Origin of the sequence: Ponticoccus litoralis (genome assembly GCF_039769985.1) — a bacterium.
Taxonomy (GTDB): Bacteria; Pseudomonadota; Alphaproteobacteria; order Rhodobacterales; family Rhodobacteraceae; genus Ponticoccus; species Ponticoccus litoralis.
In genome coordinates, this window is the sequence record NZ_JBDNCH010000004.1 from 1 (window position 1) to 56,734 (window position 56,734).

Sequence of the window (56,734 nt, forward strand, 5' to 3'; positions counted from 1 at the left end):
GCCAGATTGTGCCGTCTTCCAACATCACGATGGAGACGGAGATTCCGGCGCTTTTGCGTGCGCGAGAGGCGGTAGCGCCGGAGCGTTTCACGTTTCATTCGTCGCGGATGCGGATGAAGCATGTGACGCGGGAAGAGCTGGCGAAGATGGATGCGGACAGCGACCGCTGCGCGCTGGAGCTGTCGGACGCCAGTGGTGGACGTGATGGGCTATGCCTGCCTGGTTGCGATCATGTCGATGGGGCATGGCTATCACTGCACCTCGCAGGAGCGGCTGCAGGGCGTGACCCGCGACAATGACGCGGAGGCGCCGGTTGTGACCTCCGCCGGGGCTCTGGTCGAGGGCATCAAGGCGATCGGTGCAAGGAAGGTCGCGGTGGTGGCGCCCTACATGAAGCCGCTGACCGAGATGGTGGTGGACTACATCCGCAACGAGGGCATCGAGGTGGTGACCTGGCGCGCGCTGGAGATCCAGGACAACCTGGCGGTGGCGGCGCATGACCCGATGAACCTGCCCGGCATCGTCGCGGAGATGGACACCTCGGAGGTCGATGCGGTGGTGCTCTCGGCCTGCGTGCAGATGCCCTCGCTGCCTGCGGTTTCGACGGTGGAGGCGCAGGTCGGCAAGCCGGTGCTGACCGCCGCCATCGCCACGACCTGGCAGATGCTCCGGGCGCTGGATCTCGACACGCGGGTTCCGGGCGGCGGCACGCTGCTCTCGGGCGCCTACTGAGGAGGGTGGCATGAGCTTCGGGTACAATATCCACGCCAATGGCATCCGCCAGCACCTGATCCGCTGGGACGGGCCGGAGGGCGCGCCGCAACTGCTGCTGATCCCGGGGATCACCTCGCCCGCGATCACCTGGGGCTTCGTCGCCGAACGGCTGGCCGAGCGCTTCGAGGTGCATGTGCTGGACGTGCGCGGGCGCGGCCTGTCGGAGACGGGCGACCTGGATTACACGCTGGATGCGCTGGCCGATGACGCCATCGCCATCGCCAGGACCATGGACCGTCCCGTGGTGATGGGCCATTCCATGGGCGCCCGGATCGCCATTCGCGCCAATGCCCGCGACCCCGAACCCTTTGCCGGTTTCCTGCTGGTCGACCCGCCGATGTCCGGGCCGGGCCGCCGCGCCTATCCGTCGCAATGGCCCTGGTACGGCGACAGCATCGTGATGGCGGCGCGCGGCTGTTCGACCGAGGAGATGCGGGCCTTCTGTCCGACCTGGAGCGACGAACAGGTCGCCCTGCGCGCGGAATGGCTGCATACCTGCCACTGGGGCGCGATCCGCATCGCCTTCGACGGGTTCCACACCGACGACATCCATCAGGACATCCCCGGGATCGCCAAGCCCGCGCGGCTGGTCATCGCGGGGGGCGCCACGGTGGTCGACGCGGCTAGACCGAGGCCGAGGTCGCGCAGCTGAACCCGGCCATCGAACAGCGCATCGTGGCCGGTGCCGGCCACATGATCCCCTGGGACAACCTCGAGGGCTTCCTCGGGGCGGTCATGGACTTCGACCTTCAATAAACCGGGAATAGGGAGGATCCGTCATGGATCATGCAAGCTTTACCGACATCTGCCTGCACCAGCTGAAGATGTCCGGGGTGCGCAAGGACGAGCGCCTGATCGTTCTGACCCAGTGGCAATGACCGGCTGGACTATGCCGATGCCTTCATGGCGGCGGGCCGCATTCTGGGCGCCAACATGTACCACATGCGGCTGCCCGCGCCGCCCGTCGTCGGGTCCTGGGCGGTGGGTCAGACCGGCCTCGCGGCGATGCCCGAGGCGGTCGAGGCGCTGAAGAACTGCGACATGCTGATCGACTGCGTGTTCCTGCTGTTCAGCCCCGAACAGTTCGCCATCCAGGCCGCCGGGACGCGCATCCTGACCGCGGTCGAGCCGCCGGAGCTGCTGGCGCGGATGCTGCCCAGCCAGGAGCTGCGCGAGAAGGTCGAGATCGGGGCCGACTACCCGGCACGGGCCAAGGTCATGCGCATCACCTCGCCGCATGGCACCGATGTGACCTACAAGCTGAACACCTATCCCACCGTGGCCGAATACGCCTGCACCGACGAGCCCGGGCGCTGGGACCACTGGCCCTCGGGCTTCGTCTTCACCGGCGGCGACGACGACGGGGTGGACGGGCAGATCGTGGTGGCGCCGGGCGACGTGCTGCTGCCGCAGAACATGTATGTGCGCGACCCGATCACCTACACGATCGAGAAGGGCTGGATCACCGACATCCGCGGCGGGCTGGATGCGGAACTGGTCAAATCCTACATGGAGGGCTTCAACGATCCGCGCGGCCTGGGCATGAGCCACGTCGGCTGGGGCATGAACCGCGACGCGCATTGGCATGGCATGACCCCGGGCGAATTCCCCGGCGGCATGGGCATGGAGCCGCGCAGCTTCTACGGCAACGTGATGTTCTCGACCGGCCCCAACAACGAGCTGGGCGGGCCCAACGACACCGCCTGCCACCTCGATATCCCGATGCGCGGCTGCTCGCTGTTTCTCGATGACGAGCCGATCGTCATCGACGGCGATCTTGTCGTCAAGGAGATGCAGATCGCGCGCCGCTGAGCGCGGCGCCCCCAAAGCCAGCGCCGCCTCTGTCCGGGCCCGGGGTCCGGCGGGGCGGGCGCCCCATTTACGGAGGACAGGACATGTCCCAGCAACAGGTCTATGCCGAGGCCGGTTTCGGTACGTACTGGTGCCGCGCGGCAGCCGCCCGGCCATCGTGGTGGTGGATTTCTCCTACGGATTCACCGACACCCAATACCCGACCGCCGCCGACATGTCGGCCCAGATCGCGGCGACCCGCCGGTTGACCGAGGCCGCCCGCGCCGCGGGTTTCCCGGTGATCTATACGGTCATCGCCTTCCAGCCCCGGGAGCTTGCGACGCTGCCCTGGCTGAAGAAGGCCACGGGCATGGCCGCCCTGACGGTCGGGTCGCGGCTGGTCGAGATCGACGCCGCCACGGGCATCCGCCCGGACGACCCGGTGATCGTCAAGCACGGCGCCTCGGCCTTTCACGGCACCAATCTTGCGGGCCTGTTGACCGGCGCCGGGGTGGACACGGTGGTGGTCACCGGCGCCACCACCTCGGGCTGCGTGCGCGCCACCGCGGTGGATGCGGTGCAATCGGGCTTCACCGTGCTGGTCCCGGCGGATTGCTGCGCCGACCGAGCCCGCCCCCACACGACGCCGCCCTCTATGACATCGACCAGAAATACGGCGACGTCACGGACGCAGACGACATCCTCGCCTGGCTCGAAAGCCTGGCGTGACCGGCGCCCTGCAGGCCATTGCGCCCGCAGGGCATCCGGCGCCAAACAGTGAATAAGTGGTGCGACAAAGCATCCGACCCCTGACACCTTCAACAATCCAACGGGAGCGCAAACTAATGCTACGTACAGTATCCCTGTGGCTGGTAGGGCTGGTCATTCTGGCCTGCTATGCCGTGCCCTATGGCCTGCTCGGCGATACGCCGAGCTGGACCGGTGCCTTTCTTTTCTGGACCCTTGCCGGGGTCGTCATCATCGTGCTGAACGCACTGGCAACCGCCTCTTTCTCGGAGGATGATCAATGAGCCAGTCGTTCATCTGGTACGGGATCGCAACCTATGTGGTGATCTCCATCGTCGTCGCGATGATGTCGCGGACGGGCAAGTCCTCCACCATGTCGGACTATTTCCTCGGCGGGCGCAGCATGGGCGGCGTGGTCTCGGCGCTGAGCTATTCGGCCACCACCTATTCCGCCTTCATGATGGTCGGCCTTGCAGGCCTCACCTACAAGGGGGGCGTCGGCGCGCTGGGGTTCGAGATCATCTATTTCGCCGGTGTGTCGCTGGTGGCGATCTTCGGGCCGCGCTTCTGGGCGGCGGGCAAGAAATACGGTTTTGTCACCCCTTCTGAAATGCTCGGAGCGCGGTATGGCAGCCGCTGGGTCGCGATTGCGGCGGCGGTGGTCAGCTGCATCTTCCTGATCCCCTATTCCGCCGTGCAGCTTTCGGGCGTCGGCTACCTGGTTTCTGGCATGACCGAGGGCGGTATCTCCTTTGGTGCCGGTCTGTTGATTGCCACCGCGCTTGCGATCTTCTTCTCCTATGTTGCCGGCATCCGTTCGGTCATGTGGACCGACAGCCTGCAAGCGCTGGTGATGATCGTCGCCTCGGCCCTTGTCGCCATTCTGGTGGTGAGCGAGCTGGGCGGGTTCAGCGCCATGTTCGCGACTGTTGCCGAGCGCAAGCCCGAGATGCTGACCGTGCCGGGGCCGGGGCTGTTCAGCCTGCAGACCTTTCTCGGGCTGACGATCCCGTGGTTCTTCTTTTCGATTTCCAACCCGCAGGTCAGCCAGCGTCTGTTCATGCCGGAGTCTCTGGGTGCGCTGCGTCGGATGCTTCTGATCTTCCTCTGCTTTGGTCTGGTCTACACGCTGGTGTCGGTGATCTGGGGCTTCTCTGCCTTTGTCGCCTTTCCCGATCTGGAAAGCCCGGATCTGGCGACCTCGGTCCTGCTGTCCTCGGACTTCGTGCCGCCGGTCCTCGGCGTGATCGTGATGGTCGGCATCCTCGCGGCTGCGGTTTCCACCATCGACTCGATCCTGCTGACGCTGTCCTCCATGGTGGCGCGCGACGTCTACGGCAATGTGAGCGGCGATCAATCCGATCACCGTCAGCTCTGGGTCGGCAAGTTGGTGATCCCGGTGATTTCCCTTCTGGCGCTTGGCTTTGCCGCGATGGAGCTGAGCCTGATCTCGATCCTGTCAGTGGCAGCCTCTGCGGGTCTGGTGGTCACCGTCCCTGCAATCGTCGGCGCCTTCTTCTGGAAGCGTGGCACCGCAGCCGGGGCTCTGGCCTCGATCGCGGGCGGCGGGCTGTTTGTGATCGTGATGTATCTGACCGGGAACAAGCTCTTTGGCTACAACGCGGGTATTCTGGGCCTGCCGGTCTCGACCCTGCTGTTTGTTGGCGTCAGCCTGTTGACCCGACCCAGCAATGAGGTGACCGAAGGCTTCGTGTCCGAGCGCGCCTCCTCCGACGCAGCTCCGGTGGTCAACGCGGGCTGAGGGTCGTCGTGATCTGACGTCAAAGAAAGGCCGCCCCCGGACCCATGCGCCGGGGGCGGCGAACGTCGGGTGCATCCGCGTGCCGGTGGCGCCGTCGACAAAGGCCAGCAAGGTGCAGGCAGGACCACGGTCCTCGAGCCAGGCGTGATCAGAGCCGTCTATCGCCACCAGCGCGCCATGGCAGTCCCGGCGCCGGCGCGGCTGGTGAACCCTTCTGCGCTGCTTGCGCGATTGCCGGATGCCAGCATCCTACACCCATTTCCGCAAGATCTTCCGCGTCCCCTTCAGGCCATGGTCTGCCGCCAGCGTCTCGGCTGCGACCGGGGGTCCAAAGTCGGCGGAGGGCTCATCGACAGCGTCCGCGCGAACGCACGCAGTGCGGGATCGATCCGTTTGTTGGACCGACGTCCGCAGGCCTTGCGCCGGATTGCCGCCGGACCATCGGCCCGGACGGGTGCGCTCACTGCGGCAGATCCAGATAGTCACGCTCGTAATCGCCGGTCATGCGGCGCGCGATGACGATCCGGTTGATGTCGTTCGTTCCCTCGCCGATCGTGTAGAGCAGCGCCTCGCGATACAGCCGTTCGACGGCATAATCCTTGATGTAGCCGCCGCCGCCATGGATGCGCACCGCGTCCTGGGCAATCTCCAGCCCCATTTCCGAGGCATAGAGCTTGGCCATGGCACCGATCATATCGGCGCGTTTGCCTTCCTCTTTTTCCCGGGCCGCTTCGTAGGTCAGCAATCGGGCCGCAACGAGTTTGGTCGCCATGTCGGCCAGTCTGAGCTGAACCGCCTGATGCTGGTCGATCGTCACGCCGAAGGTCCGGCGTTCCCCCGCAAAGCGCTGCGCCTCTGCAAGGGCATTCGCGGCAAGACCAACGGCGCTGATCGCGATTGCGATCCGCCCGACCTCGAGGGATTCCATCAGGTGCCGGAAGCCCAGCCCCTCGCTTCCGCCCAGAATGCAGTCGCGTCGGAGCGGCACGTTGTCCATCTCGATCTGGACCGTGTCGACAAGATCGTAGGCCATCTTGTGGAAGGTCGAGGTGATCTCGATCCCGTCTAGCGCCTTGTCGACCAGCGCCAGCGAGAAGCGGGGCTTGCCGTTTTCTCCGGGCTCGGGGTGGCGGACGAGGGTCAACAGCAACGTGGCGCGTGCGCCATTGGTGACATAGGTTTTGGACGCGGTCAGGCTGTAGTCATCGCCGCGCGGATGCAAGGTGCCGCGAATGGCCTGAAGGTCCGACCCGCACCCCGGCTCGGTGAGGCAGAGGGCGCCACGATGTGCGCCGGTCGCCAGTCCGGGCAGGTAGGTCTCTTTCTGGGCGTCGGTGCCGTAGGTCGCCAGCGCATGCACAACGGTGGCATGGCTGTTCGCGTAGGCGGCGATCGTTGTCCAGGCGCGGGCGAGCCTTTCGAACACCGCCGCGAAGACGCTAAGCCGCAGCCCGAGACCGCCATGCTCCTCGGGCACGAGCAGGCCAAAGATGCCGAGTTCGGCCATCTCCGCCACCAGCTCTTGCGGGAAGGTGCCGCTTGCCTCGTACTGCGCGACGTTCGGACGGATGCGTTCCATGGCGAAGCGGTCCACGGTCCGGATGATTTCGCGCTCCTCATCGGTAAATCGGTGATCCATCATGTGTCCTGTTTGTGTCTTCAGTAGGGTTGGGCAGGGAATTTGCGGCCCATGTCCGCCAGCACTTCGCGTGCAGCGTTGTGGCCGGGCACACCGTTCACGCCGCCGCCGGGGTGGCAGGCTGCGCCGCACATGTAGACGCCTTTGACCGGGGTGCGATAATCGGCGTAATGCGCGATCGGGCGGCGGAAGAAGATCTGATCCAGGCTCATTTCCCCGTGATGCACATGCCCGTCGATCATCGAGAACATCGACTCGATGTCTTTCGGGGTCAGCACCTGGGCATCGAGCACGTCTTCGTCGAACCCCGGGGCGTAGCGGCAAATCTGGCTCAGCACGATGTCCACGAGTTCCTGCCGGGTGTCCGCATCCCATTCCCGCCCGTTCAGCGCATAGGGAACATGCCCGCCCATGATCTGCACAACGTGCCGGCCCTCGGGGGCAACGCTGTCGTCGAAGGCAGACGGCGTGGTGATCCACAGATAGGGGCGCGGGGCCATCTCGCCGTTCATGGCCGATTGGAAGGCATCCTCCAACTCGTCCGAGTTCTCGGCCAGGGTGATGCCGCCCGGCCCGGCGACGTTCAGCTGGCGTTCGTCGAAAGCCGTCCAGCGGGGTAGGGCGCGGGTCGACAGGTTGATCTTGAAGGCAATCGACCCGGTGCGGTGCCTGTCAATCTGCGCGAGGATCTCGGGGGCGACATGGTCCTTGCCGAGGAGGTCGCGATAGGTGGCCTTGGCGCCTGCGTTCGACACGACCACGGGCGCGTCGATACGGCTTCCGTCCTCCAGTTCGACGCCCTGGACTGTGCCCTTCTCGATGATCACGCGGCGCACGGTCCTCCCGGTCAGCACTGTTGCGCCGTATGCCTCGCCGGCCTCCCTCAGGGCCTGGGTGATTGCGCCCATGCCGCCCCGGATCAGTCCGCCGGGGCCCTGGTCGGTGCTGTTGTCGCGCAGATAGGGGCGCGCCAGAACATAGGCCGAGCCCGGACTTTTCGGGCTGAGAATACCGGCAGACCCGGAGGCATAGCTCGCGAAGATCGTGCGTATTTCGTCGCTTTCGAACCAGCGGTGCAGGTAATCCCAGGCGCTCAGCGTGAGCAGGTCCCAGAGGTCGTAGAAATGGGGTAGGGCGCGGCGATTCCGCCATGCCAGTTTAAGCGTGCGGCGCAATCCCCGGAGTGACAGGTCGGTGGGATCGACCGGTGTTTCGAACAGCATCGGACGAAGCGCGGCGACGATACGTGTCATGTGGTCGTCATAGGCTGCATAGGCCTCTGCGTCCTTTTGCGAGAACTGCGCAAGCTCGTCCTGCACACGCGCGCGGTCGGGCCAGAACACCACCGAGCGGCCATCCGCGAAGGGGTGCAACGTCGGTGGCGTCGGAATGGGTTCGACGCCGCGACGCCGCAACTCGAGATCGCGCATGATCTTGGGCTGCAGCATCGACATCCAGTAGGCCGCAACGGAAACCTTGTGCCCTGGGAATACCTCCCGGGTCACCGAGGCGCCGCCAACGAAAGTCCGTTGTTCAAGCACACAGACCTTCGCCCCCGCTTTGGCCATGTAAGCCGCACAGGTCAGACCGTTGTGTCCACCGCCGACGACGATGGCATCATATGAACGCATCTCTTGCTCCTAGACGCTGGTAAGCCTGAACCCGGAGTCAGGATCGAAAGGTTTCACTTCCGGGACTGGCGCGTCAAAGCGCGCCACCGGCCTCCCTGATTGCGGATGCATAGAGCGTCTGGAAATGCGCGATGGCATTCTCGCTCTGCTGGCCGGTCTCGGTGCTGACCACGAGCGGTCCGTTGTCGAAGCCCATGCTTTCGAGGCCCTTCTGAACGGATTTTACCACGGCGGCATCCTCGACGCAGACGGTGTTACAATACTCGGTCCCCTCGGCGATGACCGCGGCGGTCGCCTCGTCCGACAGGCCTTCGGGCACCCACCAGCTGTAGTGGTATCTGGTCTTGTTCGGACCCGTGGGGACAACCCGGCGCAAGGACACCGCGCCGTGGATCGGGAACACCTCGACCACGTTGTTGGGCCAGATGAACCAGCTGTGCAGATCGCCATGCAGGTCGCGGTCTTTCGCCCGGGCAATGAAATGCCGCAGGTAGGGGCCGTAGAGATCGACGGTATAGCTATCGGTGGCGTAGAGCTGTGTGATCGAGGTCGCATGGACCGATGCGCAGTGGTAGCACTCGTTCAGGTTCTCGACCGAGACTTTCCAGTTGCAATTATGCTCGATTTCGCGCTCGAATACGACTTTCATGGTCTCGATGCCCTCGCGGGTCGAGACGATGCCTTCTTCGAGCCCCGGGTAGGTCTCGGCCAGGCTGCTGGCAGTGTCGTCGAGGTTCACGAACAGCAGGCCCAGCATGGTTTCAAGGCGCACTTCGCGCAGCTTGATGTCGGCTTTGCAGAACCCTTCCACATCTTCGGCATGCGGCGCCCTTACAAGGTCTCCGCTCAGGCGGTAGGACCAGGCATGGTAGTGGCATACGAAGAGCTTGCGATTGCCAGCGCCCGTTGCAACCGCATGGGCCCTGTGCGGGCACACGTTGAAGAACGCACGGATCACCCCGTCCTCGCCCTTGGCGATCAAGATGCTTTCATCGGCGATGTTCGTCGTAAAGTAGTCGCCGACATTGGCAACCTGGCTGACATGGCCGACGAACTGCCAGGTCTTGTAGAAGATGTTCTTCTTGTCGAAGTCGAAGTGTGCCTCGTCGGTGTAGAACCGAGACGGAACGCTGTGCTGCATTTGATAGACCTCCCAATTCAATGCGGCTCTTGGCCAGATCTGCCGGCTGCCCTTTCGGGATCTCAAGCCCGCCGCCGTCGCCCAACCGGCAGGCGTGTGATCCACGAAACGGCTGTTCTGCGAACTCCGCCCATGTCTGGCTTCAGGCTGGAATAGACCGAAGGGTCATGTATTTATACTCATAAGTCAATACAATTGTGCCGGGCGTTCTGGCGAGAATTGTGGCCATGAGTTTACTTTGAAAACAGGTGCTTAGAGATCTGAGGGCCCTGTAGAAAACCGTGATGCAGCGCAGGCCCGTGCAACGTCAGACCTGCCTGCCAGGGAGCGGGTGCGCCGCTTCAGAGATTGAAACGTGCGAAGACGGGCGCGTGGTCAGATGTGCCCTTCCAGTCGCGTGCAGGGCGGTGAACCCAGCTTGTGTCCAGCTGATCTGCGAGGTCCGGCGTCGCCCAGATATGGTCGAGCCGGCGCCCCCTGTCCTTCTTGTCGCCCACGGGCGCATTGGCATCCCACCAACGGTATGCCCACCAGGAATAGAGCGCGCCTTCGGGCTGCGTTTTGCGCATGACGTCGACCCAGGCGCCGGATTTCTGCACCTTTTCGAGGATCTCGCCCTCTTGCGCGGAGTGGGTGACCTGGCTGCGCAGAAGCGCGTGATCATAGACGTCGTCCTTCGTCGGGGCGATGTTCAGATCGCCGACCAACACGGATTTCTGCGGCTTCTGCGCGTCGAAGTATCCGCAGACATTGTCCAGGAAATCGAGCTTCTCCTGAAAGCCCGGGTCGATACGGGCATCGGGTTGGCTGCCGCCCGCCGGGAAGTACATGTTGTGGATGCCGACCCCGTTCTCAAGTCGGGCAAACAGGTGGCGCGCCTCGGCGGCGCCCGTGAAGTTCTTGCTTTCGACCTCGGAAATTGGCCGCTTCGAGAAGATCGCCACGCCATTCACGTCGTCCTGATCGCGGATTTCGTGATGTGTGTAGCCGCGCTCGGTGAAAGCGCGGACAGGGAAGCTTTCCTTGGCCACCTTGCACTTCTGAAGACACAGGACGTCGGGGCTCTCTTCGTCCAGCAGGCGCGTGACAACCTTCAGCCGCGGGACCAGTGAGTTGATGTTCCACGAGACAACAGTGAACGTCATTGCAGTGAATTCTCCGGGCTTGCTTGCGATCCACGACGCGGCGGATGTGCAGTTGCGGCCACCCACAGCGTCGGTCGTACCGCCAATCGCAGCCGCCGCGGCCAGTCTACGCACGACAATTATACTTTCAATAACTAAAAAACACTATATCGTAAATTAAACGTACTCATCCGTATGCGCTCGACGTGATGCGACCGGGTACGCATGGCTTTTTGGGAATGGAGAACGTGATGTCCAACAAATCTCTCAGCGGCAAAGTTGCTGTAATCACGGGCGCCGGAAGCCCGATCGGGCTGGGCTACGCGATGGCCGAGGCCACGCTGCGCGAGGGCGGCAAGGTGGCAATGCTCGATGTGAATGCAGCCTGGCTGGAAGAGAGCGCAGCGCGTCTCAAGGCGCTGGCCGGGGATGAGAACGTGCTGCCGATTCAGGTGGACATCACCGATCCGAAGGCGGCGGAGGCTGCCATCGCGCAATCGATCGAGACTCTGAACGGTCTGGATATCCTCGTGAACAACGCGGGCCTCTGGGAACCCGCCAGCTTCCGCGAAGTGACCGTCGAGGCCTGGCAGCGAATCCGCGCGGTGAACCTTGACGGGCCGTTCTACCTGACGAAGCCCGCCGTCGAGCATATGATTGCCCAGGGTTCGGGGCGTATCGTCAATGTCACCACCAGTCTCGGCACGATGTGGACCGCCTCGAACACGACCTACGGCAGCTCGAAAGCCGGGCACGAGGCCATGGCTTCGGTTCTTGCGCTCGAGCTCGAGGGCACCGGCGTCACCTGCAACGTCCTGATTCCGGGCGGCAACACGGCGACCAACATGTCGGCGAAGTATCGCGATCCGGACATCGACACCTCGGCGCTGATGCAGAACCACGTCATGTCCGCGCCTTATCTCTACATGGCATCGGATGCCGGGAAGGATTTCAACTGCCGCCGCGTGGTTGCCGCCCTCTGGGACGAGGCTCTGCCGCTGGAAGAGCGTCTCGCGAAGGCCGCAGCTCCGATCGCCTGGCCGCAGCTCGGCGGTTTCTCGATCGAGCCGAAAAAGTGACATGACCCAACAGATGCCGCCGAAAAGCACAGGACAGGAGTGCAAGATGCAAAAAGGCTCGATGGCACGTGACCTCGGGAGTTTCGTGGCCGGTGTGGAATACGCGCAGCTGCCGCCCGAAGTGGTCGAATTCGCCAAGTCGCTTATCCTGAAGACGGTGGCCGGCGTGCTTGCGGGCATGTCCTGCCCCAACACCCGGAAACTGCTCGACGACATTCAAGCGCGCGCGCTGCGCGGAGAGGTCAGCATTCTGGGCACCGGGCTGCGCACCTCGGCTTGGGAAGGCGTTCTTCTGAACGCCTTTGCCGCCCATGCGAGCGAGCTGGAGGATGTCGCAATTCCGGACGGCGGTTGTTCGTGGGATGTGACGGTCATCCCGCTGTTGCTGACGCTGGCCGAAAAGAACAGCATGTCGGGCAAGGCGCTGATCGAGGCGACGGTTGCGGGGCTTGAGGCCCACTACCGGACGTGTCTGCCGTTCGACGTCATGCGGCTGGGCCAGTCGCTGCCGACCACCTCGGGCATGGGGTGCGCGGCTGCCGCTGCCAAGGCCTACGGCCTTGATGCGGAACAGACAACGGCGGCCATGGGCTTCGCCCTTTCCGGGCCTGCAATCACCGAGGCCAGTCTGGGCACGGACGCCCATTTCCTTGAATCGGCGCTGCACTCGTTGCAGGGGATGATGGGCGCCGATATGGCGCGCATGGGTCTGACCAGCAATCCGGACCTCGCCTCCTACAAGGACATGTTGTCGAAAGGCATCTCCCTCGATGATGCCATGGCCAACCTTGGCACGCATTGGTTCTTCCGGGAAATGTGGGTGAAGAAGTACCCGAACTCGATCAGCATCCATCGCCAGCTCGACGCATTGTTCGAGATCATGGCCGCAGAGCGGCTTGCGTCTGACGACATCGAAACCGTCGAGATTATCGCAGGAGCGGAAGACGCGGGTTGCGACAATCCCAACCCGGTGTCGGCAGGCGAGAAGCAATTCAGCTTCCAGCATGCCCTGGGCCTGGCGATCCTGAACGGAGAGTTGAGCGTAAGCGACTTCCTCGACGGAGAGGTGGACGAGCCCAGGCTCCTGGAGGCGCGCGGCAAGGTCCGCGTGACGATCGAGGCGGTCGGCAAATCCTCCGAGCCGGTGCGCTACATGAGTCGTCCGACGACGGTTATCGTGCGCACGAAAAACGGCGAGACGTTCACGAAGGAGCGGATGGCCGTGATCGGCTCGGTCGACGAGCCGATGACACGGGCACAATTCAACGCGGTGTTCGAGCAGTTCGCCAAGCACCATCTCGCGCCTGAAAACATCCGTGCGTTCCAGGACACGATCTGGGCTCTGGAAGAGGTCGCCGACATGTCAGTGGCGCTGGGGGCGCTGGCCCCGGGCGCGCAGTAAACAATTCAGGCGGCGTGGCCTTCAGGCTGCGCCGCCTGCCGTTCCGATCGTTCAGGCCGGTATCGGGGGAATCACCCTCGATTTCGGGGCTGTGCCTTGCTCTTGTGGGCCTATGGCGCTGAAGGGCATCTGGTCCGACCCGGCTTTTTAGTGTCACCGCAATGGTTTGCGAAAAAGTACAAGTTTTTTGCCATTACGGTGAATAATACGCGGTAGTATTTTTGAATCTATAGTATTCTTGACCTGCGCTTTGGAACGCGAAGCGCGAAAACGGGAGGTAAGAATGAAACTCTTCAATTCGAACAGGGCCGCGCACACCAGAACCGGCCCCACACGGCGTGACCTGCTTGCCGGCGGTACGGCGCTTGGCTTCGGGATGCTTGGAGGCGGCCTGCTTCTGCCGCAGATGGCGCGTGCGGAACCCAAGCGGGGCGGACACGCGGTGTTTGCGATCGGCAACGCCAGTACGACCGACAGCTTCAATCCCGATGTTACCCTAGCCACCTTCGGCGGCGTTGCCCGCGTGACCTTTCTGGATTCCCTCTACGAGATCAACTCGACCGGCGAGATCGTGCCCGTGCTGGTCACGGATGCCAGTGTCGACGACAGCGCAACGGAATGGCGCCTGACCCTCAAGAAGGACGTGACGTTCCACAACGGGAAGACGCTGACGGTACCGAGGATGTCGTGAACTCGATCAACCTGCACCGTGCGGAAGGGTCGAAATCGCCGGTGAAGTCCCTGCTGGTCAATCTCGAGGACATATCCGCCGAGGGCGATGATGTTGTGGTGTTCAAGTTGAGCGCCCCGGATGTCGACTGGCCGTCGACCCTTGCGGAATACACATTGTCGATCCTGCCCAGCAAAGACGGTGTCGCCGACTGGCAATCCGGCGTGGGCACCGGGCCCTATCGTCTGATCAGTTTCGAACCCGGTGTCAGCGCCCGTTTCGAGCGCTATGAAAACGATCACAGGTCTGACCGGGGTTGGTTCGACAGTGTCGAATACATCGCCGTCAACGATGGTGCTGCGCGCACCAACGCGATCATCTCGGGCGAAGTGCATGTCTCCTCCGAGATCGAGCCCAGCCTCGCTATGCGCCTGAACAACGTGCCGAACGTGACGGTGGTCTCGCGGACGAGCCCGGGCTTCAGCCTGTTCGACATGCAGACAGCCCTGGCGCCGGTGGATAATGTCAACGTGCGGCGGGCGCTGAAATACGCAATCGACCGCCAAGAGTTCGTGGACAAGATCCTCTACGGGTACGGGACGGTTGCAAACGATCACCCCATCGCGCCGACGTACCAGTTCCATGATCCAAGCCTCGAACAGCACAGCTACGATCCGGACAAGGCGAAATTCTATCTCAAGGAAGCCGGTCTCGACAGCCTCGATCTGGACCTGCAAGTGTCGACCAGCGCCTTCACCGGGGCGGTCGATGCGGCGCTGCTCTATTCGGAAACTGCGCGGGCAGCCGGGATCAATCTGAAGCCGGTGCGCGTGCCGGCGGATGGCTACTGGGCGACGACCTGGGCGAAAACCCCTTTCTTCGGATCGTATTGGACCGGTCGTCCGACCGAGGCGCACATCATCTCGCTTGCCTACGGGAAAGGCGCCGCCTGGAACGCGACCAGCTATGCCAACGATCGTCTCGACCGTCTGGTCACCGAGGCGAAAGGGCAACGCGACGAGGCCAAGCGCCGCGAACTGTATGCCGAGGCGCAGCGGATCCTGAGTGTCGACGGTCCTTCGGTGATACCTGCGTTCAACAATATGATCGATGCGGTGTCGAATGAGATCGGGATGCCCGAGACCAACGTCACCCAGGCCTCGCTTGACAGCCGCTATGCCGCCAGCCGCTGGTGGTTCGTCTAGGGCAAGCTGCTTGCTGGGACACCCGGTGGATCCCTTCGGGAACAGGGCGGCATCTCGGACACCTCTGCGGTGCAACGATTGACCGCCCACCGCGTCGCCGAAACCGGGCACCTTCAGGGTGCCCGGTTTTTATGTCCGGGATCACCGGGCGTGCCATTGATTTGGAACGAGAAAAGGCGCTCAGGAGGATCTGAGCGCCTTTAGGTGTCGATCAAGGTCCGGGATCGCGCGGGCTATTTCTGGCGGGAGGAAATGCGCACAGTCAGGCCCTCAAGCGCGTCGGTGATCCTGATCTGACAACTCAAACGAGAGTATTCGGTCGCCGGTTCGGAGGTGAACTCCAGCAGGTCCGCCTCAAGCTCGGCCACCGGCGGAACCTTGTCGCACCATTCGGGTTCGAGGAACACGTGGCAGGTCGAACAAGCGCAAGCGCCGCCGCATTCGGCGACGATCCCGTCCACGCCGTGATCGCGGGCCGTTTCCATGAGCGAATTTCCGACCTTGGCCTGGATCGTGCGCGATGCGCCGGACGGCGTGATGAAGGTGACAGTTGGCATGACGGTCTCTTGACTGTTGGCTGGAGCCCGGGGAGGGCGCCCCCTGTAGACTGCGGGGGGCAGGGGGCGCCACCCGGGTAGGTGGGGCCTACCCGGGGATCACGCCGATCGCCTCGACCTCGATCTTGAGGCGGGGGTCGTATAGCGCGACAACCTGCACGGCAACGCTGGCCGGCGGCGCATCCATGTTCACGTATTGCGAGCGGATGCGTTGATAGGCCGACAGCAGCTCGGGGTCGCTGTCGGTGATGTAGGCGGTCAGCCGACCGACATGCTCGAACCCGAGATCGCCGGCTTCGAGCGTCGCTTTCAGGTTCTCGAACACCGCCGTCACCTGATCTTCGATCGAAGACGTGACCGGCTCGCCATCAGGCCCGGTGCCGACCTGACCGGTCAGCAGGAACACGCCCTTGCCCTCTAGTTTCGTGCCCGAGGACAGGCCTTTCCAGTTCGAATGCGCTGGATTGAAGGGGGTAATCATGATGTCTCCCTCTGGATGTCTTGCGTGGGGCGGGTGCGGGCAGGCGTCAGTTGCCGTCGCGACAGGAGAACATCACCTTCCACTCGCCGTCCTGGCAGACTGTGCCGTCCTGCTTGCGGATTTCCACCCAGAACACGACGATCCCGCGGCCACCTTTCGAGGTCGGGCGAACGGATTCGACGCGTTGGAAGACGTGGATCGTGTCGCCAATCATGATCGGCGCTTTCAGGTTCCAGTCCATGCCGAGGAAGGCGATCGCGGTGCCTTCCTTGATGCCAAGGCGGCTTTCAAGGCCGGTGGCGACGGCAAAGGCGGCGGGACCGTGAAAGATGCGGGTGCCGAACGCGGTGGTCTTGGCGAATTCCTCGTCGGTGTGGATCGGATTGAAGTCACCGGTCAGGCCGGAAAACATCAGAAGATCTGCTTCCGTGATGGTCCGTCGCGGAGTGACCCATTCCTCGCCGACGGTGAAGTCTTCGAAGAATTTTGCGTTGGGCCCGACAAGGTTGGCGATGTCAGTCATTCGGGTGAACCTTCCTAGAAGTAGCGGGGATGCCGGCATGCAGCCAGCCATGGTCAACCTTGAAGCTACACTGAATTTTTTGATACCGCTACGTCTTTTTTGACCCGAGCGTACTAAAAAGCGCTATAAAGTTTAGAGCGCTCCGAAGACGGGGTAGCCGGTGGTCCAGCTGCCGGTGTTTTCAAGCTGTGCCGACAGCCGCAGAAGTCCGGTCTCGTCCCCGAAGCGCCCGATGAGCTGGACCCCGATGGGCAGCCCCGTCGCGGTCTGGTAAAGTGGCAGGCTGGCCGCCGGTTGCCCTGAGGCATTGATGATCGCAAGGAACGTCGTGTAGCTGCCGATGTTGCGGCGGAAGCCGAGGAAGTCCGTATCGGTGCTAATCTCGCCCAATCTTGCCGGTGGGCGTGTCAGGGTGGGGGTCAGCACGAAATCGTAGTCGAGCATGTAGCGCTCGAGCGTGCGGCCAAGTGCGTGGAAACGGTTGATCGCCAGCCCATAGGTTTCGGCGCCCACATCTTTTCCCATGCGATAGGCGTCGAAGAGCGCCGGTTCGAGCAGCGCTTTCGGATCCTTCTCGGGTGCGCCGCGCAACACGCCGTTCACCGTAAGGGTCACGCTTGCGGCCATCACGTCGATCATCGCATCGAGGAATTTGGAGAACTTGATCCCGGGCAATGCGGCCTCTTGCACCTCGTGGCCGAGGTCACGCAGAAGGGTTGCCGTGTGGGCCGTCGCGGCCTGGCACTCGGGATCGATTGCGATCCCCTCCCGGGCCTCTGTCCAATGGGCGATGCGCAGGGGGCGGTCGAATGGCCGGTCAAGCTCGGCCAGGTACGAGGCGGGCCGGGGCGGTGCCGCGTAGGGTGCGCCCAGCTCCATGCCGGCAATTCCGTCAAGGGCGGCGGCGGTATCGCGTACAGTGCGGGTCAGGACGCCGTCGGTTGCGAGGCCGCCCCATGCCTCGCCGCGCACCGGGCCGAACGGGATCAACCCGCGCGAGGGCTTCAGTCCGTAAACCCCGCAACAGGCGGCGGGAATACGGATAGAGCCGCCGCCGTCGCTGCCATGCGCAATCGGTACGATCCCGGTTGCAACAGCCACGGCAGCCCCGCCCGACGAACCGCCGGATGACCGGCCAGTGTCCCGTGGGTTGCGGGTTGGGCCACCGTTGGCGCGCGCCTCGGTTGTGGGGGCCATGCAGAATTCGGGCGCGGTGGTTCGCCCGAACGGAAGAAAGCCCGAGGCCTCGAAACGCTCGGTCAGCGTGGCGTTGATCGGCGAGGTCATCCCCGCGAACAACTCCGATCCGACGCTGCCCTCCAGAAAGGTCGATGCAAGGCCCGAGTCCTTGAGGAGGAAGGGCAGGGCGCCGAAAGCGCCCTTCGGCTGCGCCATGGCGGCCATGGCGCGCGCGGCCTCCGGCTTGGTGAAGCACAACGCGTTTACATGCGGGTTCACCGCTTCGGCGCGCGCGATTGCGTGCTCCATCAACTCTGCGGCTCGTTGTCTCGCCCGCGTGCAATGCAGCCGCGAGCCCAAGGCCATCATGGCGCAGATAGTCTTGTGGCGTCATTGGTTCGCCTCCGCAGGGGTTGCATCGAGTTCGGCCTTCAGTGCTGCCTTGTCGATCTTTCCGGTCTTGCCCTGCGGCAGCGATGGGCGGAAAAGGTAGTGGCGCGGCACCTTGAATTCGGCGAGGTGCGCCTCGGCATGGGCTTTGATCGCGCCTGCCTCGACCTGTGCGCCGTGGCGAAGCACGATGAAGGCCACGGGGACTTCGCTTAGAATGCGGTCCGGCTGGCCGATCACGGCCACTTCCTGCACGGCGGGATGGGCGGCCAGCACAGCCTCGACCTCGGCGGGGGCGATGTTGGCACCGCCCCGAATGATGATGTCCTTGCTGCGTCCCGTCAGATAGTAGAACCCGTCGGCATCGCGATAGCCCAGATCGCCCGACCGGAAGAAACCATCCTGCATGGCCTGTGCGGTCAGATCCGGTGCGCCGTCGTATCGGGTCATGGTCGCCGCGCCGCGCACGGCCAGTTCGCCGATTTCGCCATCGGCGCAGAGGCTGCCATCCTCGGCCAGAACGCGGACATCGGCGAGGGGCGCCGCCTTTCCGATCGCGGCTTCCGGCACCGGCGCCGGGTCGGTCGGGTAGCGCCCGAAGATCGGGGTGGCCTCTGTCATGGCGTAGTAATTGTCGATGTGCTTGCCGAAACGGTTCCGGAACCGCGCCATGGTTTCCGCCGCCAGCGGCGCCCCGGCGCTGACCAGGACCCGGATGCCCGCGAGGTCGAACACCAGATCCCGCTGCTCGCAATACTCCAGCATCATCGAATACATTGTCGGCACGCCCTGGAAGTAGTCGACCTGATGCTCGATCATCGCCTCCAGCACCCGCGCCGGGTGGAACCTGTTCAGCAGCACGACTTCGGCTCCGGCCTGCAGGGCGACGGCGCAAGCGGTGGACAGGCCGTAGAGAAACCCCGAGGGCAAGGCGACAAGCACCCGATGCCCGGGCGTGATGTCCCACATCTGGCGCAGGGCGATTGGCGCGGCCACCTGCGCGGCCTGGCTCAGCATCACGGCCTTTGGAACACCCGTCGAGCCCGAGGTGTAGATGAGAAGGAAGTCCTCTTCAGGGGTCGCGAGCCGAGTGCTCCCAGCGCGCGCGGAACCCTCAGGGGTGGCATTCAGCGCTTCGAGGTGGCGGAAGCGATCTCCGGCGGCTGCCTGACCGATCCCGGCCATGTCGTCGGATACGAAAAGCAGGCGTAAATCGCTGTGCCTGACGATATAGCCCGCCTCTTCAGCGCTGAGCGCCGCGTTCAAGGGCACGAAGACGAGCGCAAGCTTGGCCGCAGCGTAATAGGCGAACAATGTCTCCGGGCAATTGGCGGCAAACACGCCAATCCTGTCCTGCCGCGCAACACCCATGCCCCGCAGGATCTCGGCCACGCGGTCAACCTCGGACAGGAAAGCGCGATAGGTCAGCGTCTTGTCGTCAAAGCGCAGGGCGATGGCCTCGGGCGCGGCCGCCGCGGCATCTGTCAGAGCGGCATAGACCGTAGCCGGAGGAGGCGAGGGCTGCATGTGGGAGGCTCCTTCGGAATTGGTTTGGGTCATCTTGGCAGCGTGGCGTCCTGGCGGGCGGCTTCGCTGGCGAGGGTCGAGAAGTCCACGCCCTGGCAACCGGACATATGGGTGATCAATTCATCGAGCATGGCGATGCGGGGGCCGCGTCCGATGATCTGCGGGTGCATGGTCAGGGTGAAGACACCGCGTTCCTGCGTCCTGCAATGGTCGAACTCGTCGCGCCAGATCTCCAGCACCTCTCGCGGTGTGCGAAGACCCGCGTAGAGCGGCTTGTTCAGGAAGGTGAAGTAGGGGAAGTCGTCAAGCTCCCAGGATACCGGCATTTCGATGACCGATGAGACCGGACCCTGTTCGAAGCGTTCCTGATCAACGACATAGCCCCGACGCGCGCGATAGGGCAGGAAATCGTGCCCCATCATCGAACTGTCGTATAGCAACCCTCGGTTTTCGAGCAGCGCGATGGAATTCTCGGACAGATCGAAAGCGGGCGAGCGGTAGCCCTTGGGCTGGAACCCGCCGCCCACTGCCTGCGACAGCTTCTCGATCGAGCGGTCGAGAAGGTCGGCTTCTTCAGTTTCGGTGCGCCCCACCGGGGCCTCGTGGCAATCCCCGTGGAGGGCGATTTCGTGCCCCCCGTCGCGAATGGCCGCAAGGGCATCCGGGAAGGACACCGCGGTATGCGCCGGTACGAAGAACGTGGCGGCAATGTCGTGGCGTGCCAGAAGGGTCAGCACCCGGGGCACACCCACATCGGCGCCATACTGGCCGCGTGACATCGGCGTTGCCGTCGTTGCCCGGAACGACCCGAGCCAGAGCGATACCGCGTCGAAATCGAAGGTGAGACAAACCGTGGTCATCGGGTCATTTCGCCGTCCAGCCGCCGTCGACGACGAAGGACTGGCCGGTCACGTAGGACGCCCCTTCGCCCAGCAGGAAGGCGATGACCCGCGCAATCTCGATCGGATCGGCCTTGCGAGCCATGGGCACCGTGCGCGGCAGCCAGTCGGCATCAACTCCGACGCCGCCCATCTTGGGGGCATTCTTGCCCAGCAAGGCCAGTGAGTTGTTGCGGATGTCGGTGGCAATCACGCCGGGGCACACGGCATTGACCTCGGACACCTTGTGCCGCATAGGCGCAGGCGATCTGCTTGGTCAGGCCGATCACGGCGTGTTTCGAGGCGGTATAGGCAGGGCCGTCCGCCGCGCCGACAAGCCCGCCGACCGAGGACACGTTGACGATGCTGCCGCGACCGGCCTTCGTCATATGTCGCAGCGCCGCGCGACATCCGAAGAAGGTGCCGCGCAGGTTCACGTCAAGCACGTGGTCCCAGAGCGCATCGGTGGTTTCCGTGCAGGTCGTGAAGCCGTCGAAGACGGCGGCGTTATTGATGAATCCATCAAGCCGCCCATGCCGCGCGACGGCATCATCCACAAATGCATCGACCGCGGCGCTTTCGCGCACATCGGTGACGTGAAACTCGGCGCTTCCGCCTGCCGCGTCCACCGCAGCGATGGTTTCGGCACCCTGATCCGCCAGCACGCCGCCAATGATCACCTGTGCACCGCAATGCGCCAGATGTTCGACCGTGGCTCTGCCAATGCCGGTTTCGCCGCCCGTGATAAGAACAACCTTGCCGTTGAGATCGGACATGCAACCCTCTCCTTCGAGTGAAATCTTCATGGGTATATTAAATATACCAAGAAGTATTTTCCAGTGCTAATTGGGTCCGGTCGCGCCCGGCTGCCGCCAGCCGCGTCAGATGTCCTTGCAGAGGCGCAGCGCGTCGTAGATCGCCGCATGGATGTTCCGACTTGCCAGGCAATCCCCTAGGCGGAACAGCATGAAGGCGCCTTCCGGGTTGTGGGCAATCGTCTGCGGTACGTCCGGTCAGCAAGGCGCGATGGTCGATCTCGCCATGATTTCGGGACGCGACCTTGAGCCTGTGGAACAAGTCGTCCACCGGCGTCGTGCCCTGCTCGGATACCACGAGGTCCACCACCCGTTCTTCCAGCCGGCGGCTGTATTCATTGGCCAGTACCGCGACCAGGCGATTGTCCTCTTGATAGACCTCCTGCAGCCGCAGATCGGGCGACAGGACGATCTCTTGCGCGTATAGCTTGCGCAGATGCGCGGCGGCGTTGCTTGACCCGACATCGGGGAAGGCGCGGCGATCGGGGAAGGCGAGTTCGACAGTCGCGCCCGCCTCGGCAAGCACCAGAGCGACGCTGGGGCCCTGATGGTCGCCCTTGTCGTCGTAGACCAGTGCCGATTGCGGCTGCCCGTGCCGTTCCTTCCGGGGCGTTCCACGACGTGACGCACAGCTCGGCGCCCGGGAAATCGCCCTTGTTGGGACGTGCACCCGTGGCGATGAGCACCACATCGGGGGCCTCCGCCAGGATGGCCTCTTCGGTCGCGATGGTGTCCAGCCTGACATCAACGCCCAGCTTGAGCACCTGCGCACTCAGCCAGCGCCCGATGCCTGACATCGCCTCGCGCCAGGAAGGACGGGTGGCAAGCTGCATCTGGCCGCCCAGTTTGTCTGTCGCCTCGAACAGGACGACCTCATGGCCGCGCGACGCGCAGACCCGTGCTGCTTCAAGCCCGGCTCGGGCCACCGCCGACCACGACAACCTTGCGCAGTCCCGAGGTCTTGCGCACCAGTGTCTGCGGCAGGTGCTCTTCGCGTCCGGTCGCCGGGTTGTGCAGACACATCGCGGGGCCGAAATCGAGCTGGTCGATGCAATAGGCGGCCCCGACGCATTGGCGAATATCGTCCGGGCGTCCTTCCATCAGCTTGCGCATGATGTGCGGGTCCGAGAGATGCGCGCGGGTCATCCCGACCATGTCGGTTGCGCCCTCAGAGATGGCGCGTGCCGCAGTGTCGATGTCCTGAATGCGCTGCGCATGCAGGATCGGCAGGTTGATTTCCGAGCGGAATGCCATCGGCAGGTGCAGGTAGGGGGCAATCGGAAACGACATGTTCGTATTGGTCATCGAGAACGTGTAGTGCTCGTAGGATTGGCCGCCGTAGACATCGAGAAAATCGATCATCCCGGTATCCTCGAGGCGTTTCGCGATCTTCAGGCATTCCTCGGGATGCAGGCCTTCGGAATGGTATTCATCGCCGGGCACGCGCATGCCGACCACGAAATCCGGGCCGACGCGCTTGCGCACGGCTTCGAGCAGTTCGAGCGAAAAGCGCATCCGGTTGTCGAAGCTGCCGCCGTAGCCATCGGTGCGCCGGTTGCAGAACGGCGACCAGAATTGCGCGAAGATGTGCGGGCCGGCTGCCGACAGCTCGACCCCGTCCAGGCCGGCCTCACGCGCACGCCAGGTGGCAGCGGCGAATTCCTCGATCACACGGTCGATATCATGTTGGTCCATTTCGCGCGGGAACGACCGGTGACCCGGTTCGGGGATCGGGCTGGGCGCCATGGCCGGAATCCAGTTCTCGGTGTTCCAGGCCATGCGGCGGCCCAGGTGGTCGAGCTGGATCATCACCGCCGCGCCATGGGCATGCACCCGCTCGCGCATCCCGGCCAGATGCGGGATCACGCCGTCATCGGCCACCCGCAGCTGGCTCCAGAGCGCGGCGGTGTGCTCGGGTGAGACCGCCGTTGTGCCGCCGAAGATCGTCAGCCCGATGCCGCCTTTGGCCTTCTCTTCATGATAGCGGAAGTAGCGCTCTGTGGGCAGGCCGTCCGAAGCGTAGCCCGGCACGTGGCCCGTGCTGAAAATCCGGTTTCGGATCATGAGTGATTTGATCTGAAGTGGCGCAAGCAACGCGTTGTATTTCGACACGTTTGTATTCCCAATGGTTTGAGGGCGCTGCTCAAAGCACCGTCTCGGAGTTCCGATGTTCAGCACGTCCGGCCTGCTTTGCAAGGCTTGACGGGAGGCTATGGCCGAAATAACGTACTTTCAAGTATAAATTAATACACAGAGGTACGCCGTGCGGTCGCGCGCGCAGATCTCGACGAAAAAAGGAGCCCCTCGTGAAGACTGCAGTTACCGAAATGTTCGGCATTGAAGCCCCGATCTTTGCGTTCAGCCATTGCCGCGACGTTGTCGCGGCCGTTTCGAAGGCGGGCGGCATGGGCGTCCTGGGGGCTGCCTGGATGACGCCCGAGCACCTCGAGCAGGAGCTCAAGTGGATCGATGACCATGTCGATGGCAAGCCCTATGGCGTGGACATGGTGTTCGCCGCGAAGGCTGAGGCCATCGACATCGGCACCAACCCCCGCAACGTGGTCGGCAAGCAGCAGTACGATTTCATCAACGGTTTGATGAGCGAAGACGGCGTGCCCGAGCTTCCGACCTCGGAAGTGGAAGGGTGGTACCGTGAATATGCGGAAAACCTCAGCTTCACCCAGGAGAAAAGCGAGGCGCTTCTCGATGTGGCGATGAAGTTCCCGATCAAGTTCATGGTCAGCGCGCTGGGGCTTGCGCCCAAGCATATCATCGACAGGATGCATGCCGCGAACATCAAGGTGGGCGCATTGATCGGCTCGGCGAAACATGCGCGCAAGCAGGTTGAGGCGGGCGTCGACGTGATCATCGCACAGGGCTCCGAGGCGGGCGGACATGTCGGCACTGTCAGTTCGATGGTGCTTTGGCCCGAAGTTGTCGACGCCATCGCGCCGGTGCCGGTTCTTGCTGCCGGCGGTGTGGGGCGTGGGCGCCAGATGGCCGCTGCCATGGCGCTTGGCGCACAGGGTGTCTGGACGGGGTCGGTCTGGCTTGGCACGGTGGAAAGCGAGCTGAACCCGGACCTGCGCGAGGTGCTCTATGACGCCAGTTCGGAAGACGCGCTGATCACCTACGGCTATACCGGCAAGCCCTGCCGGTCGCTGCGCAGCAAGTTCACCGATGCCTGGGCCCGCGATGATGCGCCCGCCCCGCTTGGCGTGCCCTATCAATCGATCCTGTCAGGCGAGCCGTTCCGCCGCGCCGAACGCGCCCATCGCAAGGATTGGATGACCTATGCGGCTAGGCCAGATCGTCGGCCAACTCAAGGAACCGACGACCGTGAAGGAAGTGGTCTACGACATGGTGTCGGAATACTTCGATACGATGGAACGCCTTGAAGGTCTGAACGAGGCCTGAACGATCCGAAACGGTGCGGCTGCATGTGCGGACCCGCCGAGAGATATCAAGTACTGGAGAGCGAGATGTCCGAGACCTTCCGTGCCATGTTGATCGAGGATCAGGATGGCAAACCCAAGGCCGCGTTCCGCGACCTGACTTTTTCGGATCTGCCTGATCACGACGTGCTTGTCGAGGTCGCCTATTCGACCGTGAACTACAAGGACGGTCTTGCGATCACCGGCAAGGGCCGCATCGCCCGTCGCCTGCCGATGGTGGCCGGGATCGATCTTGCGGGCACGGTCGTCGAAAGCCGCAGCCCGGATTGGGCGCCGGGTGACAAGGTGATCGTGAATGGCTGGGGCCTGTCCGAGACGGAATGGGGAGGCTACAGCCGGTATCAGCGCCTGAAGCCTGAATGGTTGACTCGTCTTCCCGAGGGTTTCGCGCTTCGGGATGCCATGGCGATCGGCACCGCCGGTTACACTGCCGCCTTGTGCGTTGCCGCGCTGGAAGACTGGGGGACGATCGCCCCCGGCGGTAAGGATGTGCTGGTGACCGGCGCCGCGGGCGGAGTGGGGTCGACCGCGATCAGCCTGCTGGCGTCGAAAGGCTACAACGTTACTGCCGCGACCGGCCGGCCCGAAACCCATGACTACCTGCGCGCCCTCGGCGCTGTGAACTTCGTCAGTCGGGAAGAGCTGGCTGAGAAGGGTGGGCCCTTGCAGAAGGAACGCTGGGCCGGGGCAGTTGATTCCGTGGGGTCGACGACACTTGCGAACGTTCTGGCGCAAACCTGCTACGGCGGGGCGGTTGCGGCCTGCGGGCTTGCGGGCGGGTTTGACCTGCCGGCCAGTGTGATGCCGCATATCCTGCGCAGCGTTGCCCTGATTGGCATCGACAGCGTGATGGCGCCTCAGGCCAAGCGCGACCGTGCCCGGGCTCTTCTGGCCGATCATCTCGGCAGGACAAGCCTTGCCAGCATCGCCGGGGTCGAGCCCATGCACAAGCTGCCCGAGCTGGCCGCCGATATCCTTGCGGGCAAGATCCGCGGGCGGGTCGTGGTGGATCTGGAGGCCTGAAGCGGACTCGACAAGAACGCGCACGGCCATAACTGCCGTGTGCATGCTATTGAAGGAAAAGCGGTGTCGCGGAACGGCGACAGGCGCGTACGCTGAACCGGCTCAGGCGCCTGCCTTGTCTTGCAACAAGCAGCCGTTCAGCATGATATCGGCGAAATGCTCGGCAATCTGGGTTGCCTCGAGCGAACCGTCCGGCGTGTACCAATCATGGGTCCAGTTGCACATCCCGATGATACCACCGATCACCAGCGGGGCAGGGATATCCTTGAAGTCGCCGTTCTTGACGCCCTTGGCATAGACCGTACGGAAATTCTCGTTGAAAGCTTTCGCGCGCTGGTTGACGGTTTCGCGTTGCTTCTCGGTCAGATTGCTCTGTTCACGGAAGTAGATCGCCGACCACGCGGTTTGCTCGAGCACGTTCAGCGCATGTTTGCGGATCATCTGCCATAGCATCGTCGGCGCGTCCTGACCGGAGGCCAGAATGTCGTCCATGTCGTGTGCCCAGGCATCGTTGATTTGGTTGAAGATCGTCCAAAGGACCTGATTTTTGTTTTTGAAATAGTAGTATACGACCGTCTTCGTATAGCCGAGCTGGGCCGAGATATCGTCGATCGTCACCGCACGGAAACCGTTGGCTGCGAACAGTTCGGATGCGGTACGAGGTGATTTCGTTTTGAACAAACTCTTGCTTGCGGGCCTTGAGTTCCTCTCTCACAGATTGAGACATGGATTGGTTTACCTCCAATTTGGCCAGCTATACTGAAAAGTATGGCTTCCTTCCGGATGGCCTTTGAACTGCAACATTTTTGACCGCTGGGTATATCTTTCAAACAAGCACAGGGAAACTCAAAGTGCAACCCGGAATGGCCCCGGTCGCTCGGTGTCAGAGGTCAAGGCAAGAGCGGACGTCAGGGCCTCGCCGTCAGGTTGGTCCCGGCGCCCAACGTTTGTTACCGATGGAAGGACGGGGGCGGGCATCCGAAGGTGCCCGCCGGTTGTTCAGCGCGACACCGGCGCGCGCTTGGTCAGGCCAAGTTTCGTGCGCACTTCCGCGGGTGTCATAATCGAGGCGCCCATGGCATCCAGCATGGTGACGGTCTGCTCGACGAGCTGCTCGTTCGTTGCCAGAACATTCTTGCGCAGGAACAGGTTGTCCTCGAGACCCACCCTCACGTGGCCGCCGGCAAGCACGTACCGCAGCGCCATAGGGGATCTGATCGCGGCCCAGCGAGAAGGCCGACCAGGTCCAGTGATCGGGAATTGCGTTCACCATGGCCATCAGCGTGCCCAGATCATTCGGCGCACCCCGGGGAATTCCCATGCACAGCTGGATGAGCGAGGGATCGGGCAGAAGCCCTTCCTTGACCAGCTGTTTGGCAAACCACAGATGCCCGGTATCGAACACCTCGATCTCTGGCGTGACACCCAGTTCGCCGATCTTCTTGGCCATCGAGCGCAACATGTTCGGCGTGTTCATCATGACGAACTCGCCTTCGAGGAAGTTCATCGTGCCGCAATCCAGCGTACAGATTTCAGGCAGGCACTCGGCGATATGCTCGAGGCGTGCATCGGCACCGACCATGTCGGTCAGCTGATCATTGATCGGAAGCGGCTGATCGGGCGGGCCCATGACAACCTCGCCGCCCATCCCGGCGGTCAGGTTCAGCACCACATCGACATCCGCGCTGCGGATGCGGTCAGTCACTTCGCGGTAGAGATGCGTGTCACGGCAGGGGGCGCCCGTTTCGGGGTCGCGGACGTGGCAATGCACAACAGCTGCACCGGCGCGGGCTGCGGCGATTGCGCTGTCGGCAATTTCCTTGGGTGAGCGTGGCACATGCGGCGAACGATCCTGGTGGATCCTCCTCCGGTCACGGCACAGGTAATGAATACCTTCCTGTTCATTTCGAGCGGCAAGGTGAACTCCATTCATTCAAGGTTGTAGTCGGATGCGAAACCCGGCCAGGGGCGGGGCGATTACGCCTGGTCGAGTCGTTCGAACAGTTTCATGGCCACATTCAGCCCCGACACGCCCACCGGCCAGCCGCCGTAATGGGCAAGGTGCAGCATGATTTCCTTCAGCTCGTCCGGGGTAATGCCAAGGTTGAGACCGCCCTCCAGGTGCTCCTCAAGCTGCGGGAAACGCCCCAGGGCCGTCAACGCGGCAATGGTGATCAGCGACCGGTCGCGCATCGCCAGGTTCGGTCGTGACCACAGATCGCCGAAAAGGTGATCGATCGTCACGTTCATGAAGTCCTCGGTGCCGGGCGCGGGGGTGAAAACCTCGCCCCAGAGCGCCCGCAGCACATCCTCGCCGCGACCCCGGGCGCTCTCTGCCCGGGAAACCGGGGCACGATTATCCGCCTCGTCCGCGTGGCGCAGGACAATCGTACCCTTGGGGGCGAATGTCTCGAAATCGGCATCGGTGGCCTTGGACTCGGGGCTCTGGAGCGCCGAGTCCATTGCGGCGTTCGATGCGAAGTGAAGCTCGGCTGACATGTACCAATCGCTCGGCTCCCCGTCGGAGAGCTCGTTGAGCTTGCTCACGACCAGACGCTTGAGGCCGGGGATGGCCATCACCATTGGCGTGTGGACGTCGCGGTAATGTGCATCGAAAGCCTCTGCATCAGCCGGGGTCGTGTAGAGGATCTGAATTCTTGCCATGGGTGTTCACTCCGGTTGGTACGGGCAGGAAAAGCCACTGGGAACTTGCGGTTTCAGGCGGGACTGTGCCGCCGCCTGGGGTCTGGCCTTTCGGAGATTGCGCGGCACCGCGGGATGTCACGCCTTCTCCGGACGCCGGTTTTGGACGATGGCCAGGATAAGGATACTTATCTGACTTTAAGGTATAATTATTGGCCTGAGTAGTATATTCCCGGGCCTGGCCCCTGTCAGACACCTGTCCAGTTCGGTTCGCGTTTCTCCGCAAAGGCCACGGAGCCTTCGGTGAAATCATCCGACGCATACATTTTCTCGTAGGTCGGCAGGCCGCTTTTGCCTGGTTTCGTCTTCGCCATCGCGTCTTCGACGGGCAGCATCTCGATATGTCGAAGGACCTCCTTCATCGCGCGCATGGCGAGCGGCGCGCCTTTCGAGAGCTCTTGGGCATAGGCCCGCACGGTTTCCAGCAATTCGACCGAGTTCACGACCTGATGTACAAGACCCCAGCGTTGCGCTTCGGTGGCATCCATGCGGCGACCGCTCAGCATTAGCTCGACGGCCACATTGTAGGGGAGGCGGCGCGGCAAGCGCTGGATTGCGCCGCCATCCGGCAGGAAGCCGCGCTGCATTTCCGGCAGTTGAAAATAGGTGTGATCGGCAGCAAAGATCACATCGCAGGCCAGTGCAATCTCGAAACCGCCGCCCAGCGTTGCGCCATTCAGTGCCGCGATCACCGGTTTCTCGAGATCGTGGAATTCGGTGATCCCGCCAAAGCCGCCGGGCCCGTGACCAAGCTCGGGGTCGGCATCCAGCAGCGGATCGAACGCGGGGTCGGCAACCTCTTTCAGGTCCCATCCGGCAGAAAAGACCCGATCCCCGGCCCCGGTCAGGATGCCGACGCGCAAGGTCGGATCGTCCTGCAGTTCTTTGAAGGCGGCATAAACCGCCCGGCTGGTCTCGCGGTTGATGGCGTTCACCGGCGGGCGGTTCAGGGTGACTTCAAGGACATTCCCAAACCTTTGGGTGGTTACGATTCCGTCGGTCAATCTCTCGCTCCTGGTCAGATCGTGATCGCGGCGGCCAGCCGCGACGGGCACCACCAAAGTGGTGCGAGATTTTTCAGAACGCAGGGCGCTGCCGAACGCCCTGCATGATAATGGGAAGAGAGCGGGTGCTAGAGCGCTTGCCCGACACGCGATCAGGGCGGCCTTGTAGCGCGACTGGAAATGCGCCGTTGCATTCTCGTTCTGGGGCGTCTGCTCGGTACGTCGTGATCAGCGGGCCCGTGTCGAAGCTGCGGCTGCGCATGCCGGCATGTACGGATTCGACAACGCTGGCGTCCTCGACGCAGACCGTGTCGCAGTATTCCTGCCCCATGGCCTGCACTTCCTTGAGTGCCTCGTCCGAGAGATCCTCGGGCACGTACCAGCTGTAGTAGTAAACCGAGCGACCAACACCGAGCGGCATGATCTTGCGCAGCGACACGGCGTTGTGCAGCGGGAACACTTCCACGATGGTGTTCGGCCAGAGGAACCAGCTGTGCATGTCGCCGTGAACGTCACGGTTATCCTTGCGCGCCATGAAGTGCTTGGTGATCGGGCCGCTGAGATCGCAGGTGTAGGAATCTGTCTCGTAGATCCGGGTGATCGACGTCGCATGGACTGTCGGGCAATGGTAGCATTCGTTGTAGTTCTCGACCGAGATCTTCCAGTTGCACTCGTGCTCGATGCTACGCTCGAAGACCTTCTTCATAGAGGCGATGCCGGGCCGCTGTGCCAGCACGGCTTCTTCTACGCCGGGATAGGCTTCGGCAAGGCTCACTGCGTCGTCATCGAGGTTTACGAAGATCATCCCGAACTTGATCTCGGTGCGGACTTCGCGCAGCGAGATCTGTTCTTTGCAGAAGCCTTCGGTCTTGTCGGTTTCCGGGGCCCGGTGCAGGGCGCCGTTCAGGCGGTAGGACCATGCGTGGTAGGGGCAGACGAAGAGTTTGCGGTTCCCGGTGCCGCTTGCGATGGCGTGCGCACGGTGACGGCAGACATTGTAGAAGGTCCGGACAACCCCGTCTTCGCCCTTGGCGATCAACAGGCTTTCGTCACCGACCTTTTCGGTGAAGAAATCGCCGGGGTTCGTCACCTGGCTGACATGCCCAACGAACTGCCAGGTCCTGTAGAAGATGTGCTCTTTGTCAAACTCGTAGCAGCTCTCGTCCGTGTAGAACCGCGAAGAGATCGTTTGTTCGGTCACAGTGGTCTCCCATTTTGTGGCTTGCGCAACATCAGGCGCGGTTTGTGCGGGGTCTGAACCGAGTGGCTGGCATGTCTACGCGGTCTCATCGGAGTGGATTGCGCCGCCCGGTTCAACTTCCGCCCGATTCCCAATTGACCTGATGATCTTTCATTTATACTCTCGGGTCAATAAAATTAATTATTGAGTCTTGAGTCGGGTCGCGGTGCTCGGCTGTGGGCGGCGTCTTGCGCAGAGCAGCAAGCGTTCGGGCGTGTAGAGAAGGGAGGGCCGGATGACCGGAGCAATAGAGAAAGTCACATGCGTGGGATGCGGCGTGATCGGCGCCGGCTGGGTCGTGCATTTCCTGCGGGCCGGGCTTGACGTGGTGGCCTGCGACCCCGACCCGGCCAAAGAGGCCTATGTGCGCGCCATGATCGAGGATGCCCGGCCCCATGTCACATCGCTGGGTCTGGCAGACGGGGCATCGCCCGAGCGCTGGCGCTTTTCTACCACTCTGGAAGACGCGATCCCTGAGGCCGATCTGGTTCAGGAAAGCGCCGTCGAGAACGAGGCCATGAAGATCGATCTTTTGAAGCGGATCGATGATCTGGCGAAAGACGATGCCATTATCGCCTCCAGTTCGTCGGGCTTCCTTGCCGCGCGTCTGCGCGCCGAGATGGCAGGCGGCGACCGCTTCCTGATCGCGCACCCGTTCAACCCGCCCTACATGATCCCGCTGGTCGAGCTTGCGGGCGCCGACGGCCTGGCCGCAGGGGTGCTTGACCGCATCACCGAATTCTATCGCTCGACCGAAATGCGGCCCGTTGTCCTGAACAGGGAAATCCGCGGCTACATCGGCAATCGCATCCAGGCGGCGGTGTTTCGCGAAGTGCTGCACATCGTCCAGGAGGGCGTTGCGTCACCCGAAGACATCGATGCCGCGATCAAACACGGCCCCGGTCTTCGCTGGGCGCTGATGGGGCCCACGGAAATCTACAGCCTCGGCAGCGGCGGCGGCGAAGGCTGGTCGTTTTTCCTGAAGCTTCTGTTGGGTGAACTGGCCGACGGGTATGCCGCGCCCGGCAGCTTCGAGCCAAGTGAGGCGACACTGCAACGCTACACCGCAGGCGCCATGCAGGCGCTGGACCGGGCGCCGTTCCAGAGGCTGTGCAATCAGCGCGACGACGGTCTCGTGAAGCTCCGCAACCTGATCTCCGATCTTGACCGTGCGCAAGCCTCGCAGCCAGCGGAGCAGCACGCGTAACGACGCTGCCCCCTCCCTCTTTGATTCATCGCAACCGATCCATGCAAGCTGCACCCAGACCCGGTCGGTTGCACCACTCCGAGGACAAACCATGAAGAACATCGACGTTTCCACCCGCCGCGATGCCGCTATCTCGCGAGGCGTCGGCATGCAGACCCAGATCTATGTCGAGCGCGCCAAGAACGCCGAGGTCTGGGACATCGAGGGCGACCGTTACATCGATTTCGCCGCCGGAATCGCGGTGGTCAACACCGGGCATTGCCATCCCAAGGTGATGGAGGCCGTCCGCACGCAGACCGAGGCTTTTACCCACACCTGCCACCAGGTTCTGCCCTACGAGAACTACATCCGTCTGGCCGAGCGGCTGAACGCCAAGGTGCCGGGTGACTTCGACAAGAAGACGGTTTTCGTGACCACCGGGGCCGAGGCCGTCGAGAACGCCATCAAGGTGGCGCGCGCCGCGACGGGACGTGCCGGCCATCATCGCCTTCGGCGGCGGCTTTCATGGCCGCACCTTCATGGGCATGAGCCTGACCGGCAAGGTTGCGCCCTACAAAAAGGGCTTCGGCGCCATGATGCCCGATGTGTTCCATGTGCCGTTCCCCGTCGAACTGCATGGGGTGAGCACCGCCGATGCCCTGAAGGGGATCGAAAAGCTCTTCAAGGCCGACCTCGATCCCGAGCGCGTGGCGGCGATTATCCTCGAACCGGTGCAGGGCGAGGGCGGTTTCTACCCGGCCCCCGCCGAGCTGATGCGCGCGCTGCGTTCCCTGTGTGACACCCATGGCATCCTGCTGATCGCTGACGAGGTGCAAACCGGCTTCGCCCGCACCGGCAGGCTCTTCGCCATGGAAGGCTATGACGTCTGCGCCGACATCACGACAATGGCCAAGGGGCTGGCGGGCGGGCTGCCGCTGGCTGCCGTCACAGGCCGTGCAGAGGTCATGGACGCCGCCGCTCCCGGGGGTCTCGGCGGCACCTATGGTGGTAACCCGTTGGGGATTTCTGCCGCCCATGCCGTGCTGGACGTGATCGAGGAAGAGGACCTCTGCCAGCGCGCCAACGATCTTGGCGCGCGGCTGAAACAGCGCCTGAACGCCATCCAGAGCCGCGTGCCCGAGCTGATCGACGTGCGCGGCCCGGGCTTCATGATCGCGGCTGAGTTCAATACCGCAGACGGCACCGCGCCGAACCCCGAGATGACCAACGCGATCCGTGCCGAGGCGCTGTCGCGCGGGCTGGTGCTGCTGACCTGCGGTGTCTACGGCAACGTGATCCGCTTTCTCGCGCCACTGACCATTCCGGATGATGTCTTTGTCGAAGCCCTCGACATTCTCGAGGCATCGATCGATGCCGTGAAAGGGGCCTGACATGAAGGACATGATGTCTTTGTCGCTGCACGACCCGAGTCTGCTGGAAACCCGCGCCTACGTGAATGGCAACTGGATCGACGGAAGCGGGACATTCGAGGTCTGCGACCCGGCCACGGGCCGCCTGATCGCACGGGTCGCCGATCTGGATGTCGGGGCGACGGCAATGGCGGTGGAGGCCGCCCATGCCGCCGGTCCCGGCTGGGCCGCGATGACCGGCAAGGAACGCGCGGCTATCCTGCGGCGCTGGCACGATCTGATGATCGAAAACGCCGATGATCTCGCCACGATCCTCACCGCCGAAATGGGTAAGCCCTGGCCCGAGGCCCGCGGTGAAATCCTCTACGGCGCCTCGTTCATCGAGTGGTTTGCCGAAGAGGCCAAACGTGTCTACGGCGATGTCATCCCCGGCCACCAGCGCGACAAGCGCATCTTCGTGCTGAAACAGCCCGTCGGCGTGGTTGGCTCGATCACGCCTTGGAATTTCCCGAATGCGATGATCGCGCGCAAGGTGGCGCCCGCGCTGGCCGCAGGCTGCACCTTCGTGGCGCGCCCGACCGAACTGACCCCGTTGTCTGCGCTTGCCATGGCGGTGCTGGGCGAGCGCGCGGGCATTCCGGCGGGTGTTTTCAACGTTGTGCCCTCGACGGATGCGGCGGGCGTCGGAAAAGAGCTTTGCGCGAATCCGAAGGTGCGCAAGATCACTTTCACCGGCTCGACCCGCGTGGGCAAACTGTTGATGGAGCAGGCCGCCAGCACGATCAAGAAGGTCTCGCTCGAGCTTGGCGGCAACGCGCCGTTCCTCGTCTTCGACGACGCCGATCTCGATGCTGCCGTCGAGGGGGCGATGATCGCCAAGTTCCGCAACAACGGTCAGACCTGCGTCTGCGCGAACCGGATCTACGTGCAATCCGCAATCTACGATGTCTTCGCCGAAAAGCTCAGGGCAGCCGTGCAGGCGCTGCGCGTCGGCAATGGCTTCGACGCGGGTGTGACCACGGGGCCGCTGATCAACCGGGCCGCGCTGAAAAAGGTGGAAGCACATATCTCGGATGCGGTCGGAAAGGGCGCGCAGGTCATCACCGGGGGCAATCGGATGAAGGCTGGCGATACCTTCTTCGAACCCACCGTGCTGCGCGACGTCAGCCGCGACATGCTCGTCTGCCGGGAAGAAACATTCGGGCCGCTGGCCGCATTGGTCCGGTTCGAAACCGAAGACGATGTGATCGACATGGCCAACGACACCGAATTCGGTCTGGCCGCGTATTTCTACGCCAATGACCTGTCGCGTGTCTGGCGGGTGGCCGAGGCGTTGGAAAGCGGGATGGTCGGTGTGAATACCGGGTTGATTTCCACCGAGGTGGCGCCGTTCGGAGGGATCAAGCAATCGGGCCTGGGCCGGGAAGGCTCTAAATACGGGATCGAGGATTTTCTTGAGATCAAGAATATCTGCATCGGCGGACTTGGCGCGACCGGCAAGTAGAGCTTTCACAACTCTGCCTATGCGATTGTAAGGGGACAAAAATTTCCGCTTAGAATTCGCCCTTTTCCTCCCTGTGGGCGACCAACTGGCGGCATCGCACCCCTCGGTGCCGCCACCTTTTCCGGCGAGGCTTGAGAAACCGACCCCGAAAAAGACCGCGACTTTGACATGCACGGTTCGGGTGGGGGGTATGGTGAGCATGGGCTCCAGGATATCCTTGAGTTTCAGATCCTCCTTCGCCTCCCGGTTGCCGACTGCTGCAAAGAGTGGTCGCGGCGGCCCTTCACCTTGCGCACCGTGTTCCGCGATCCTCGCAGCTCCCGGCAGATCTGCTTGATCGACGTCCTGCCCTGAGAATACGCCCGCCGGATCTTCGCTATCGTCTCCACGACCAAAATCCCACACTGTGCTCCCCGACAACTTCGGGGGCATTATCCGCATCAGTGCAAAGGTGGCGTTTCTGGACGCCGATCCCCCCTCTGAGGAGTCAAAATTGCACGCCGGTTCACATGGGGACGTCTCGCCAGCGCAGATCATAGCGATTGGTGAAGGTAATCGCGCCCAGAACAGGCTTGTCGTGCGATTTCGGGAAGACAGGGGCAAGCCCGGCCATCTGCGTGTCGGTCGGCCAGTAAAGGTCGCTCATATCACTGCCCCGTTTCCCGAGCCGTGAGCCACGCAGCACATCGAAAGCCCATTCATCCTGACCCTGGGGGGTAGACCATTATGCATGTTGCAATAGTGCGCCCGTATATGCGTGCTTTGGCGCATGCATGACGTGGTTTCTTTGACCAAATTCCTTCAACTCGCCACGCTGCAAAACAGCAATTTTATGGGACACCTTTCCGATCACCGAGAGATCGTGAGAGATAAATACGCAGGTGAGGCCACGTTGTCTCTGAACCCGAAGAAGCATGTCCAAGACTTTGTTTTGTATTGTTACGTCTAGGGCAGATGTGACTTCATCACAGATCAATAACTCGGGTTCGGCAGCCAGGGCGCGGCAGATCGCAATCCTTTGTTGCTGTCCGCCCGACAGTTCGCGGGGGAAGCGGCCCAGCACGTCGGGTGCGAGGTCCATCTCGGCCAGAAGCGCCACCACGGCCTCCTGCGCGGCGGGGCGGGTCTCGCCGAAGTACAGTTCGCGCGGACGGGTCAGGATGTCGCGCACGGGCTGGGACGGGTTGAGCGAGGACAGAGGGTCTTGAAACACCACCTGCACCCGCCGCCGCAGGGCAGGGGGGCGCGTGACTGCCTTGCCGTCGAGCGCGACGCCGTCGAAGGTGATCTCGCCGCTATGGCCACCGATGACGCCAGAGATCAGATTGGCCAAAGTCGATTTTCCTGATCCGCTTTCTCCGACAATGCCAATGGTTTGGCCGCGATCAATGGCAAGGGAAATCTTGTTCAGGGTCGGCGGGGTCGTCTTCTTGCGCGCAAAGATCCCGCGAGCGGTCTCGAAGCGGAAGGACAGGTCGCGGATGACCAGTCCGGTCGTGGATGTGTCCGCCGCAGGGGGCTCTGGCCCTCTTTCCGAGATGCGCGGGATCGAGGCGATCAATTGGTGGGTATAGGGGTGTTCCGGGGCGTCAAAGACACGCGCGAGCCGCCCATATTCCACGATCCGTCCGGCCCGCATCACGGCGACCTTGGCGCACATGGCCTTGATCACATGCAGGTCGTGGCTGACGTAGATCAGCGTTGCGTCGATCTCCTGTTGCAACTCCTTGACCAGCTGCAGGACTTCGGCCTCCACGGTCTTGTCGAGCGCCGTGGTCGGCTCGTCGAGGATGATCAATTCGGGCGTGCCAATGAGGGCGGCGGCGATGACCACCCGTTGCCGTTGTCCGCCCGAAATCTCGTGCGGGTAGCGACCGACGATGGTGCCCGGATCGGGCAGGCCCGTGCGTTTGAGCAGCCAGACAACCCGCGCCAGCGCCTCGGGGCCGCGCAGATCGGTGTGCTGGCGGATCAACTCCAGAAGCTGATGGCCGATTTTCATGTGTGGCGTCAGCGAGGACAGCGGGTTTTGTGGCACCAGCGCCGCGCGCTTGCCGCGAAACTGCCGCAGGCCCTTGGGTGGCAGGGCAAACACATCCGTGCCACCCACCATGACGCGCCCGTGTGCCACCCGCGCGCCAGAGCGCATATAGCCCAGCAGCGCCCGGGCCAGCGTGGATTTCCCCGATCCGCTTTCCCCCACGATGCCGAGCGTGTCGCCGCGTGCCAGTGTAAGCGAGGCCCCCTGGACCGCGGGCAACTCTCGTCCCCCACCTGCGCGGTAGGAAATGTCCAGTTGGTCAATGAGGATGTGATTGCGTTTGCTGGTAAGGGTCATGCTGAAATCTCCGTTTCAGAGATGCCATAGGCGCGCGCCAGCCCGTCAACGGCGAAGTTGATGCCGATGATGAGCGACGAAAGCGCCAGCGCGGGGGCGATGAGGAACCAAGGGTCGGTAAAGATCACCGTCATGGCCTCTTGCACCATCAGGCCCCAGTCGGGCGTGGGCTGGCTGATGCCGAGGCCGAGAAAGGACAGGGCCGAGATCTTGAGCAGTGCAGAGGAGGTGCGGATGGCAAGCTCGACCGCCATGAGGCCCTTGAGGTTTGGTCCGATCTCGCGGAACAGGATGTGGGCGGCGCTTTCCCCGCGCAACTCTGCGGCGCGCACGAAGTCGAGCGCCGACAGGCCGATCGTCCTTGCGCGGATCACCCGAATAACGCCGGGCATGTAGACAATCGCCACCACGATGGAGAGCGACCAGATCTGCTTGCCGAAGGTCAGTACGAGGATGGCGATCAGCAGCAGTTCAGGCACCGACATGATCGTATCGGTAAGCCGCATCAGCGCATTGTCGCGCCAGCCGCCCCGATAGCCCGCCACGAGGCCGAGCGCCGTGCCGATCAGCACCGCCGCGCTCGCCCCGATCAGCGAGACCAGGAGCGCGACCCGCCCCCCGACATCAGGCGCGAGAGGTAATCCCGCCCGATCTGGTCGGTGCCGAGCCAGTGCGAGAACGAGGGCGGATGCAACCCGTCGGTGTGGATGGCCGAGATCGAATAGGGGGCGATGATAGGCGCCATGAGCGCCATGAAAAGGTGAATGCCCACCAGAACAAGGCCGATCATCGTCATCCGCGACTGCGCGGCGCGCGCAAGCAGGTTGGTCTTGGGCGCGGGGGAGAGGGCCGGCTCGACAAGGGGCAGGGCTGTCTCAGACATGGCGCGTCCTCCGTGCGCGTGGATCAAGCGCCAGTACGGAGACATCTGCGAGCAGGTTGCCGAAGATCACCGCAAAGGCAGCGAGGAATGTGATGGCCTGAACGGTCGGCACTTCGCGTTGCGAGATCGCGCGGACCAGTTCCAGCCCGATACCCGGAAACTTGAAGACCGCCTCGATCACGACGACGCCCGAAATGATCCCCGCGACGAATTGCGCGGTGCCGTTGAGCATGGGGATGAGGGCTGCGGGCAGGGCATGGACGAGGATCAGGCGCCATTCGGGAATGCCCGAGAGCCGCGCGCGTTCGATGTATTCGCTGCCCAGGGCGTCCTCCATGCCGACACGGACAAGGCGGAACTGATAGGCCACGCCCGAAACAACAAGCGCCAGCACGGGCAGGACCGACACGGCGAGAATACGCGCGGCGGGATCGCTTTCGGATATGAGAAGGATCGCAGGCGCAATGCCCAGTTGCAGGGCGAAGACCACGATGAAGATATTGGCCACCACAAAATCGGGCATGGAATAGGTAAACAGCGTTGCGCCAGACACAAAGCCGTCGAGTTTTCCCCCTGGATTGAGGGCGGCGAGCACGCCGAGACTGACAGCCACCGCCGGGGTGATGACAAGTGCGACGCAGGCCATCAGCAGCGAGTTGAGGCCCGGATGGTAGATCGTGTCCACCACGGGTTCCCGAGTGAGGATGGTTTCCCCGAAGTCGAATGTGACCAGATCGCGAAACATGGCCAGAAACCGCACCAGTGCGGGTTGATCGAGGCCAAGCTCGGCGCGCATGCGGGCGAAGTCCTCGGCGGTGTAATAGATGCGTTCGTCCTTGGGGATCGTCGCTTCGAGCGCGTCCCCCGGCAGGATTTCCGTGCCCAGAAACACCAGCCCCGCAACGAGGAACAGGATCAGCCCCGAAAGTGCCATTCGGCTCGATATCATGGAAAGGATACGGTTCATTATTGTTCCCGATCTGTGACGCTAAAGGGCCGCCACCGCACGGAAGGCGCGGTGGCGGCAGGGTTCGGCCTTAGCTGTCGATCCAGATGTATTCGAAACGCGAGGACCAGTTCTGGCTGTGGCTGCGCGCGTTTTTGACGTTCGGGGCATGGGCGACCATGTTGCGGCGACCTCCGAGCATGATGCCCGGCACCTCCTCTTGAAGGATGCGCTGTGCGTCTTGATACATCTTCAGGCGCAGGCTCGCGTCCTTCTCGCCGACGCTACCGTGTTGACGAGGCGCGAATATTCCTCTGCACTTGCGCCCACCCAATCGGCATTCTCGCTACGTTGGAAGTCCGCGCGGCTGAGGTTGATGAAGGGGTTTCGCGGCCCGACGAGGTTGCGGTGCGGGCGACCGAAGGGGGCGTTGACCGAGTCCACATAGGGGCTGAAGCCGTCGCAGGGGCGCTCTTCGAAGACGATCTCGATCCCTGCTTCGGCGAGGCTTTCGGAGACGATCGGATAGATGCGCGGCTCTTCGGGGAAGTTCGGGCAGAAGGCAATCGCGGGCAACTTGATGCCGTCGGGATGGCCCGCCTCGGCCAGAAGTGCGCGGGCCTGCTTCACGTCACGCTCAACGGGGCGGGCCACGAATTCCGGGTTCACGCCCGACATATGCGAGTCATTGCCCGTCCAGCCGCTTGCGTCGCGATAGACGATCTCGTTGACCTTCTTGCGATCGATGGCCAGCGACATGGCCTTGCGGATGCGCTGGTCGTTCCACGGGATGTTCAGGTTCTTGGGCAGGTTGATGTAGAACTGGTCGCCCGCCGCAGAGGCGTGGATCCGCGCGCCCGCATCCTCGAACTGCTCGATCTGGCCCGGGTCGATGTTCCACACCGCGTTGAGCTGACCCGAGCGGAAGCCGTTGATCGCGCTGTTGCCCGGGGTGATCACGCCGCGCACCTCATCAAGGAACGGCCCCGTACCCATCCAGTAGTCGTCGTTGCGCACCGCGCGGAACTGGCGCGCATTGTCGATCTCGACGAGTTTGAACGGCCCCGTGCCGATGCCGTCATAACCGATCTCGTCGGGGTTCTCTTTCGCCTTCATGACCACCGCGCGGTATTCGGCCAGCGCATAGGGGAATTCGGCGTTCGGCTGCACCAGATGAAAGCGGACCCCGTATTTGCCCAGCTTCTCGGTGCGCGCGACATTGGCGCGCAACAGGCCGACACCGCCGCCCATGTGCAGGTTCATCGAGGCGACAACGTCATCCGCCGTCATCTCGGTGCCATCATGGAACATCACGCCCTCATGCAGCGTCGCGTCCCAGACATCCATCGTGTCATTGGCGGTCAGCGTGCGGGCAAGTTCCAGTTGCAGGTTGAAATCCTCATCCACCCACGTGAGCGTGTTCCATACGGAACGGGTCAGGAGGTCGAGCCAGTAATAGGGGTGCGCGCCGCGATTGGACTGGCCAAGCGCCCAGTTGGGGTAGGTCTGGCCGTAGACCAGCGTGCCGCCCGTCTTCGGCGTCTGGCCTGCGAGCATGTCGGAGACTATCGAGGGGGTCGAGGCGAAGGCCTTGGTCGGGTCGAGAAGGTGGGAAAGGCCAAGCACAGTGGCGCCTGCGGTGGCCTGTTGCAGGAAACGTCGGCGTGTCAGTTGTGTCATGTCGAACTCTGTGAGGTGTGAACGTTGCGGGTCCACTCACCCCCTTGGCATGAAGTTTTTGTAATAACCCTCCTCCCGAATGCTGATCGTTACAAAGCCTTGGCACACAGTTGTTGACTGTGCGGAGCGGGGTGCTTCGCGCGCCCTTGCCAATGCACGGACAGCGTTCACGGAGGATCGTCTTGGGCCCTCAGGACTGGAAAAAGGTCGAAGCCCTTCTGCGCAAGCAAATCGAAGCGCAGCAGCTGAAACCTGGCACGGCGCTGCCGTCTCTCAATGCGCTTGCGCGGACGCATGGGGTCTCCCGACATGCGGCGCGGCGGGCCATCGAACGCCTGCGCGAGACAGGTCATGTGCAAAGCTGGCATGGGCGGGGGAGCTATGTCTGCGAGCCGCAGGTTGTCTACCAGATCAGTTCGCGCACCCGTTTTTGCGTGAATATCCAGAGGATTGGCCGCGGTGGGGGCACATGCTGCCTGTCTACGGGTCAGGTGCGTGCGACGGGTTTCGTGGCCAAGGGCCTCGGCCTGCGCAGTGGCGATCCTGTGCTGCGCGCGACCCTTTTACGCGAGATCGACGGACGCCCCGCGATGTTTGCGCGCCACTACTATGCCCCTGCGAAATTCGCGGGCATCCTCGACATTCTGGAGGCAGGCGGCAGCGTGACTGAGGCGCTTGCTGCCTTTAAGGTTACAGATTTCCGCCGCGACGAGACAACCATCGCCACGCGCCTGCCCCGCCCGACCGAGAGCATGGCGCTTGAGATCGGGCGTGCGCAGCCTGTTCTGGTGACGCGTGGGGTGAACATCGACAAATACGGCGCGCGGATCGAGGTTTCTGAAGCGGTGTGTCGCGGCGATGTGGTGACGCTGGCGGTGTGACGGGGAGGGGCAGGCCGCACGCACAATCGCGCGCACAATCGCACACACAGTCGGGCACTGTGCGCGAAGGTTTTGGAACAATCCGCCCCTTTTGCAGACGCCTGTGATTTCCCTGTGCGCGGTGAAGGTTAGCGTGGCGGCACCGCAACATCAGGAGAGACCGATGCTCGCAGCATTCGAGGCACAGGGCCGCTTTTTCAAAGGCAACATCCACGGCCATTCCAACAGGTCAGACGGGGCCCTTTCGCCCGAGGAGGTCTGTCGCCGCTACAAGGGCGCAGGCTATGATTTCATCGCGCTCACCGATCACTTCCTGCCCGCGTATGATTTCCCGATCACCGACACGCGGGCCCTTCGAACTGACGGTTTCACCACCATTCTGGGCGCAGAGGTCCACGCGCCGGCGACAGAACTGGGAGAGATTTGGCACATCCTCGCGGTTGGTTTGCCGATAGATTTTGCGCAAACGGGCGAAAATGAAACGGGCGTCGAACTGGCAAGGCGCTGTGTCGAGGCAGGGGCCTTTGTGGCGATCGCGCATCCGCAATGGTATCAGCTTTCGCTCGCCGACGGGATGAACCTGGACTGCGCCCATGCGATTGAAATGTACAACCACACAAGCCTCGTGAACGCTGACCGGGGCGATGGCGCGGAACTGTGCGACGCGCTTTTGAACGAAGGCAAACGCCTGGGCTGCATTGCCGTCGATGACAGCCATTGGAAAACCGACGACGCCTTTGGCGGCTGGGTCATGGTGAAGGCGGAAGAGAACAGCGATACGGCGCTCCTCGCCGCGCTGAAAGCGGGGCGCTACTACGCGACGCAAGGGCCTGAAATCATGCACATCGAGCGGGATGGCGACGAGATTGTGATAGAATGCTCACCCGCGACCTCCATCATTCTCCTGGGCAAGGCATCCGCAAATGTTGGTGTTCGTGGTGACGGTCTAACCGCCGCGCGGCTCCCGCTGGCCAGGTTTTCCGGCGGATGGTGCCGTCTGGTTGTCGTTGACAAGGACGGCAAGCGCGCGTGGTCAAACCCGCTCTGGCCGTGAAGTAGCTTCCACGGCCCGGCCACACAGCAAGCGAAGGACCCGACTGGGACACTGCCGGATCGTGGGAACCGGCGGTGTTTTCCAGTTTCGTTCCGAAGCTTCTGGAGCGGGCCGGGCTGGTCTCGGCCCAAGAGGTCGAGGGCGACAGTCGTCGGTCGGGCTGGATGTGTTTCAAGTCGCTGTTCCGGGATGCGGTGGCAATCCCCCCGATCTTGGGGGATGCGGAAGTGGCGTTTTCTCGGCAGGATGAACGAGGAATCTCCGATGAAGAAGGCACGGCTTCACGGAAGCCCGGATCATGGGGGGCCGCGCCAGATTGAGGCCGACGTGCCTTCCGTCGAGCTGGGCCGCGAGCACGGGATGAGCAGGGCCACCCTGTACAAGGGGCGGGCCAAACAAGGCGGGATGGATGCGCCTGATTTCCGAGATGAAAGCGATGGCGGAGGAGAGCGGCTTCGAGTCCGAAATGACCGATGCTGCGGCGGCGTGAATGACGACTTTCTTGTTTCTGCTGACTGTGAGTGTCGGTAGAGATTTTGCCATTGGCTTGCTCTGAGCACAGCCGACACCATAGTTTCGTCCATAGACTGGCGGTAGAGGATGTTGGATTTGCTCAAGACATATTGTGGAGGTTGCCATTGTGGCGGACTCGCGTTCGAGGCCGCCATTGATTTTTCCGAAGGGACTAGCCGATGCAATTGCACCTTCTGCCGGAAAACACGAAACTGGACTGCGGCAACAACTCCGGAGCATTTTCGGATCACACAAGGTGGAAAGCTCATCCGGAAGTATGATGCCACTGATCAGGGAGGCAATTATCACTGTTTTTGTTCAATATGCGGCGTGCGGTTGTTTAGTGAGGGTGACATCCCTGAATTGGGAGGCGCTTATGTTACTGTGGCAATTGCGGCACTCGACGATGCAAGTATTGAAGAGCTGAAATCTGCGCCGATTACTTGGATGGATGGTTTGCACGACAATTGGTTCAGCCCACCGCAGGAAACTGAGCACCTGTAGAATTGTAAGTCAGTGCTGTTCGTGAGGTCGGGCGATGGGTGCGCGACCACTTGAGTTTTGCCAAAGGTCACAAGCGTTCCAGTTGGCCTGACCGAGGCGGGCAAGCTGACCGCGGCCTTGGTCATGGCGCGCCAGAAATCAGGCGTGGCCGAGCTGCTGAAACAGGTGGCCAAGCGGATGGCAGCCGAGGCGGCGGTCAAGAAGGCGGTCGAGGAAGCCGAGGAGGCGCTGACCGTGGCTACGCTGGCGAAATACCCCGAGCTGACGGCGGAAGAGATCCGCCCCTGGTGGTGGATGACAAATGGTTGAGCGACGTCGCGGATCTGATCGCAGCCGAGATCGTGGTGCGGTCCGAGCGGATGACGGCCCGGGTGCGGGAGCTGACAGAACGGTATGGGCAGATATTGCCGGAAGTGTCGGACGACGTGGAGATGCTCAGCGCAACGGTCTTTGCGCATCTTGAAACGATGGGGTGCGCGTGATGACGGCTTGCGATCTGGTCACCGACGCGAGCGTAGAGCAGCCGGACGAACGGCCCATGCGCATTGCCGCATCTTTCAACTCATTCATCACAAGCGGCTCTCGCGGCTGGGCGAAACACTACGCCGATCATGGCGATCCCTTCACGCGGATCACCAATCTGAAATGCCATAGGATCAAACCGGACGTGTCCGACCGGCAGCATGTAGCGTTGCCGGAACGCGAGAAAGAAGGGCTGCGCAGAGGTCTCAGGCATGATGCAAGACCTTTCGACCGGGCGGCTCACCGACGTGGCGCTACTCGAACCTTCGGCAGTTCGATCCCGGCGCACATGCCTTGGTCGCCCCCGCAGCAGTCCTCGATCAGGAAACGCACCAACCCGTTCACGGCGTCGAACCGGGGCGAATACAGCACCTCGCGGTGTTGCCGTTCGGTCTGGACCAGCCCCGCCCGTTTCAGAGTTGCGAGATGACCGGACAGGGTCGATGGCCTCAGGTCGAGCAGCCGGTACGACCTCCATCGCCGGCGTGCCCTTCGGCCCGCGCTGGACCAGGAGGCGGAAGATTTGCAGCCGTGTGTCGTGGGCAAGGGCGCCGAAGGCGTCGACGGCATCGTTCTGGTCCATAATTCGTCATTACGCGAAATGAGGGGTGTTGACAAGACGCGGGCCTGCCGTCTACCCAGAATTCAATTCGCAATTACGCGAAATGACGAATTCAAGATGCTGCCCAGTTCCGGAGACCCACAATGTCCGACACCTCCGCCGCGGCCCCGATGGGCCGCTTCGAAAGACTTCTGAGCCTCTGGGTCGCGCTTGCCATGGCGGTCGGCATCGCCATCGGCAGCCTGGCCCCGGGTGCCGTCGCAGCCATTGCCGAGGTCGAGGTCGCCTCGATCAACCTTGTGGTCGCCGTGCTGATCTGGGCGATGGTCTACCCGATGATGGTCAGCGTCGATTTCGGCGCCGTGGCCGGCGTCGCGCGCCAGCCCGAGGGCCTGCTGGTCACGCTCGTGGTGAACTGGCTGATCAAGCCGTTTACCATGGCCCTGCTTGCGGTGCTCTTCTTCGAGCACCTCTTCGCCCCATGGATCGCGCCCGAGGACGCGATGCAATACATCGCGGGGCTGATCCTGCTTGGCGCGGCTCCCTGCACCGCAATGGTCTTCGTCTGGAGCCAGCTGACCCGGGGTGACGCCACCTATACGCTGGTGCAGGTCTCGGTGAACGATCTCATCATGGTGGTGGCCTTCGCGCCGATCGTGGCCTTGCTGCTTGGCGTGACCGAGATCGCCGTGCCACGGGATACGCTGGTTCTGGCCACCGTGCTCTACGTCGTCCTGCCGCTGCTCGCAGGGCTGCTTACGCGCCGCGCACTGGGGTCAGAGGTGGCGATCTCGGCCTTCACTGCCCGCATCAAGCCGCTTTCGATGACCGGTCTCATCGCGACGGTTGCAATCCTCTTCGGTCTTCAGGGCGGGACAATCCTGTCGCGCCCCGGGGTGATCGCCCTGATCGCGGTGCCGATCGTGATCCAGAGCTACGGCATCTTTGCGCTGGCCTATGGCGCGGCCTGGTTTCTCAGGGTGCCGCATCGCATCGCCGCGCCCTGCGCGATGATTGGCACCTCGAACTTCTTCGAACTTGCCGTCGCGGTCGCCATCAGCCTGTTCGGATTGAACTCCGGGGCTGCGCTTGCCACGGTGGTGGGCGTGCTGGTCGAGGTGCCCGTCATGCTGTCCCTGGTCGCCTTCGCCAATCGGACCCGGTCACGCTTTCCCGAAGCCGAGCGCGGAGCCTGAGCCTTGGTTGTCACCCAACACGTTCCTGACGGCGGACCGCCGCGCCACGTGCCGCCCGAGTGTCTGCCGCGCCGAAGGGCATCCGCCCCTGCGCCCCTCCGAGACCCTGTTCGACCTGCCCGATCAGCGCCCGCCCGGGCCACAGGTCAAAGAGGGCGGGCGGATGGCTATGGATGAAACCGGAAACCGCAGGGGACCCTCCCCCGCGCCTCTCTGAAGCCAGCCTTGCGCCGATGATCCTGTCGCGCCGTTCCCGCGCGACAGGAACGTCCATGCCGCCCGGGCCGTACAGGGGCGCGATCCTCGCAGGGCGAAGCGGCCTCGACGCCCTGTTCCCGTTGCGCAATGATACGGCCAGCGCAGGGGGTGTCGGTGCCGGGCGACCATGTTCCGAAGAGCCAGCGGCACCCGCCTCAGCCAAAAGGAGATGAGCCGCATGGAAGCGACCCGGGCCGACCGCTTGAAGACCGTTGTCCTGTTCCTTGCCACGACCGGTCTTGTTGCTGGACTTGCGGCCCATGTTGCGGGCGAAACCGGCCTTGCGAGGGGACTCTGGATTGCCGGCGTTGTCCCGGCGCTCGCGGCGCTCTTGCTGGAGATCCTGCGCAGCCTGCGCTCCGGCGAAGTCGGTCTCGATATCGTTGCCGCGCTTTCCATGTCGGCGGCCCTTGTCTTCGGAGAGACCCTCGCCGCGGCGGTGGTCGCGGTGATGTATTCCGGCGGCACCTTCCTTGAGGCCTTCGCCGAGGGGCGGGCCCGGCGTGAAATGCACGACCTGCTGTCGCGCGTACCCCGGACCGCGACCCGGCACCGCAACGGCGGGCTGGAAGAGGTCGCGCTCGACGACATTGCGCAGGGCGACCGGCTTCTGATCCGGCAGGGCGACGTGGTGCCGGTGGATGGCACGGTGGCCTCCCAGACGGCCTTCGTCGACGCTTCGGCGTTGACGGGCGAGTCCCTGCCGGTGCGCCTGACCCGGGGCGCCGAGGCCATGAGCGGCTCTACAAACGCAGGCGAGGCGTTTGATCTGACGGCGATGCGCGCGGCGAAAGACAGCACCTATGCCGGGATCGTCCGGCTGGTCGAAGCGGCGCAGGCCTCGAAGGCGCCGATGTCGCGGCTGGCCGACCGCTGGTCGCTGGGGTTTCTGGTGGTCACGGTCAGCATTGCCGTCGCCGCGTGGTGGTTCACCGGCGATCCGATCCGGGCCGTCGCCGTGCTTGTCGTCGCCACACCCTGTCCGCTGATCCTCGCCGTGCCTGTGGCGCTGGTCGCGGGTCTCTCGCGCGCGGCGCAATTCGGTGTGCTGATCAAGGGCGCGGGGCCGCTCGAGACGATGGCGCGCATCCGCACGCTGATCCTCGACAAGACCGGCACCTTGACGGACGGTCGTCCGCAGATCGTCTCGATCGACAGCCACGGGGGCATGGCAGAAGGTGACATTCTGCGCCTTGCCGCGGCGCTCGACCAGGCGTCCAAGCATCCCGTGGCGCAGGCCATCGTTGCCGCCGCGCAGGCCCGGGGCTTCACGCTGCCGGTTCCGTCGGAGGTGGCGGAGATCCCGGGCGAAGGCGTCGTCGGCCATGTCGAGGGCCGAACGGTCCTCGTCGGCGGAGATGGCTTCGTTGCATCGCGCGTCGTAGGGCGGCCCGGCGATCATTCCGTCATCGCCGCCGGTTCGGTCCTCGTCGCCGTCGCCGTCGACGGCCAATTGGCAGGGCACCTGGTGATGTCCGACCCGCTGCGCGAGGGTGCGGGCGCCATGCTCGGGGGTCTGCGTCGCGAGGGGGTCGCGCGCATCCTGCTTGCCACCGGCGACCGTGCAGAGGTGGCCGAGCGCGTGACCGAGGGGCTTGGCCTCGACGGTCTGCGGGCCGGGCTGACGCCGGACCAGAAGGTTCTGCTGGTCCTCACCGAACGCAAGCACGGGCCGGTCATGATGGTGGGCGATGGCGTCAACGATGCGCCTGCCCCGGCGGCGGCCGATGTCGGTGTCGCCATGGGCGCACGGGGCGCGGCTGCCTCGGCCGAGGCGGCGGACGTGGTGCTTCTCGTGGATCGCATCGACCGGCTCGGGCCGGGGATCGAGATCGCGCGCGGCGCGCGGCGGATCGCGGTCGAAAGCGTCGTGGCAGGGATCGGCCTGTCGGTCATGGGCATGATCGCGGCTGCTTACGGGTATCTCACCCCGGTGCAGGGGGCGCTCTTGCAGGAGGTCATCGACGTCGCGGTGATCCTGAATGCGCTTCGGGCGCTGCGCATCGCGCCGCACCAGCCCGGCAGGCCGCAGCCAGAGGCTGTCTCTTCCGGGCAGGCCGATATCGCGCAAGGCGCCACGCCATGAGCGCCTCTCGGTTTCCGAAACCCGCAGGGAGCATCGCATCGGCTGGCTGAGCGCGACCGGTGATCGGGCCCGCGACGGAGCGGTGCCGACCGCAAGCCTCGCGGACGGCGGCGTCGCGGCGGACGGGTCTGCCGCTTGCGGCGGGCCTTCAATGCGCCCAGGCCGCAAGACGTCGCCGCGCCCTGACAGGTCTATGGCGGGCTTCATCACGCGCGGCAGGGGCGTCGGGTGGAACGGCTTACCGGGGAGGGGCCGGAACGGCCCGCGTCCGATGGCGCATGGGGATGTCCGGCCTCAGATCCGGGCAAGGTCCAGGATCCTTTGTGTTGTCTGCACCCTGCCGCATGCAAAGCGCAGCCTGTCTGTCAGACGCGTTCGGCTCCAGTCGATTGTATCGGTGCCGCCCGGGCTCCGCAGGATCGGCAGGGCAGCCATGACGTCCCAGGTCGCGTCGCCGAGGGCGACATAGGCGTCGGTTTCTCCGCGGGCCACATCGACAATCGACATGCTGGACGAACCCGAACAGCGGATCGTGACCCCCATGTCGTCCCAGAGGCAGCGCAGGATGTCCAGGCGCGCCTCCGTCGCCATCTGCGGGTGAAAGCCCACGCCGATGCTGCCGCGTCCCGGTATCGGTGGGGTCAGCGCCGGCAGGGGGGCGCCGTTCAGGTGGGCGGGGACCGCTCCGCCACCCGAAAGGGTTGTCCGGCGAACCGGCGCATGAATCACGCCGAAGGCGGGCCGGTCGGCTTCGTAAAGCCCGATGGAAACGGCCCAGTCGGCGCCGCCCCTGACGAAGTTGAAAGTGCCGTCGATCGGATCCAGAACCCAGGTGCGCCCGGACGTGCCAGCGACTGACGTGCCTTCCTCGCCGTAGATCGCATCGTCGGGGCAGAGCTGCTGCAGGCGCCGCCGCAGCAGGGCCTCGACCTCGCGGTCGGCACGGGTGACCAGATCCAGGTGGCCCTTCTCCTCGACCGAAGCCCGGTTGGCGATGCTGAAATGGGTGAGGGCCAGGTTGCCGGCCTCTTGGGCAAGCGCCTCGAGAGGGGCGACAAGGCTGGCCAGCGATTGAGGGGCGCGCGGCGCATGGGGATCTTTCCGTGGCTTGGGATGCGCCAGGGGGCGCAGCCTGGGGAGGTCAGTGGATCAGGTCGCCCCGGGCGTCGAAGCAAAGGACTTTCTGCGCCGGGAAGGACAACCACTGCACGCCGCCGTCCCGGGCCTGCGCGGCTTCGTCCATCAGGTAGGTGACCTTGCCAAGCGAACTGGAAAGGAAGCCGAAGCTGCGATCGCCCAGGTTCTCGCGGATCACGAGGCGGCTGTCGTGCAGCGGCACGGCGGCCTCGCCTGGCGTGGAGGTCAGCGCGCAGTACTCGGGGCGGATGCCGATTTGCGCCGGTGGGCGGGACAGGGCGCGGGGCAGGGTGATGCGGCTGCCGCCCAGGGTAAGGATGGACGTTCCGGCATCGCCCGCCACGGCCTGCACGTCGAAGAAATTCATCTTCGGCGTGCCGATGAAGCCCGCGACAAAGGTGTTGGCGGGTGCATTGTACAGCGCGTCCGGGCCGCCGACCTGCTCGATCCGCCCCTTGCGAAGCACGACGATGCTGTCGGCAAGGGTCATCGCTTCGGTCTGGTCGTGGGTCACGTAGACGGCGGTGCGCTTCATTTCGCGCTGGAGCTCCGCGATCTCCAGCCGCAGCCTGACGCGCAGTTCCAGGTCAAGGTTCGACAGTGGCTCGTCGTAAAGCAGAACCTCGGGGCGGCGGATCATCGCCCGGCCCATGGCGACACGCTGGCGCTGGCCGCCGGAGAGTTGCCGGGGATAGCGGTCCAGCAGATCGGTCAGTTCCAGGAAACGGGCGGTTTCGGCGACGCGCTTCTCGATCTCGCGCCGGGGGGTGCGGGCCATGCGCAGGGGGTAGGCCATGTTGGCGCGCACCGTCTTGTGCGGATAGAGCGCGTAGCTTTGAAAGACCATGGCGCAGCCGCGCTCGGCCGGAGAGACGTCGTTGACCAGGCGGCCGCCGATGCGGATCTCGCCAGCCGAGGCGCTTTCGAGCCCGGCGATCATGCGCAGCAGGGTGGACTTGCCGCAGCCCGAGGGGCCAAGCAGCACGGTGAAATGGCCCTCGGGGATCGTCAGGTCGAGGCCGGGAATGACGTCGGTCTGATCGAAGGTCTTGCGGATCTGGGTCAGCTGGATCTCAGACATGGGCGGCTCCGGTTGCAAGGTCCGCGCGGGCGACGGTCAGGCCGCAGTCGCGGACGAAACCGGTGGCCCAGGCGACGTCGTCGCAGACGATCATGTCGACAAGGCCGCCCTGCAGGATCGTGGCAAGGCGGGCGTGGTAGTCATCGCCGTAGGCGCGGCGGCGGGCGAAGTGGTCGGGGCGGGGCAGGTAGTGGCTGACGGCAACACCGGCCTCGTGCAGGGCGCGAGCGATATCGGGCGCGAATTGCGGGTAATCGGTGTTCATCACGTCCATCGCCGCCGAGCGCGCGGCGCCTGCGGGGTCGGCGAGCCGGTGATAGTTGATGCCCATGCTGCGCAATTCCGGGGCAATTGCCTTCATCTCGCGCAGGGTCACGTAGTCGAAGGAGCTGATCAGCACCGCGCCCGCCATGTCGGCGGCGCGGATCGAAGCGGCCACCTGTTCCAGGTAGGCCGTGTCGGCGAACCGGTCCTTCACCTCGACGATCATGCCAAGGCCAAGGGTGCGGCAATGGGCCAGGATATCCTCGAAAAGCGCGATCGGCTGCCCCTCGATCGGCAACCCGTGACGGCTGCGGGTCCGGGACCGGGCGACCTCGGCATAGGGCAGGTGAGAGATCAGCCCGGTCCCGGTAGAGGCGTCGTCGAGGATGTCGTCGTGAAACACGACGAGGCGCCTGTCCGCGGTCATGCGCAGGTCGATCTCGCACATCGAAGCGCCGTGCGCGGCGGCAAGGTCAAGGGCGGGGCGGGTGTTCTCGTGACCGTCCACGATATGGCCGCGATGACCGCAGACCAGGACGGCACCGTGGCGGGAGGGGAGAAGATCAAGCATTGTCGTATCCTTGGGGGAGGGCGCGGGCCCGCTTCGGCGGTTCTATTTCAGGCCGCTTCGCGCGAGGCTTGCGATGAATTGCTTCTGCAGAAGGAGGAAGATCAGGATCATCGGCAGGGCCGCCATGACACCCGCGGCCATGACCACGTTCCAGTCGGTGATGAACTCTCCGCGCAGCAGCGCGAGGCCGGGGCCGAGGGTGAACTTGTCTGCCGAACGGTTGACGACGATGGGCCAGAGCAGCTCTTTCCACTCTGCCAGGACCGACAGGATGGCGAGAGAGATGATGCCGCTTCGGGCCACCGGCACCACGATCGTCGCCAGGATGCGCCAGTGTTCCGCGCCGTCCATGCGGGCGGCCTCGATCAGCTCTCGCGGGACGCCGCGGAAGAACTGGTAGAGCAGGAAGACGCCGAAGACGTCGAAGACATTGGGAATGACAAGCGCGGCCAGCGTGTCGGTCAGGCGCAGCGACGCGATGATCGAGAAGTTGGGTATGATGAAGATGTCGCCCGGCACCATCAGCAGCGCCAGCACCATGACGAGGATGGCGCGCGACCCGGGCACTTTGATCACCGCCAGGGCGTAGGCGGCCATCGAGCAGATGACCAGGGTGATCGCCGCCCGGGCCAGCGACACCAGGATCGTGTTCCAAAGCATGGTGCCGAAGGGGATCCGGGCCAGGACCTCGCGGGCGCCGTCCAGCGTGACGGGGGCGGGCAGCACCGCGGGCGGCACCAGCAGGGTCTGCCCGGTGGTCATCAGCCCGGTTGCAACCATCCAGGCGAAGGGGATGAGAATGACAAGCGCGGCGATCAGGACCAGCGCGTAGGTCCACCATGTGACGCGGTATTGAAGGTCCATCAGCCGTCCTCCCCGTAGTGAACCAGGCGCCGTTGCAGGCGCAGCAGAACAAGAGACACGAGCAGGATCACCAGCAGGATGAACAGCGCGATGGCGGCGGCATAGCCGCGTTCACCCATGGCGACGAAGCCGGTGTAGAAATAGTAGTAGACCAAGGTGAACCCGTGGTTCAGCGACATGGACTGATCGACCGGGGGCAGCAGCACGTAGACCACGTCGAACAGCTTCAGCGTGCCGATGGTGGTGGTGATCAGCACGAAGAACAGCGACGGGCTGAGCATCGGCAGGGTGATCCCGAAGAACCGTCTCAGGGCGCTGGCGCCGTCGAGGATCGCGGCTTCGTAGAGGTCGGGCGAGATGTCCTGCATCCCGGCATAGAGGATGATCGTGGGCACGCTGAAGGACAGGTAGACGACCAGCAGCGAGACCAGCGTGGTGACGCCCACAGAGCTGCCCAGCCAGCTGACGGGGTCGCCGCCCATGGCCTGGATCGCGGCGTTGACGATGCCGTATTGCGTCTGGAACATCCAGGAAAACACCAGGATCACCGCCGTCGGCAGGCAGACGGCGGGCAGGAAGACCACGGCGCGGAAAAGACCTTCGCCCTTGAAGCGGTGCTGCATCAGCCAGGCCAGACCCATCGACAGGATCATCACCCCCGGAACGGAGATGGCCGCGAACTTCAGCGTATTGCCCAGCGACATCCACAGCTGATCGTCGCCGGCCAGCTTTGCGTAATTGTCGAGCCCGGTGAATGTCTAGCGGCCAAAGGCCCCGGCCTGCCGGAAAGAGAGCCACAGGTTGTAGCCCAGGCCGTAGAACCGGAAGAGCGCGATGCCCACAAGGAAGGGCAGCAGCAGCAGGTAGCCTGTCAGCGCGTCCCGGCGGGCAAGGGAGCGCCATGCCATGGCACGGCGCCCGCTCTGCTCCACGCGGCGCGATTGGCCTGCGCGCGTCAGCATTACTTCAGCGCCTCGTCGAGCACCTTGTCGATCTGTGCGGCGGCCTCTTCGGCCGAGATCTCTCCGGCGTAGAAGCCCGACATGATGGCGGTATTGATGCGCGGCTGGCCCGCGATGACAGCCGGATAGGCGGTGGTGGTGCGCGGGTAGGGCTGCTGTGCGGCCAGCGCGTCCTCCAGGCCTGCCAGCGGCTTGTTCGCGGCCACGAAGGCCTGCAGCGCCCCGGGGTCGCTGTTGGCGGGCAGGCCCGCGCCGCCTTCGGCGTGCAGCACGGCGCCGTCGTCGGAGGTCAGGAACTTGATCAGCTCCCGGGCCGCGTCCTTGTGACGGGAATTGGCGTTCATCATGTAGGACAGCCCGTTGGTGTCGCTGGCCCATTTGCCGTCAACCGCCGGCAGGTGCAGCACATGGAAGGTGCCTTCGGGCACATCGGCCCGCGACAGCAGGCTGAGGTTCCAGGACGGCACCTCCGCCATGGCGATGGTGCCCGAGATCAGCGCGTTGACCGAGTTCAGGTCCGCGCTGTCGGCGACCTTGGTGATCAGGCCGCGATCTTGCAGGTCCTTCATCATCCCCAGCGCCCGGATGCCTTCGGGGCTGTCCATGGTGCCCTGCTGGCCATCGACGGCCTTGCCGCCCATGGACTGCATGAGGCTGACGATCCCGTTGTTCCAGTTGTAGTAGATGTAAAGCGGCATCACCGCGCCCTCGGACCGGGCCTTGACCTGCTCGCCGATGCGCAGCATGTCGTCCCAGGTCCAGTCGGCCGAGGGAGGCTGGATGCCCAGGTCGCTGAAGACGCGCGCGTTGTAGGCCACGGTCCAGGCGTCGAAGTCCTTCGGTATGCCGTACTGCGTGCCACCGAAATTGTAGAGCGCGGTGATCGTAGGGTTGTACCCGTCCGGGGACAGGCCATCGCGTTCGATATAGGCGTCAAGCGGTTCGATCACGCCACCGTCCACGTAGTAGGATGCGCGCGAGCTTTGCCACATCACATCGGGGCCTGCGCCCGCGCCGAGCGCCGCATCGAGACGCGAGTAGAACTGATCGCGCGGGGCCTGCTCGACGGTCACGTCGATGTCGGGATGGGTTTCTTCGAAGGCTTCGACAGCCTTCTGGACACCGTCCAGCTGTGCCGGATCCCAGATCATCAGGCTGAGGTCGGTCCCCGCCATGGCTGTGGAGGACATCAGGTTTGCGGGCACGACAATGGCCGCGCCCAGAAGGGCGTTCTTGAGGTTTGCCTTGAGCATTTTGGTTCTCCCGGAATTGCTCAGTGGTTCAAGGGGGTAGGGACGAGGCTCACCGCGCGGGGGCGATGATGAACTTGCTTCGCAGGGGCGGCGGTGCCGCCGCGATCACCTCTGCGGCGCCATCGTCGGTGACGACGGCCTCCATGGCGGCAATCGGGGCGACGACCGAGAAGCTGGGTTTGAAGAACTTGGAGTGATCGGCAACGACGATGACCTGCCCGGCCATCTCGATCATCACCTTCTGCACGGCGGCATTTGCGGGCGATCCGGTGAAGATCACGCCGCGCTCCAGGTCGACTGAGGCGGCATTCAGGATCAGCTTGTCGACGCGGAACTGCCGGATGAAGTGTTCGGCCATGGGCCCGCGATAAGAGCGGTTGATGGCGGCATATTCCCCGCCCACCGCATAGACCGGGTTGCGGTCATTGCCGGTCAGTTCCGCAAGGATGTCCGCCCCGTTGGAAAGGAAGGTCAGCCCATTGCGCAGCGACAGCTTGCGCGCCACTTCCAGCGCGGTGGTGCCCGCGTCGAGCATGACCGTATCACCGTCCTGCACCATCGCCGCGGCGGTCTCGGCGATGCGCGTCTTTTCCTTCAGGTTCGACACCGCGCGATCGGCATATCCGGGGTCCAGGGCCACCTGCGAGACGCTCACGGCGCCGCCATGGGTGCGGCGCAACTGGCCCGCGCCTTCCAGCTCTGCCAGATCGCGCCGGATGGTCGCGACCGAGACGCCCAGTCGCTCGGTCAGGGTGCGCACGTCGACAAAGCGCTTCTCCCGGAGAAGCTCCAGTATTTCGGTCTGACGGCTTTCGGTTACCTGAAGCATCGCGGCCCTGAGTGTCACGTTTGATCTGTTTCGTTCATAACGATCGATATCGCTCACAGACAAGTGAAGCTTTTATGACCCTCGCGGCAGATGGCACTTGCAGGGCGCAGGGGGCATGGCTCTGGTGCTTGCGCCCTGAAGCGTGGGTCTTGACCGAAAAGCGCCCAATAAGGCCCGAACGCAGGGGGGCGAAGTCTGCAAGGGACACGGCGGCGGAACCGAACACGCGCCGGCTGTGTCCGAGGCATCGTCGGCACTTTGGCCGGGCGAAGCTGTAAACTGGCGCTCCTGCACTGGGGCTCCGAACAGGCTTGCGGCAGTGCCGCGAGACGCAGGCCTGGCGGGCCGAAGCGCCCGTCGCGACCGGCCGGCGGTTCGCCAAGCCGGCTTCTCTGCGCTGCGGCTTCCTTAACCCGGTCACCTGGGTCGCGTGCAGCATGGTTGGGCGGCACAAGGTCAGCGTGGCGGACGGAGCTGCCGGTCACCCTGATAGCCTGAGAAGATCCAGAACCTTAGGATGAAGCGCCGGGGATGCGCTGGCGATGATCGCGCCACTTGACGCCAGAGACAGCGGCTGTCCATTCCAATCGGTGATCACGCCTCCGGCCTCCTGAACTACCGGGCACAGCGCGCAAATATCGTATGCATCCAGATCGTCGCCATTTAGGCAAACATCAATCAGTCCTCGGGTAAGCGCACCATAGGCCGCAGCGCCTCCATCGAAGACGCGCACACGCCCAGCTGAGCGCAGGTTGTCGTACCCTTCAGAGCTAGCGCCCCGGAAGCTGTCAGGGTTGGCGAGGCTGATCACGGCTTCGGCTATATCCGAGCACGCACTGCTGCGGACAGCGCGTCCTGCAAACATAGTGCCTTTACCTTCGGCTGCGACATAACGAGCCCCCGGCATTGGCAAATCTATGATTCCGAGCACGGGCTCCCCGTCACGGCACAGGCTGATCAACGAAGCAAAGTTCAACAACCCCGTCCCGAACTGGCGGGTTCCGTCGATTGGATCAAGCACCCATGTGAAAGCACTACTTCCGGTTTCTGAACCATACTCCTCACCCAGAATGCCATGGGAGGGGAACTGCTGCCTGATCTTTTCTCGCCAAAGCGCCTCGATAGTCAGGTCGGCTTTTGTCAATGAAGACCCGTCCGGCTTGTAGGTCACATCCAGATCACCGCTCCATGCTTTGGCAGCAAGGTCGAACGCGGAATCCGCGAGGTTTAGCGCCGCTGCCATTAGTTTTTCAGAATCGCCCATGGTGCCCCGGTGGTTGAAAAATCTGCATACCTTCAAGAAATAACGGCGGAATGACAAATAAGGGCTCAGAGCGGTCATGCCGCGGCGCGGCAGGCTGGCCGTCGGGTGCGCTGGGACTGGCGCGCCATGACCGGTCCGCAGGGGGCCTTCGCCGCCTCTTCAAAAGGCGCGGCGCAGTTTTGCCGAACCGGCCATCCGTGACGCTCGTTCCATCTCGGACATGGCGAAAAGCCAGCCGCCGGGCGTCCCGGGGTATCTTCGCCGTTAGGGCTGCCAATGGGCCACG

At 63.6% G+C, this 56,734-nt stretch carries 52 protein-coding genes and 6 pseudogenes; 22 read left to right on the plus strand and 36 right to left on the minus strand.

Going from position 1 to position 56,734, the window contains the following annotated elements:
* The 6 genes and pseudogenes from ABFB10_RS20650 to ABFB10_RS20675 all read left to right on the plus strand — a co-directional run.
* Positions 1-732 (plus strand): annotated as a pseudogene (locus ABFB10_RS20650) (maleate cis-trans isomerase family protein); the annotation flags it as partial.
* Positions 733-742: 10 nt separating this feature from the next.
* The gene (locus ABFB10_RS20655) at positions 743-1,426 is read left to right on the plus strand and encodes an alpha/beta fold hydrolase (protein ID WP_347168136.1); all 684 of its coding nucleotides are present in this window, start codon (positions 743-745) and stop codon (positions 1,424-1,426) included.
* A gap of 127 nt (positions 1,427-1,553) precedes the next feature.
* Positions 1,554-2,586, plus strand: a pseudogene (locus ABFB10_RS20660) (2,5-dihydroxypyridine 5,6-dioxygenase NicX family protein).
* A gap of 83 nt (positions 2,587-2,669) precedes the next feature.
* Positions 2,670-3,294 (plus strand): annotated as a pseudogene (locus ABFB10_RS20665) (isochorismatase family protein).
* A 116-nt stretch (positions 3,295-3,410) separates the two neighbouring features.
* Positions 3,411-3,596, plus strand: a complete 186-nt coding sequence (locus ABFB10_RS20670) for a hypothetical protein (RefSeq protein WP_347168137.1) — start codon at positions 3,411-3,413, stop codon at positions 3,594-3,596.
* Positions 3,593-5,074, plus strand: a complete 1,482-nt coding sequence (locus ABFB10_RS20675) for a sodium:solute symporter family protein (protein WP_347168138.1) — start codon at positions 3,593-3,595, stop codon at positions 5,072-5,074. The genes ABFB10_RS20670 and ABFB10_RS20675 overlap by 4 nt, the downstream gene beginning before the upstream one ends.
* 460 nt (positions 5,075-5,534) lie before the next feature.
* On the opposite strand, the gene ABFB10_RS20680 is transcribed toward ABFB10_RS20675, so the two are convergent.
* The 4 genes from ABFB10_RS20680 to ABFB10_RS20695 all read right to left on the minus strand — a co-directional run bounded on the left by ABFB10_RS20680 (position 5,535) and on the right by ABFB10_RS20695 (position 10,630).
* Positions 5,535-6,716, minus strand: a complete 1,182-nt coding sequence (locus ABFB10_RS20680; protein ID WP_347168139.1) for an acyl-CoA dehydrogenase family protein — start codon at positions 6,714-6,716, stop codon at positions 5,535-5,537.
* Positions 6,717-6,733: 17 nt separating this feature from the next.
* Entirely contained in the window at positions 6,734-8,344 is a 1,611-nt protein-coding gene (locus ABFB10_RS20685) for a phytoene desaturase family protein (RefSeq protein ID WP_347168140.1), read from the minus strand.
* A 73-nt stretch (positions 8,345-8,417) separates the two neighbouring features.
* Complete coding sequence (locus tag ABFB10_RS20690; RefSeq protein WP_347168141.1) at positions 8,418-9,485, minus strand: aromatic ring-hydroxylating oxygenase subunit alpha; 1,068 nt, start codon at positions 9,483-9,485, stop codon at positions 8,418-8,420.
* Between the two features lie 341 nt (positions 9,486-9,826).
* On the minus strand, positions 9,827-10,630 hold the full coding sequence (locus tag ABFB10_RS20695; RefSeq protein ID WP_347168142.1) for an exodeoxyribonuclease III: 804 nt from the start codon (positions 10,628-10,630) through the stop codon (positions 9,827-9,829).
* A 230-nt stretch (positions 10,631-10,860) separates the two neighbouring features.
* On the opposite strand from ABFB10_RS20695, the gene ABFB10_RS20700 reads away from it, so the two are divergent.
* From ABFB10_RS20700 to ABFB10_RS20715, 4 genes are all read left to right on the plus strand, one after another.
* Entirely contained in the window at positions 10,861-11,688 is an 828-nt protein-coding gene (locus ABFB10_RS20700) for an SDR family NAD(P)-dependent oxidoreductase (protein WP_347168143.1), read from the plus strand.
* 1 nt (position 11,689) lies between these two features.
* Complete coding sequence (locus ABFB10_RS20705; RefSeq protein WP_347168144.1) at positions 11,690-13,090, plus strand: MmgE/PrpD family protein; 1,401 nt, start codon at positions 11,690-11,692, stop codon at positions 13,088-13,090.
* 283 nt (positions 13,091-13,373) lie between these two features.
* On the plus strand, positions 13,374-13,781 hold the full coding sequence (locus ABFB10_RS20710) for a hypothetical protein (RefSeq protein WP_347168145.1): 408 nt from the start codon (positions 13,374-13,376) through the stop codon (positions 13,779-13,781).
* On the plus strand, positions 13,778-14,965 hold the full coding sequence (locus ABFB10_RS20715) for an ABC transporter substrate-binding protein (RefSeq protein ID WP_347168146.1): 1,188 nt from the start codon (positions 13,778-13,780) through the stop codon (positions 14,963-14,965). Before ABFB10_RS20710 ends, ABFB10_RS20715 begins: the two co-directional genes overlap by 4 nt.
* Before the next feature lie 233 nt (positions 14,966-15,198).
* Here ABFB10_RS20715 and ABFB10_RS20720 read toward each other — a convergent pair whose 3' ends face one another.
* From ABFB10_RS20720 to ABFB10_RS20765, 10 genes are all read right to left on the minus strand, one after another.
* Positions 15,199-15,522, minus strand: coding sequence for a 2Fe-2S iron-sulfur cluster-binding protein (locus ABFB10_RS20720; protein ID WP_347168147.1), 324 nt, complete (start codon positions 15,520-15,522; stop codon positions 15,199-15,201).
* A gap of 88 nt (positions 15,523-15,610) precedes the next feature.
* On the minus strand, positions 15,611-16,003 hold the full coding sequence (locus tag ABFB10_RS20725) for a RidA family protein (protein ID WP_347168148.1): 393 nt from the start codon (positions 16,001-16,003) through the stop codon (positions 15,611-15,613).
* A gap of 46 nt (positions 16,004-16,049) precedes the next feature.
* Entirely contained in the window at positions 16,050-16,577 is a 528-nt protein-coding gene (locus ABFB10_RS20730; RefSeq protein WP_347168149.1) for a MaoC/PaaZ C-terminal domain-containing protein, read from the minus strand.
* An 81-nt stretch (positions 16,578-16,658) separates the two neighbouring features.
* A complete protein-coding gene (locus tag ABFB10_RS20735) occupies positions 16,659-18,014 on the minus strand; it encodes an amidase (protein ID WP_347168605.1) in 1,356 nt (451 codons plus the stop codon).
* Between the two features lie 81 nt (positions 18,015-18,095).
* The gene (locus tag ABFB10_RS20740) at positions 18,096-19,622 is read right to left on the minus strand and encodes a class I adenylate-forming enzyme family protein (RefSeq protein WP_347168150.1); all 1,527 of its coding nucleotides are present in this window, start codon (positions 19,620-19,622) and stop codon (positions 18,096-18,098) included.
* 29 nt (positions 19,623-19,651) lie between these two features.
* Complete coding sequence (locus ABFB10_RS20745; RefSeq protein WP_347168151.1) at positions 19,652-20,482, minus strand: polysaccharide deacetylase family protein; 831 nt, start codon at positions 20,480-20,482, stop codon at positions 19,652-19,654.
* A gap of 4 nt (positions 20,483-20,486) precedes the next feature.
* On the minus strand, positions 20,487-20,744 hold the full coding sequence (locus ABFB10_RS20750) for an SDR family oxidoreductase (RefSeq protein ID WP_347168152.1): 258 nt from the start codon (positions 20,742-20,744) through the stop codon (positions 20,487-20,489).
* Positions 20,635-21,306: an SDR family NAD(P)-dependent oxidoreductase gene (locus ABFB10_RS24310; RefSeq protein WP_430523056.1), complete on the minus strand. Its 672-nt coding sequence runs from the start codon at positions 21,304-21,306 to the stop codon at positions 20,635-20,637. Before ABFB10_RS24310 ends, ABFB10_RS20750 begins: the two co-directional genes overlap by 110 nt.
* 7 nt (positions 21,307-21,313) lie before the next feature.
* Positions 21,314-21,841, minus strand: a complete 528-nt coding sequence (locus ABFB10_RS20760) for a hypothetical protein (protein WP_347168154.1) — start codon at positions 21,839-21,841, stop codon at positions 21,314-21,316.
* A 380-nt stretch (positions 21,842-22,221) separates the two neighbouring features.
* Positions 22,222-23,493, minus strand: a complete 1,272-nt coding sequence (locus ABFB10_RS20765) for an oxidoreductase (protein WP_347168155.1) — start codon at positions 23,491-23,493, stop codon at positions 22,222-22,224.
* A 128-nt stretch (positions 23,494-23,621) separates the two neighbouring features.
* Between ABFB10_RS20765 and ABFB10_RS20770 the strand changes: the two genes are divergently transcribed.
* Together ABFB10_RS20770 and ABFB10_RS20775 are read left to right on the plus strand one after the other, a co-directional pair.
* Positions 23,622-24,713: a nitronate monooxygenase gene (locus ABFB10_RS20770; protein WP_347168156.1), complete on the plus strand. Its 1,092-nt coding sequence runs from the start codon at positions 23,622-23,624 to the stop codon at positions 24,711-24,713.
* 84 nt (positions 24,714-24,797) lie between these two features.
* Positions 24,798-25,793 carry an MDR family oxidoreductase gene (locus ABFB10_RS20775; protein ID WP_347168157.1) on the plus strand — a complete coding sequence of 332 codons (996 nt, stop codon included), beginning with the start codon at positions 24,798-24,800 and terminating at the stop codon, positions 25,791-25,793.
* A 102-nt stretch (positions 25,794-25,895) separates the two neighbouring features.
* Here ABFB10_RS20775 and ABFB10_RS20780 read toward each other — a convergent pair whose 3' ends face one another.
* The 5 genes and pseudogenes from ABFB10_RS20780 to ABFB10_RS20800 form a co-directional block, all read right to left on the minus strand.
* On the minus strand, positions 25,896-26,474 hold the full coding sequence (locus ABFB10_RS20780; protein ID WP_347168158.1) for a TetR/AcrR family transcriptional regulator: 579 nt from the start codon (positions 26,472-26,474) through the stop codon (positions 25,896-25,898).
* 318 nt (positions 26,475-26,792) lie between these two features.
* A pseudogene (locus tag ABFB10_RS20785) lies at positions 26,793-27,710 on the minus strand (beta-keto acid cleavage family enzyme).
* 60 nt (positions 27,711-27,770) lie between these two features.
* Positions 27,771-28,457, minus strand: coding sequence for an EthD family reductase (locus ABFB10_RS20790; RefSeq protein ID WP_347168159.1), 687 nt, complete (start codon positions 28,455-28,457; stop codon positions 27,771-27,773).
* 227 nt (positions 28,458-28,684) lie between these two features.
* Positions 28,685-29,500: an enoyl-CoA hydratase-related protein gene (locus ABFB10_RS20795; protein WP_347168160.1), complete on the minus strand. Its 816-nt coding sequence runs from the start codon at positions 29,498-29,500 to the stop codon at positions 28,685-28,687.
* 73 nt (positions 29,501-29,573) lie between these two features.
* Positions 29,574-30,701, minus strand: a complete 1,128-nt coding sequence (locus ABFB10_RS20800) for an aromatic ring-hydroxylating oxygenase subunit alpha (RefSeq protein WP_347168161.1) — start codon at positions 30,699-30,701, stop codon at positions 29,574-29,576.
* A gap of 274 nt (positions 30,702-30,975) precedes the next feature.
* Here ABFB10_RS20800 and ABFB10_RS20805 point away from each other — a divergent pair, with 274 nt between their 5' ends.
* The 3 genes and pseudogenes from ABFB10_RS20805 to ABFB10_RS20815 all read left to right on the plus strand — a co-directional run bounded on the left by ABFB10_RS20805 (position 30,976) and on the right by ABFB10_RS20815 (position 34,800).
* A complete protein-coding gene (locus ABFB10_RS20805; protein WP_347168162.1) occupies positions 30,976-31,947 on the plus strand; it encodes a 3-hydroxyacyl-CoA dehydrogenase NAD-binding domain-containing protein in 972 nt (323 codons plus the stop codon).
* 91 nt (positions 31,948-32,038) lie between these two features.
* A pseudogene (locus ABFB10_RS20810) lies at positions 32,039-33,317 on the plus strand (4-aminobutyrate--2-oxoglutarate transaminase).
* 1 nt (position 33,318) lies between these two features.
* Positions 33,319-34,800: an NAD-dependent succinate-semialdehyde dehydrogenase gene (locus tag ABFB10_RS20815; protein WP_347168163.1), complete on the plus strand. Its 1,482-nt coding sequence runs from the start codon at positions 33,319-33,321 to the stop codon at positions 34,798-34,800.
* Positions 34,801-35,305: 505 nt separating this feature from the next.
* Here the strand turns inward: ABFB10_RS20815 and ABFB10_RS20820 are convergent.
* The 7 genes from ABFB10_RS20820 to ABFB10_RS20850 all read right to left on the minus strand — a co-directional run bounded on the left by ABFB10_RS20820 (position 35,306) and on the right by ABFB10_RS20850 (position 40,647).
* The gene (locus ABFB10_RS20820; protein ID WP_430523057.1) at positions 35,306-35,446 is read right to left on the minus strand and encodes a hypothetical protein; all 141 of its coding nucleotides are present in this window, start codon (positions 35,444-35,446) and stop codon (positions 35,306-35,308) included.
* Between the two features lie 78 nt (positions 35,447-35,524).
* A complete protein-coding gene (locus ABFB10_RS20825) occupies positions 35,525-37,138 on the minus strand; it encodes a dipeptide ABC transporter ATP-binding protein (protein WP_347168164.1) in 1,614 nt (537 codons plus the stop codon).
* Entirely contained in the window at positions 37,135-37,710 is a 576-nt protein-coding gene (locus ABFB10_RS20830) for an ABC transporter permease (RefSeq protein ID WP_347168165.1), read from the minus strand. Before ABFB10_RS20830 ends, ABFB10_RS20825 begins: the two co-directional genes overlap by 4 nt.
* A gap of 17 nt (positions 37,711-37,727) precedes the next feature.
* Positions 37,728-38,021 carry a hypothetical protein gene (locus ABFB10_RS20835; protein WP_347168166.1) on the minus strand — a complete coding sequence of 98 codons (294 nt, stop codon included), beginning with the start codon at positions 38,019-38,021 and terminating at the stop codon, positions 37,728-37,730.
* A complete protein-coding gene (locus tag ABFB10_RS20840) occupies positions 38,014-38,955 on the minus strand; it encodes an ABC transporter permease (protein ID WP_347168167.1) in 942 nt (313 codons plus the stop codon). Before ABFB10_RS20840 ends, ABFB10_RS20835 begins: the two co-directional genes overlap by 8 nt.
* Before the next feature lie 103 nt (positions 38,956-39,058).
* Complete coding sequence (locus ABFB10_RS20845) at positions 39,059-39,217, minus strand: hypothetical protein (RefSeq protein ID WP_347168168.1); 159 nt, start codon at positions 39,215-39,217, stop codon at positions 39,059-39,061.
* A gap of 2 nt (positions 39,218-39,219) precedes the next feature.
* Positions 39,220-40,647, minus strand: coding sequence for an ABC transporter substrate-binding protein (locus ABFB10_RS20850; RefSeq protein ID WP_347168169.1), 1,428 nt, complete (start codon positions 40,645-40,647; stop codon positions 39,220-39,222).
* Between the two features lie 182 nt (positions 40,648-40,829).
* Between ABFB10_RS20850 and phnF the strand changes: the two genes are divergently transcribed.
* The 5 genes from phnF (at position 40,830) to ABFB10_RS20880 (ending at position 44,081) form a co-directional block, all read left to right on the plus strand.
* On the plus strand, positions 40,830-41,528 hold the full coding sequence (gene phnF, locus ABFB10_RS20855) for a phosphonate metabolism transcriptional regulator PhnF (RefSeq protein ID WP_347168170.1): 699 nt from the start codon (positions 40,830-40,832) through the stop codon (positions 41,526-41,528).
* 163 nt (positions 41,529-41,691) lie between these two features.
* Positions 41,692-42,582 (plus strand): CehA/McbA family metallohydrolase, encoded by an 891-nt coding sequence (locus ABFB10_RS20860; protein WP_347168171.1) that lies wholly within the window; start codon positions 41,692-41,694, stop codon positions 42,580-42,582.
* A 600-nt stretch (positions 42,583-43,182) separates the two neighbouring features.
* Positions 43,183-43,599 carry a GFA family protein gene (locus ABFB10_RS20870; protein ID WP_347168172.1) on the plus strand — a complete coding sequence of 139 codons (417 nt, stop codon included), beginning with the start codon at positions 43,183-43,185 and terminating at the stop codon, positions 43,597-43,599.
* A 57-nt stretch (positions 43,600-43,656) separates the two neighbouring features.
* On the plus strand, positions 43,657-43,908 hold the full coding sequence (locus tag ABFB10_RS20875) for a hypothetical protein (protein ID WP_347168173.1): 252 nt from the start codon (positions 43,657-43,659) through the stop codon (positions 43,906-43,908).
* The gene (locus ABFB10_RS20880; protein ID WP_347168174.1) at positions 43,905-44,081 is read left to right on the plus strand and encodes a hypothetical protein; all 177 of its coding nucleotides are present in this window, start codon (positions 43,905-43,907) and stop codon (positions 44,079-44,081) included. Before ABFB10_RS20875 ends, ABFB10_RS20880 begins: the two co-directional genes overlap by 4 nt.
* A 280-nt stretch (positions 44,082-44,361) precedes the next feature.
* On the opposite strand, the pseudogene ABFB10_RS24315 reads toward ABFB10_RS20880, so the two are convergent.
* A pseudogene (locus tag ABFB10_RS24315) lies at positions 44,362-44,704 on the minus strand (ArsR/SmtB family transcription factor).
* 122 nt (positions 44,705-44,826) lie between these two features.
* Between ABFB10_RS24315 and arsB the strand changes: the two are divergent.
* Together arsB and ABFB10_RS20890 are read left to right on the plus strand one after the other, a co-directional pair.
* Positions 44,827-45,879: an ACR3 family arsenite efflux transporter gene (arsB, locus tag ABFB10_RS20885; RefSeq protein ID WP_347168175.1), complete on the plus strand. Its 1,053-nt coding sequence runs from the start codon at positions 44,827-44,829 to the stop codon at positions 45,877-45,879.
* Positions 45,880-46,315: 436 nt separating this feature from the next.
* A complete protein-coding gene (locus tag ABFB10_RS20890; protein WP_347168176.1) occupies positions 46,316-48,223 on the plus strand; it encodes a heavy metal translocating P-type ATPase in 1,908 nt (635 codons plus the stop codon).
* Between the two features lie 294 nt (positions 48,224-48,517).
* Here ABFB10_RS20890 and ABFB10_RS20895 read toward each other — a convergent pair whose 3' ends face one another.
* From ABFB10_RS20895 to ABFB10_RS20935, 9 genes are all read right to left on the minus strand, one after another.
* Positions 48,518-49,354, minus strand: coding sequence for an inositol monophosphatase family protein (locus ABFB10_RS20895; protein WP_347168606.1), 837 nt, complete (start codon positions 49,352-49,354; stop codon positions 48,518-48,520).
* A 10-nt stretch (positions 49,355-49,364) separates the two neighbouring features.
* Complete coding sequence (locus tag ABFB10_RS20900; protein WP_347168177.1) at positions 49,365-50,441, minus strand: ABC transporter ATP-binding protein; 1,077 nt, start codon at positions 50,439-50,441, stop codon at positions 49,365-49,367.
* On the minus strand, positions 50,434-51,276 hold the full coding sequence (locus tag ABFB10_RS20905) for a glycerophosphodiester phosphodiesterase (protein ID WP_347168178.1): 843 nt from the start codon (positions 51,274-51,276) through the stop codon (positions 50,434-50,436). The genes ABFB10_RS20900 and ABFB10_RS20905 overlap by 8 nt, the downstream gene beginning before the upstream one ends.
* A 42-nt stretch (positions 51,277-51,318) precedes the next feature.
* Positions 51,319-52,140 carry a carbohydrate ABC transporter permease gene (locus ABFB10_RS20910; protein WP_347168179.1) on the minus strand — a complete coding sequence of 274 codons (822 nt, stop codon included), beginning with the start codon at positions 52,138-52,140 and terminating at the stop codon, positions 51,319-51,321.
* Complete coding sequence (locus tag ABFB10_RS20915) at positions 52,140-52,844, minus strand: carbohydrate ABC transporter permease (protein WP_347168180.1); 705 nt, start codon at positions 52,842-52,844, stop codon at positions 52,140-52,142. Before ABFB10_RS20915 ends, ABFB10_RS20910 begins: the two co-directional genes overlap by 1 nt.
* Positions 52,845-52,898: 54 nt before the next feature.
* Positions 52,899-53,048 carry a hypothetical protein gene (locus ABFB10_RS20920; protein ID WP_347168181.1) on the minus strand — a complete coding sequence of 50 codons (150 nt, stop codon included), beginning with the start codon at positions 53,046-53,048 and terminating at the stop codon, positions 52,899-52,901.
* A gap of 53 nt (positions 53,049-53,101) precedes the next feature.
* Complete coding sequence (locus tag ABFB10_RS20925; protein WP_347168182.1) at positions 53,102-54,355, minus strand: ABC transporter substrate-binding protein; 1,254 nt, start codon at positions 54,353-54,355, stop codon at positions 53,102-53,104.
* Positions 54,356-54,404: 49 nt separating this feature from the next.
* Complete coding sequence (locus tag ABFB10_RS20930) at positions 54,405-55,202, minus strand: DeoR/GlpR family DNA-binding transcription regulator (RefSeq protein WP_347168183.1); 798 nt, start codon at positions 55,200-55,202, stop codon at positions 54,405-54,407.
* 463 nt (positions 55,203-55,665) lie between these two features.
* Positions 55,666-56,526: an inositol monophosphatase family protein gene (locus ABFB10_RS20935; protein ID WP_347168184.1), complete on the minus strand. Its 861-nt coding sequence runs from the start codon at positions 56,524-56,526 to the stop codon at positions 55,666-55,668.
* Between the last annotated feature and the right edge of the window lie 208 nt (positions 56,527-56,734).

Excerpts from the sequence above, each read along its gene's own strand:
- ABFB10_RS20905 (WP_347168178.1), bottom strand. The coding sequence starts at position 51,276 with ATGCTTGATCTTCTCCCCTCCCGCCACGGTGCCGTCCTGGTCTGCGGT.
- ABFB10_RS20670 (WP_347168137.1), top strand. The coding sequence starts at position 3,411 with ATGCTACGTACAGTATCCCTGTGGCTGGTAGGGCTGGTCATTCTGGCC.
- ABFB10_RS20915 (WP_347168180.1), bottom strand. The coding sequence starts at position 52,844 with ATGTCGCTGGGCAATACGCTGAAGTTCGCGGCCATCTCCGTTCCGGGG.
- ABFB10_RS20775 (WP_347168157.1), top strand. The coding sequence starts at position 24,798 with ATGTCCGAGACCTTCCGTGCCATGTTGATCGAGGATCAGGATGGCAAA.
- ABFB10_RS20835 (WP_347168166.1), bottom strand. The coding sequence starts at position 38,021 with ATGTCTGAGACAGCCCTGCCCCTTGTCGAGCCGGCCCTCTCCCCCGCG.
- ABFB10_RS20935 (WP_347168184.1), bottom strand. The coding sequence starts at position 56,526 with ATGACCGCTCTGAGCCCTTATTTGTCATTCCGCCGTTATTTCTTGAAG.
- ABFB10_RS20925 (WP_347168182.1), bottom strand. The coding sequence starts at position 54,355 with ATGCTCAAGGCAAACCTCAAGAACGCCCTTCTGGGCGCGGCCATTGTC.
- ABFB10_RS20700 (WP_347168143.1), top strand. The coding sequence starts at position 10,861 with ATGTCCAACAAATCTCTCAGCGGCAAAGTTGCTGTAATCACGGGCGCC.
- ABFB10_RS20900 (WP_347168177.1), bottom strand. The coding sequence starts at position 50,441 with ATGTCTGAGATCCAGCTGACCCAGATCCGCAAGACCTTCGATCAGACC.
- ABFB10_RS20695 (WP_347168142.1), bottom strand. The coding sequence starts at position 10,630 with ATGACGTTCACTGTTGTCTCGTGGAACATCAACTCACTGGTCCCGCGG.
- ABFB10_RS20840 (WP_347168167.1), bottom strand. The coding sequence starts at position 38,955 with ATGGCACTTTCGGGGCTGATCCTGTTCCTCGTTGCGGGGCTGGTGTTT.
- ABFB10_RS20705 (WP_347168144.1), top strand. The coding sequence starts at position 11,690 with ATGACCCAACAGATGCCGCCGAAAAGCACAGGACAGGAGTGCAAGATG.
- ABFB10_RS20890 (WP_347168176.1), top strand. The coding sequence starts at position 46,316 with ATGGAAGCGACCCGGGCCGACCGCTTGAAGACCGTTGTCCTGTTCCTT.
- ABFB10_RS20720 (WP_347168147.1), bottom strand. The coding sequence starts at position 15,522 with ATGCCAACTGTCACCTTCATCACGCCGTCCGGCGCATCGCGCACGATC.
- ABFB10_RS20870 (WP_347168172.1), top strand. The coding sequence starts at position 43,183 with ATGTTGGATTTGCTCAAGACATATTGTGGAGGTTGCCATTGTGGCGGA.
- ABFB10_RS20820 (WP_430523057.1), bottom strand. The coding sequence starts at position 35,446 with ATGAGCGACCTTTACTGGCCGACCGACACGCAGATGGCCGGGCTTGCC.
- ABFB10_RS20920 (WP_347168181.1), bottom strand. The coding sequence starts at position 53,048 with ATGGCATGGCGCTCCCTTGCCCGCCGGGACGCGCTGACAGGCTACCTG.
- ABFB10_RS24310 (WP_430523056.1), bottom strand. The coding sequence starts at position 21,306 with ATGAAGATTTCACTCGAAGGAGAGGGTTGCATGTCCGATCTCAACGGC.
- ABFB10_RS20745 (WP_347168151.1), bottom strand. The coding sequence starts at position 20,482 with ATGACCACGGTTTGTCTCACCTTCGATTTCGACGCGGTATCGCTCTGG.
- ABFB10_RS20860 (WP_347168171.1), top strand. The coding sequence starts at position 41,692 with ATGCTCGCAGCATTCGAGGCACAGGGCCGCTTTTTCAAAGGCAACATC.
- ABFB10_RS20815 (WP_347168163.1), top strand. The coding sequence starts at position 33,319 with ATGAAGGACATGATGTCTTTGTCGCTGCACGACCCGAGTCTGCTGGAA.
- ABFB10_RS20850 (WP_347168169.1), bottom strand. The coding sequence starts at position 40,647 with ATGACACAACTGACACGCCGACGTTTCCTGCAACAGGCCACCGCAGGC.
- ABFB10_RS20710 (WP_347168145.1), top strand. The coding sequence starts at position 13,374 with ATGAAACTCTTCAATTCGAACAGGGCCGCGCACACCAGAACCGGCCCC.
- ABFB10_RS20730 (WP_347168149.1), bottom strand. The coding sequence starts at position 16,577 with ATGGCTGGCTGCATGCCGGCATCCCCGCTACTTCTAGGAAGGTTCACC.
- ABFB10_RS20685 (WP_347168140.1), bottom strand. The coding sequence starts at position 8,344 with ATGCGTTCATATGATGCCATCGTCGTCGGCGGTGGACACAACGGTCTG.
- ABFB10_RS20725 (WP_347168148.1), bottom strand. The coding sequence starts at position 16,003 with ATGATTACCCCCTTCAATCCAGCGCATTCGAACTGGAAAGGCCTGTCC.
- ABFB10_RS20845 (WP_347168168.1), bottom strand. The coding sequence starts at position 39,217 with ATGTATCAAGACGCACAGCGCATCCTTCAAGAGGAGGTGCCGGGCATC.
- ABFB10_RS20655 (WP_347168136.1), top strand. The coding sequence starts at position 743 with ATGAGCTTCGGGTACAATATCCACGCCAATGGCATCCGCCAGCACCTG.
- ABFB10_RS20790 (WP_347168159.1), bottom strand. The coding sequence starts at position 28,457 with ATGGCAAGAATTCAGATCCTCTACACGACCCCGGCTGATGCAGAGGCT.
- ABFB10_RS20735 (WP_347168605.1), bottom strand. The coding sequence starts at position 18,014 with ATGGAGCACGCAATCGCGCGCGCCGAAGCGGTGAACCCGCATGTAAAC.
- ABFB10_RS20740 (WP_347168150.1), bottom strand. The coding sequence starts at position 19,622 with ATGCAGCCCTCGCCTCCTCCGGCTACGGTCTATGCCGCTCTGACAGAT.
- arsB (WP_347168175.1), top strand. The coding sequence starts at position 44,827 with ATGTCCGACACCTCCGCCGCGGCCCCGATGGGCCGCTTCGAAAGACTT.
- ABFB10_RS20805 (WP_347168162.1), top strand. The coding sequence starts at position 30,976 with ATGACCGGAGCAATAGAGAAAGTCACATGCGTGGGATGCGGCGTGATC.
- ABFB10_RS20680 (WP_347168139.1), bottom strand. The coding sequence starts at position 6,716 with ATGATGGATCACCGATTTACCGATGAGGAGCGCGAAATCATCCGGACC.
- ABFB10_RS20690 (WP_347168141.1), bottom strand. The coding sequence starts at position 9,485 with ATGCAGCACAGCGTTCCGTCTCGGTTCTACACCGACGAGGCACACTTC.
- ABFB10_RS20825 (WP_347168164.1), bottom strand. The coding sequence starts at position 37,138 with ATGACCCTTACCAGCAAACGCAATCACATCCTCATTGACCAACTGGAC.
- ABFB10_RS20675 (WP_347168138.1), top strand. The coding sequence starts at position 3,593 with ATGAGCCAGTCGTTCATCTGGTACGGGATCGCAACCTATGTGGTGATC.
- ABFB10_RS20910 (WP_347168179.1), bottom strand. The coding sequence starts at position 52,140 with ATGGACCTTCAATACCGCGTCACATGGTGGACCTACGCGCTGGTCCTG.